This window comes from Chryseobacterium sp. C3, assembly GCF_014218905.1.
Taxonomy (GTDB): domain Bacteria; phylum Bacteroidota; class Bacteroidia; order Flavobacteriales; family Weeksellaceae; genus Chryseobacterium; species Chryseobacterium mucoviscidosis.
Genome location: NZ_JACLCU010000002.1, coordinates 92,857 through 150,527, shown reverse-complemented (window position 1 = coordinate 150,527; position 57,671 = coordinate 92,857). Strand labels below are relative to the sequence as shown.

At 33.1% G+C, this 57,671-nt stretch carries 60 protein-coding genes and 1 pseudogene (1 of these 61 running past the window's edge); 32 read left to right on the top strand and 29 right to left on the bottom strand.

Annotated elements, in window-relative coordinates; translation table 11 throughout:
• On the bottom strand, positions 1-265 hold the beginning of the coding sequence (locus H6W53_RS04500) for a MauE/DoxX family redox-associated membrane protein (RefSeq protein ID WP_002977330.1). Its footprint begins 1,247 nt before the window's first position; 265 of the gene's 1,512 nt are visible here — the first part of the coding sequence; the start codon lies at positions 263-265; the stop codon falls past the left edge of the window.
• Positions 266-419: 154 nt separating this feature from the next.
• The gene (locus H6W53_RS04495; RefSeq protein WP_002977329.1) at positions 420-620 is read right to left on the bottom strand and encodes a hypothetical protein; all 201 of its coding nucleotides are present in this window, start codon (positions 618-620) and stop codon (positions 420-422) included.
• Between the two features lie 343 nt (positions 621-963).
• Between H6W53_RS04495 and H6W53_RS04490 the strand changes: the two genes are divergently transcribed.
• The 23 genes and pseudogenes from H6W53_RS04490 to H6W53_RS04380 all read left to right on the top strand — a co-directional run bounded on the left by H6W53_RS04490 (position 964) and on the right by H6W53_RS04380 (position 23,892).
• A complete protein-coding gene (locus tag H6W53_RS04490) occupies positions 964-2,613 on the top strand; it encodes a helix-turn-helix domain-containing protein (protein ID WP_164720332.1) in 1,650 nt (549 codons plus the stop codon).
• A gap of 142 nt (positions 2,614-2,755) precedes the next feature.
• Positions 2,756-3,130 (top strand): hypothetical protein, encoded by a 375-nt coding sequence (locus H6W53_RS04485; RefSeq protein WP_002977327.1) that lies wholly within the window; start codon positions 2,756-2,758, stop codon positions 3,128-3,130.
• The gene (locus tag H6W53_RS04480) at positions 3,127-4,566 is read left to right on the top strand and encodes a relaxase/mobilization nuclease domain-containing protein (protein WP_002977326.1); all 1,440 of its coding nucleotides are present in this window, start codon (positions 3,127-3,129) and stop codon (positions 4,564-4,566) included. Before H6W53_RS04485 ends, H6W53_RS04480 begins: the two co-directional genes overlap by 4 nt.
• The gene (locus H6W53_RS04475; protein ID WP_002977325.1) at positions 4,563-5,198 is read left to right on the top strand and encodes a ParA family protein; all 636 of its coding nucleotides are present in this window, start codon (positions 4,563-4,565) and stop codon (positions 5,196-5,198) included. Before H6W53_RS04480 ends, H6W53_RS04475 begins: the two co-directional genes overlap by 4 nt.
• Positions 5,186-5,572: a hypothetical protein gene (locus H6W53_RS04470; protein ID WP_002977324.1), complete on the top strand. Its 387-nt coding sequence runs from the start codon at positions 5,186-5,188 to the stop codon at positions 5,570-5,572. The genes H6W53_RS04475 and H6W53_RS04470 overlap by 13 nt, the downstream gene beginning before the upstream one ends.
• 6 nt (positions 5,573-5,578) lie before the next feature.
• Positions 5,579-6,115: a hypothetical protein gene (locus tag H6W53_RS04465; protein ID WP_002977323.1), complete on the top strand. Its 537-nt coding sequence runs from the start codon at positions 5,579-5,581 to the stop codon at positions 6,113-6,115.
• Between the two features lie 139 nt (positions 6,116-6,254).
• A complete protein-coding gene (locus H6W53_RS04460) occupies positions 6,255-6,590 on the top strand; it encodes a DUF4134 domain-containing protein (protein WP_002977322.1) in 336 nt (111 codons plus the stop codon).
• A 3-nt stretch (positions 6,591-6,593) separates the two neighbouring features.
• Positions 6,594-6,899: a DUF4133 domain-containing protein gene (locus tag H6W53_RS04455; protein ID WP_002977321.1), complete on the top strand. Its 306-nt coding sequence runs from the start codon at positions 6,594-6,596 to the stop codon at positions 6,897-6,899.
• 12 nt (positions 6,900-6,911) lie between these two features.
• Positions 6,912-9,972, top strand: a pseudogene (locus H6W53_RS04450) (TraG family conjugative transposon ATPase).
• Positions 9,959-10,618, top strand: a complete 660-nt coding sequence (locus H6W53_RS04445; RefSeq protein WP_027383743.1) for a hypothetical protein — start codon at positions 9,959-9,961, stop codon at positions 10,616-10,618. The pseudogene H6W53_RS04450 and the gene H6W53_RS04445 overlap by 14 nt, the downstream one beginning before the upstream one ends.
• Positions 10,615-11,289 (top strand): hypothetical protein, encoded by a 675-nt coding sequence (locus H6W53_RS04440; protein WP_002977317.1) that lies wholly within the window; start codon positions 10,615-10,617, stop codon positions 11,287-11,289. The genes H6W53_RS04445 and H6W53_RS04440 overlap by 4 nt, the downstream gene beginning before the upstream one ends.
• A gap of 1 nt (position 11,290) precedes the next feature.
• Positions 11,291-11,968: a hypothetical protein gene (locus tag H6W53_RS04435; protein WP_050791097.1), complete on the top strand. Its 678-nt coding sequence runs from the start codon at positions 11,291-11,293 to the stop codon at positions 11,966-11,968.
• An 11-nt stretch (positions 11,969-11,979) separates the two neighbouring features.
• Positions 11,980-12,789: a hypothetical protein gene (locus H6W53_RS04430; protein ID WP_002977315.1), complete on the top strand. Its 810-nt coding sequence runs from the start codon at positions 11,980-11,982 to the stop codon at positions 12,787-12,789.
• An 11-nt stretch (positions 12,790-12,800) separates the two neighbouring features.
• Positions 12,801-13,973, top strand: a complete 1,173-nt coding sequence (locus H6W53_RS04425) for a hypothetical protein (protein WP_002977314.1) — start codon at positions 12,801-12,803, stop codon at positions 13,971-13,973.
• Positions 13,974-13,975: 2 nt separating this feature from the next.
• Complete coding sequence (gene traK, locus H6W53_RS04420; protein WP_002977313.1) at positions 13,976-14,590, top strand: conjugative transposon protein TraK; 615 nt, start codon at positions 13,976-13,978, stop codon at positions 14,588-14,590.
• Positions 14,590-14,970 carry a hypothetical protein gene (locus H6W53_RS04415; protein ID WP_002977312.1) on the top strand — a complete coding sequence of 127 codons (381 nt, stop codon included), beginning with the start codon at positions 14,590-14,592 and terminating at the stop codon, positions 14,968-14,970. The genes traK and H6W53_RS04415 overlap by 1 nt, the downstream gene beginning before the upstream one ends.
• Positions 14,967-16,226, top strand: a complete 1,260-nt coding sequence (gene traM, locus H6W53_RS04410) for a conjugative transposon protein TraM (RefSeq protein WP_002977311.1) — start codon at positions 14,967-14,969, stop codon at positions 16,224-16,226. The genes H6W53_RS04415 and traM overlap by 4 nt, the downstream gene beginning before the upstream one ends.
• 3 nt (positions 16,227-16,229) lie before the next feature.
• Positions 16,230-17,120 carry a conjugative transposon protein TraN gene (traN, locus tag H6W53_RS04405; protein WP_002977310.1) on the top strand — a complete coding sequence of 297 codons (891 nt, stop codon included), beginning with the start codon at positions 16,230-16,232 and terminating at the stop codon, positions 17,118-17,120.
• A gap of 80 nt (positions 17,121-17,200) precedes the next feature.
• Positions 17,201-19,183 carry a type IV secretion system DNA-binding domain-containing protein gene (locus H6W53_RS04400; protein ID WP_002977309.1) on the top strand — a complete coding sequence of 661 codons (1,983 nt, stop codon included), beginning with the start codon at positions 17,201-17,203 and terminating at the stop codon, positions 19,181-19,183.
• 26 nt (positions 19,184-19,209) lie between these two features.
• Entirely contained in the window at positions 19,210-20,025 is an 816-nt protein-coding gene (locus H6W53_RS04395) for a M23 family metallopeptidase (protein ID WP_002977308.1), read from the top strand.
• Positions 20,012-21,193 (top strand): hypothetical protein, encoded by a 1,182-nt coding sequence (locus tag H6W53_RS04390; RefSeq protein WP_002977307.1) that lies wholly within the window; start codon positions 20,012-20,014, stop codon positions 21,191-21,193. The genes H6W53_RS04395 and H6W53_RS04390 overlap by 14 nt, the downstream gene beginning before the upstream one ends.
• Positions 21,194-22,180: 987 nt before the next feature.
• Positions 22,181-23,206, top strand: coding sequence for a hypothetical protein (locus H6W53_RS04385; RefSeq protein WP_185205013.1), 1,026 nt, complete (start codon positions 22,181-22,183; stop codon positions 23,204-23,206).
• Positions 23,207-23,211: 5 nt separating this feature from the next.
• Positions 23,212-23,892, top strand: coding sequence for a hypothetical protein (locus H6W53_RS04380; RefSeq protein ID WP_002977304.1), 681 nt, complete (start codon positions 23,212-23,214; stop codon positions 23,890-23,892).
• Between the two features lie 654 nt (positions 23,893-24,546).
• On the opposite strand, the gene H6W53_RS04375 is transcribed toward H6W53_RS04380, so the two are convergent.
• From H6W53_RS04375 to H6W53_RS04350, 6 genes are all read right to left on the bottom strand, one after another.
• On the bottom strand, positions 24,547-25,950 hold the full coding sequence (locus tag H6W53_RS04375; RefSeq protein WP_002977303.1) for a hypothetical protein: 1,404 nt from the start codon (positions 25,948-25,950) through the stop codon (positions 24,547-24,549).
• A gap of 433 nt (positions 25,951-26,383) precedes the next feature.
• A complete protein-coding gene (locus tag H6W53_RS04370; RefSeq protein ID WP_002977302.1) occupies positions 26,384-26,830 on the bottom strand; it encodes a hypothetical protein in 447 nt (148 codons plus the stop codon).
• A 109-nt stretch (positions 26,831-26,939) separates the two neighbouring features.
• Positions 26,940-27,416 carry a hypothetical protein gene (locus H6W53_RS04365; protein ID WP_002977301.1) on the bottom strand — a complete coding sequence of 159 codons (477 nt, stop codon included), beginning with the start codon at positions 27,414-27,416 and terminating at the stop codon, positions 26,940-26,942.
• Between the two features lie 362 nt (positions 27,417-27,778).
• Positions 27,779-28,735, bottom strand: coding sequence for a zincin-like metallopeptidase domain-containing protein (locus H6W53_RS04360; protein ID WP_002977297.1), 957 nt, complete (start codon positions 28,733-28,735; stop codon positions 27,779-27,781).
• A 259-nt stretch (positions 28,736-28,994) separates the two neighbouring features.
• The gene (locus H6W53_RS04355; protein WP_002977295.1) at positions 28,995-29,420 is read right to left on the bottom strand and encodes a hypothetical protein; all 426 of its coding nucleotides are present in this window, start codon (positions 29,418-29,420) and stop codon (positions 28,995-28,997) included.
• 73 nt (positions 29,421-29,493) lie between these two features.
• Positions 29,494-29,853 (bottom strand): DUF6876 family protein, encoded by a 360-nt coding sequence (locus H6W53_RS04350; RefSeq protein ID WP_002977293.1) that lies wholly within the window; start codon positions 29,851-29,853, stop codon positions 29,494-29,496.
• Between the two features lie 30 nt (positions 29,854-29,883).
• On the opposite strand from H6W53_RS04350, the gene H6W53_RS04345 reads away from it, so the two are divergent.
• The 4 genes from H6W53_RS04345 (at position 29,884) to H6W53_RS04330 (ending at position 32,922) form a co-directional block, all read left to right on the top strand.
• Positions 29,884-30,114, top strand: coding sequence for a hypothetical protein (locus H6W53_RS04345; protein ID WP_027383746.1), 231 nt, complete (start codon positions 29,884-29,886; stop codon positions 30,112-30,114).
• 129 nt (positions 30,115-30,243) lie between these two features.
• Entirely contained in the window at positions 30,244-30,927 is a 684-nt protein-coding gene (locus H6W53_RS04340; protein WP_185205012.1) for a hypothetical protein, read from the top strand.
• Between the two features lie 130 nt (positions 30,928-31,057).
• On the top strand, positions 31,058-31,603 hold the full coding sequence (locus tag H6W53_RS04335; RefSeq protein ID WP_002977286.1) for a hypothetical protein: 546 nt from the start codon (positions 31,058-31,060) through the stop codon (positions 31,601-31,603).
• Positions 31,600-32,922, top strand: a complete 1,323-nt coding sequence (locus H6W53_RS04330; protein WP_002977285.1) for a hypothetical protein — start codon at positions 31,600-31,602, stop codon at positions 32,920-32,922. Before H6W53_RS04335 ends, H6W53_RS04330 begins: the two co-directional genes overlap by 4 nt.
• A gap of 46 nt (positions 32,923-32,968) precedes the next feature.
• Here the strand turns inward: H6W53_RS04330 and H6W53_RS04325 are convergent, their stop codons facing one another.
• The 10 genes from H6W53_RS04325 to H6W53_RS04280 form a co-directional block, all read right to left on the bottom strand.
• Entirely contained in the window at positions 32,969-33,655 is a 687-nt protein-coding gene (locus tag H6W53_RS04325) for a hypothetical protein (RefSeq protein ID WP_002977283.1), read from the bottom strand.
• Positions 33,656-33,706: 51 nt separating this feature from the next.
• Entirely contained in the window at positions 33,707-35,395 is a 1,689-nt protein-coding gene (locus H6W53_RS04320) for a phospholipase D-like domain-containing protein (protein WP_164720334.1), read from the bottom strand.
• Between the two features lie 233 nt (positions 35,396-35,628).
• Positions 35,629-36,456 carry a PRTRC system ThiF family protein gene (locus H6W53_RS04315; RefSeq protein ID WP_002977279.1) on the bottom strand — a complete coding sequence of 276 codons (828 nt, stop codon included), beginning with the start codon at positions 36,454-36,456 and terminating at the stop codon, positions 35,629-35,631.
• On the bottom strand, positions 36,456-37,196 hold the full coding sequence (locus tag H6W53_RS04310) for a PRTRC system protein B (RefSeq protein ID WP_002977276.1): 741 nt from the start codon (positions 37,194-37,196) through the stop codon (positions 36,456-36,458). The genes H6W53_RS04315 and H6W53_RS04310 overlap by 1 nt, the downstream gene beginning before the upstream one ends.
• Positions 37,197-37,215: 19 nt before the next feature.
• Complete coding sequence (locus tag H6W53_RS04305) at positions 37,216-38,124, bottom strand: hypothetical protein (protein ID WP_313089809.1); 909 nt, start codon at positions 38,122-38,124, stop codon at positions 37,216-37,218.
• A gap of 104 nt (positions 38,125-38,228) precedes the next feature.
• Positions 38,229-38,405 carry a hypothetical protein gene (locus H6W53_RS04300; RefSeq protein ID WP_002977271.1) on the bottom strand — a complete coding sequence of 59 codons (177 nt, stop codon included), beginning with the start codon at positions 38,403-38,405 and terminating at the stop codon, positions 38,229-38,231.
• Between the two features lie 31 nt (positions 38,406-38,436).
• A complete protein-coding gene (locus H6W53_RS04295; protein ID WP_002977268.1) occupies positions 38,437-38,655 on the bottom strand; it encodes a PRTRC system protein C in 219 nt (72 codons plus the stop codon).
• Positions 38,656-38,664: 9 nt separating this feature from the next.
• A complete protein-coding gene (locus H6W53_RS04290) occupies positions 38,665-39,213 on the bottom strand; it encodes a PRTRC system protein E (protein WP_027383749.1) in 549 nt (182 codons plus the stop codon).
• 9 nt (positions 39,214-39,222) lie between these two features.
• Positions 39,223-39,660, bottom strand: a complete 438-nt coding sequence (locus tag H6W53_RS04285; protein WP_002977264.1) for a hypothetical protein — start codon at positions 39,658-39,660, stop codon at positions 39,223-39,225.
• Positions 39,661-39,675: 15 nt separating this feature from the next.
• Positions 39,676-40,077 carry a single-stranded DNA-binding protein gene (locus H6W53_RS04280; protein WP_002977263.1) on the bottom strand — a complete coding sequence of 134 codons (402 nt, stop codon included), beginning with the start codon at positions 40,075-40,077 and terminating at the stop codon, positions 39,676-39,678.
• Between the two features lie 1,182 nt (positions 40,078-41,259).
• Here H6W53_RS04280 and H6W53_RS04275 point away from each other — a divergent pair.
• Complete coding sequence (locus tag H6W53_RS04275; protein ID WP_002977259.1) at positions 41,260-42,051, top strand: hypothetical protein; 792 nt, start codon at positions 41,260-41,262, stop codon at positions 42,049-42,051.
• A gap of 54 nt (positions 42,052-42,105) precedes the next feature.
• Positions 42,106-43,200, top strand: a complete 1,095-nt coding sequence (locus H6W53_RS04270; protein ID WP_002977257.1) for a hypothetical protein — start codon at positions 42,106-42,108, stop codon at positions 43,198-43,200.
• 62 nt (positions 43,201-43,262) lie between these two features.
• On the opposite strand, the gene H6W53_RS04265 is transcribed toward H6W53_RS04270, so the two are convergent.
• The 6 genes from H6W53_RS04265 to H6W53_RS04240 all read right to left on the bottom strand — a co-directional run bounded on the left by H6W53_RS04265 (position 43,263) and on the right by H6W53_RS04240 (position 47,676).
• Positions 43,263-44,054 (bottom strand): toprim domain-containing protein, encoded by a 792-nt coding sequence (locus H6W53_RS04265; RefSeq protein WP_228457750.1) that lies wholly within the window; start codon positions 44,052-44,054, stop codon positions 43,263-43,265.
• A gap of 67 nt (positions 44,055-44,121) precedes the next feature.
• The gene (locus H6W53_RS04260; RefSeq protein ID WP_027383751.1) at positions 44,122-45,213 is read right to left on the bottom strand and encodes a hypothetical protein; all 1,092 of its coding nucleotides are present in this window, start codon (positions 45,211-45,213) and stop codon (positions 44,122-44,124) included.
• On the bottom strand, positions 45,197-45,553 hold the full coding sequence (locus H6W53_RS04255) for a DUF3853 family protein (RefSeq protein WP_002977252.1): 357 nt from the start codon (positions 45,551-45,553) through the stop codon (positions 45,197-45,199). The genes H6W53_RS04260 and H6W53_RS04255 overlap by 17 nt, the downstream gene beginning before the upstream one ends.
• A gap of 14 nt (positions 45,554-45,567) precedes the next feature.
• Positions 45,568-45,918 carry a helix-turn-helix domain-containing protein gene (locus H6W53_RS04250; protein ID WP_002977250.1) on the bottom strand — a complete coding sequence of 117 codons (351 nt, stop codon included), beginning with the start codon at positions 45,916-45,918 and terminating at the stop codon, positions 45,568-45,570.
• Positions 45,919-46,122: 204 nt separating this feature from the next.
• On the bottom strand, positions 46,123-47,379 hold the full coding sequence (locus H6W53_RS04245; protein WP_002977248.1) for a type II toxin-antitoxin system HipA family toxin: 1,257 nt from the start codon (positions 47,377-47,379) through the stop codon (positions 46,123-46,125).
• Positions 47,380-47,388: 9 nt separating this feature from the next.
• Positions 47,389-47,676, bottom strand: coding sequence for a helix-turn-helix domain-containing protein (locus H6W53_RS04240; protein ID WP_002977244.1), 288 nt, complete (start codon positions 47,674-47,676; stop codon positions 47,389-47,391).
• Positions 47,677-47,824: 148 nt separating this feature from the next.
• Between H6W53_RS04240 and H6W53_RS04235 the strand changes: the two genes are divergently transcribed.
• Positions 47,825-48,643, top strand: a complete 819-nt coding sequence (locus H6W53_RS04235; RefSeq protein ID WP_185205010.1) for a hypothetical protein — start codon at positions 47,825-47,827, stop codon at positions 48,641-48,643.
• A gap of 5 nt (positions 48,644-48,648) precedes the next feature.
• Here H6W53_RS04235 and H6W53_RS04230 read toward each other — a convergent pair whose 3' ends face one another.
• From H6W53_RS04230 to dnaK, 5 genes are all read right to left on the bottom strand, one after another.
• Complete coding sequence (locus H6W53_RS04230) at positions 48,649-49,179, bottom strand: hypothetical protein (protein WP_002977239.1); 531 nt, start codon at positions 49,177-49,179, stop codon at positions 48,649-48,651.
• A 176-nt stretch (positions 49,180-49,355) separates the two neighbouring features.
• Positions 49,356-50,027 (bottom strand): hypothetical protein, encoded by a 672-nt coding sequence (locus tag H6W53_RS04225; RefSeq protein WP_002977238.1) that lies wholly within the window; start codon positions 50,025-50,027, stop codon positions 49,356-49,358.
• Positions 50,028-50,032: 5 nt separating this feature from the next.
• Positions 50,033-51,322, bottom strand: coding sequence for a site-specific integrase (locus H6W53_RS04220; RefSeq protein WP_002977236.1), 1,290 nt, complete (start codon positions 51,320-51,322; stop codon positions 50,033-50,035).
• Positions 51,323-51,326: 4 nt separating this feature from the next.
• Positions 51,327-51,881 (bottom strand): helix-turn-helix domain-containing protein, encoded by a 555-nt coding sequence (locus tag H6W53_RS04215; protein WP_002977234.1) that lies wholly within the window; start codon positions 51,879-51,881, stop codon positions 51,327-51,329.
• Between the two features lie 203 nt (positions 51,882-52,084).
• Positions 52,085-53,977, bottom strand: a complete 1,893-nt coding sequence (dnaK, locus tag H6W53_RS04210; RefSeq protein WP_087709164.1) for a molecular chaperone DnaK — start codon at positions 53,975-53,977, stop codon at positions 52,085-52,087.
• Positions 53,978-54,537: 560 nt separating this feature from the next.
• Between dnaK and ppk1 the strand changes: the two genes are divergently transcribed.
• Both ppk1 and H6W53_RS04200 read left to right on the top strand, forming a co-directional pair.
• On the top strand, positions 54,538-56,610 hold the full coding sequence (gene ppk1, locus H6W53_RS04205) for a polyphosphate kinase 1 (protein ID WP_185205009.1): 2,073 nt from the start codon (positions 54,538-54,540) through the stop codon (positions 56,608-56,610).
• Positions 56,607-57,491 (top strand): exopolyphosphatase, encoded by an 885-nt coding sequence (locus H6W53_RS04200; protein WP_087709168.1) that lies wholly within the window; start codon positions 56,607-56,609, stop codon positions 57,489-57,491. Before ppk1 ends, H6W53_RS04200 begins: the two co-directional genes overlap by 4 nt.
• Positions 57,492-57,671: the final 180 nt, after the last annotated feature.

Genomic DNA, 57,671 nt, shown 5'->3' with positions numbered 1-57,671 from the left:
TTGTAAAGGCTATCATAATTCCCATAGAGCTATAAAGCCCAATTAATCGAAATTTGGGAACTATAAGAGTAACTACAATAAGAAGCTCAACAATTATTGTTGCATAAGAAATAAATCCAGCATAAGCACTTAAAAGTGGTGATTGTGCGATCTGAACCTGGAAATTTCCAAAATCCATTATTTTGCTTGCGCTAGCGTAGCAGAATAAAAGAATAAAAAAACAGGCCGTTATTAGCGGCACTTGAAGGAAGACTGATTTTTTCATGGCTAAAAAATTTATTAAAAAACTTTAAAATCAAAATCTGCCCTTTCATTATTATCTTCTTCGTCAATTTTTGAAAGATTTCCCTATACCCGATCTAACGTCGTTGGCTGGATATTATATTTTTGAGGTATAGGGAATCTTTATATCATTTCATTTAGTGTTTCCAATCTTGACCATCCTTTACAGGGGGATCTTTTTCTAATTCAATTTTCATTCTAGTTGAATCAGATGTTTTATTACTTTCCTTTGCAACTCTAGATAGTGCAAAATCATTATCTACTTGCTCATCAACTTGTCTGCAACTTTGCGCACATAAACCCACAATAAGAATTAAAAATGGGATAACTTTTTTCATAATAGTAAAATTTATTAAGGATTATCCCGGCCGGTTTTTCTCAGAATTCTTGGAGTCAAAGGTATTGTCGAAAAGACCGTCCAAACAAGCATATGTGGGTGTGCTTTACAAAGCACGACGTCGTGTTTTATAAAGCACGACAACAAAAAACAATGAAACCGCTTCATTATCAATTGTTTTTAATAATAATTAAATATCTTAATAGAATATTGGGAAAAGCCCTGTTTTATGGAGATTTTACATAAATTTGGCGGTTCTTAATTGAAGCCTACTAACCATGCTTAAAGGATTTTCATTCATTTTGATATTATTCCCCTTTTTTCTGCTGTTAAATGCGCAGAAGATGAGCGAATATGAGATTATCCGAAAAAATTATGAGAATCTTCCTAAAAATGATAAAAGAGCAATTCCTTATGTAAAGACTTATATTCAAAAATCGAAAAATGAAAATGATTTTGAACATTTAACCCAAGGATATCGGGATGCCGTTTTCTTTACTAAAAATGAAAAGCAAAAATTAGTATATTCCGATAGTATGATCTATGCCGCTTTAAAATCACGAGATAAAGATTTGATAGGTTTAGCTTATTTGGGAAAAGGGATTATCTATTACTTTAACTATAAAAAATTTGATCCGGCTTTAGATGAATATTTAAAAGCTTATAACTATTTAAAAAATACTAAAGACGAGTATTTGAAATATAAGGTCGTCTATCATATGGGAGTCGTCAAAAGCTACCTAGGCTATTATTCAGAATCTAAAGAAAATTTCGAAGAATGCATTAAATTTTTTAATAATGAATCAGTTAAACAACTTCATCCAAATGAAGTTTTCAATAATAAAAGGGGATATTTTAACTCTCTTCACCAGTTAATAATCTGTCAGAGAAATCTAAAAAATTTTGCTGCTGCTGATAGTTTAATAAATGTTGGGCTAAAAGAAATTGAGGGGATTGATGAATTTTCTTTGGAAAAGAGTTATTTTTTAAAGTGCAAAGGCATTTCAGCATATAACCGTCAAAATTATAAGCATGCAATCGATATCTTAAATAAATCTTTACCAAAAATATTGAAGGTAGATGATTTTGCGACTGCATCATTAATTTACTCTTACTTAGGAAAGAGCTACTATCATTCTGATAAGGAAAAAGCACTCCATTATTTTGAGATGGTAGATTCAATTTTCGTTCATAAAAATTTTGTTTTACCGGAGACACGTGATAGCTACGAAATTTTAATAAACCATTTTAATAACCTGAACAACACAAAGAAAGAGCTGTACTACACTAAACAGCTCTTATCAGTTGACAGCTTATTAGGAAAAGAGTTTTACTATTTGACCTCAAGAATTCACAAAGAATACGACACGAAGCGATTGTTAGATAACAAAGAAGCTTTAGAGAAGAGAAATCTTCTCACTTCCTTAATGGTAATATTTTTTATATGTCTTTCGCTGCTTTTTATCACACTATACATTTTTAAATATAGGAAGAATAAGAAGATCATGCTGAATTACAGGATACTGCAGATAAAGCTTGACAATCGTCAGCTTGAAAAAATGCTACATCAACATAGTCCCGATACCATTTACGAGGATGAGAAGACATCGATAATTAGTAAGGAGATTTACCAAGATTTACTATTAAAAATAAAATCATTTGAGGATAGACAAGAATATACTCAAATAGGATTAACATTAAATCAGTTGGCGGCTCAATTCAATACTAATACAACATATTTATCAACTTTTATCAACGAATCAAAAGGCGTTAATTTTAAAAATTACCTAAACAATCTTAGAATTGATTACATTACCAATCTAATGAATACTGATAAAAATTACTTGAAATACACAATTGAAGCATTAGCTGAAAAATGCGGTATAGCATCCCGTCAGAATTTTTCAGATCTTTTTTATGAAATTAATGGGATGCGTCCAACAGATTTTATCAAAAAAAAGAAAGAAGAGCAAAAAAATAATAACGGTAAATAGAAATCGAAAATACTAATCTATAATTTTCAAGTGAATTTTACATAATTTTGATGATCTAATCAGGAGAAGAATCTTCTCGTTTGCAAATTGAAATGTGCGAATCCTAATTAGGATTGCCTTAACTATTTTAAAAAATTGCCAAATGAAAGATTTAAAAACCTCAGGCAGATCAAAGACTGCACGAATTACTTTAAGGCTACATGACGAAGTAAAAGAAAAATGGCTGAATCACTGTAATAAATACAACCTTCATCTTTCCGATTATATCATTAGCGGCGTCGAAGGAAAGCTACTTGATAATGACAGGAAAGAAATCATGAATTTCATCGAAAATCAGGTTAATTTATTCTCTAAAATTGAGAATAATATCAATCAGATTGCAAAACATATCAACACCAACAAGCACTTACCCACTACCCTTTTATCTGATTATAATTCAAAGCTTGAAATTCTCAACAGTCTGAAAATTGAGCAAAACAGAATAATCAAAAAAATCTATATTGAACTTGCAAAATGATTGTTAAAATATTAAACAAATCATCCAGTGAGTTCAATGGTGTGATTTATAATGACAAGAAAATTGAAAAAGGAAAGGGAGAACTTTTATCAATTAAAAATTTCCCGGCTCATCTTAATCACTCTTCGGGAGCTCCAGACATAAAAAACTATCTGAAAGCAGTTTCCAAAAATAATTCAAGAATAAAAAATCCGCAGTTTCACGCTACAATATCCGCAAAAGGACGCGAATATTCTAAGGAACAATTGGCGCTTACAGCAGATAAATTCATGGATAAAATGGGCTATGGTGAACAACCGTACATTGTTGTTTTTCATAATGATACTGCCAACAACCACATTCATATTGTAAGTACAAGGGTTAATAAAGACAGCTCAAAGCGTATTGAGAGAGATTTCGAAAAATATAAAAGTCAAACTGCTTTACAGGAAACAATTAAAGAGTTGTACGGTACTGACGTACATCAAAATTTAGAAAAATTGATTGATTATAATTATAGTACGTTACATCAGTTTAAGACACTGCTGGAACTTAATGGATACGGCTATTATGAAAAAAATGATAAGTTAAATATTACAAAAAACGGCGCTTTTATCAAAGTTTTAAATGTCAATGATTTAAATTTTTCAAAAAAAAGTTTTGACGAGAAAAGAAAAAAACAGATATTTGCTCTATTCAAAAAATACAAAGAGGTATTTTCCAACTCGGTTTTCAGAGTATCGGATAAAAACCATGCCTCCTACCAATCAGAGCTTCAATACCATCTGAAGAAAAAATTTGGGATTGATGTTGTTCTTTCATTCAAAGATGATAAACAGCCTTTCGGCTATTCCATCATCGACCACAAAACCAATACGATTTACAAAGGCAGTGATATAATGAAAATGAGTGACCTATTCATTATCAGCTCCCAAGTATTAGACAAAAAGATCTTTGACATTCTGGCCAATTCAAATTTGACAATCGAAACGAAGAACGTTTTTAAAAAGCATTTGGAACAAGAGTACAAATGCGAAATCCAGGATTATATGCTTTTTTTGAAACAATCGAAAAAGACAAATTATAATATCTGGAAAGACACACGAAATTCAACAATAGATCACATCCTAAACTTAAGGAAAGTAAGTAATAATTCGCAGGATAAAATAAAGATCGTCAGTTTCTCAAATGAGGCATTCGTCATTAATAAGATTGACAATGTTGTCTTTACCGTAAAAGAATTGGTCGGAGATTACTATTACAACCTTTATTTATCTCAATTACTAAATCCTCAAAATCCAGGACACCAGTCTATTGTCAATGGCGTGCAAGCTGCAGAAGCATCAAGTTTAGAAGAAATGTTAAAACGCACTTCCCTATTTGATATTTCAGCAGCTTCTCCGCCATCAAGCGAAGAACTAGAAAATAGAAGAAGAAAAAAGAAAAAAAAGAGATGATTATTACGTTTGCAAATCAGAAGGGCGGAGTTGGCAAGACCACTTTAGCCATTGCATTTGCCAACTATCTTTCTATGTTTACCGATAAAAAGGTAAATGTCATCGACTTTGATTTTCAGCGTTCATTTTACAGGCAATGGTCAGAAGACAAAGAATTAAAAGCAGATTATCTTTATGAAGTAGAGAAAATTTCGGAAGAAAATATTCATCTCACGCAGAATGAAAAAGTTTTAATGCAGTTAAAGGAAAGTCAGGAGGTTATTCTTTTTGATACCGCCGGAAATATTCAGAATAATTACACGCAGGTATTACAATACAGTGATGCCATAATAATTCCTTATGGATACTCCAGTGTTACAATGATGTCTACAGTACTGTTTCTCAATCTTCTTAAGCTTATCAAAGTCAAGGCAAAAATATATTTCATCAGAAATAATATGCGCAAAGACGACAGCTACGAATTGAAACCTGTAATGGATGCTGAATTCAATACGATAGGGAAAGTAATTGGCGGATCAGTTCTAACCAGAAAATGTATGCTTAGCATCAACACAAAAGGACTGACATATGAACAAAAGTTAGCTGTCAAAGAAACATTCGATGAATTAATTTATCATCTATGGGAATTTTAGACCGCTATACGACCGATGAAGATAAAGAGGAATTAGCAAAGAATCTCAATATTCTGAGTGACGAGGCAGTCTTATCGAAAAAGGGCATTAAACACAAAACAGCAGATGCAGCAAAAAACACTCGGACAAAGAAAAAACCAACCAATCTAACCGAACTTGATGATAAAACCTTATGCATAATTAATGAATTTGTTGACTCTTACAAGAGTAATGACAAAACCAGCAGAATGATAAGGATACAGGATCATCATTACAGAAAGTTGGTGGGCCTTCGTGCTGACGGGATATCTGTAAGCGAATTTGTAAGTTTTGCGGTGCATCTCGCTCTAAAATCTGACGATTATGAAAATTTCTTAAACATTTTAAAAAAGTGAAAATTTATGGGAAAAGTCCTAATGATTACTGGTTTACTATACATTCTATATTATACCGGCATTGCAGTTTATGACTTATTTATAAAAAAACAGATCGTAAATAGAAATGAAAATGATGGCGAATTGATCAGCCTTGAGAACTTTATTGAAGAAACTCCAGGAGAAATAATAAATATTTATGAAGATGACGTAGAGAATTTAAACTTACCAAGTTCCTATGATTATGAAGAGACAGAATTATCCTCCGAAGAAAACGGCGAACCTTTTAACCATCGACGTTTTGAGGAAGAGCGGGAAATTGAAAACTTCTATGGCGACAATCAACAGGGCAAAGATGAAAAAGAAGTGCGTCAATCATTTCTTTCAAATTTAAGTTCAGTGATCGGAAGCAAAAATTCGGAGGCAATACCTCATCAGAAGGAAATAATTCCGTCAGTTATTTCGGATGAGATGTTTCGAAATTTCTTTGAAAAAGCATCAAGACATATCGTTGTCGGCTCTGAAAGCGGTCAGAGTTTTTACAAATCAAGTTTAGTTTTTTAATTACATTCAGTCAATGATACGGAAAACGCCGTATCTGTTTCGATTCCAAAGCACTTTATGGAGCTTTGGAATCTTTTTTTACCAGACGGTTTCAAATGAAACAATTCAATTATTGTTCAATTAAAATTTTAAAAATCAAATGAAAAATAATATTACAAGCATTAATAAACACCATAAAATTAAAAAAGCGCTGTTCTCCGCAATCTTGGTATTATGCACAAATTTACTTTTTGCTCAGACAGGAGGCGCCGGAGCTATATCTTCGGCAACATCGGATATCGAAGAGTACGTTGAGCCAGTCTCAAACTTAGTTCAAATGATAGGTGCGATCGTAGGCATTGTCGGAGGTGTCCGAATTTACAACAAATGGAACAATGGTGACCAAGACGTCAATAAAGAACTGATTGGCTGGGGAGGTGCCTGTATCTTCCTGCTTCTCGTTCCCACAGTAATTCAGGCATTTTTTGGAATATAAGAAATGGAAGAAAAGAGTTTCTTTCTATACAAGGGGCTAAAGAAGCCCCTTGTGTTTAAAGGTCTGAAAGGAAAGTATATCTATTATGCCGGTGGTTCATTTGCCGGCACAATGGTTTTAGGCATCATTCTAAGCAAAGTTATAGGATTCTTTATAGGGATAGTTCTTGCTTTAGGTATTGGTGCAGGATTGATTTGGAATGTCTTCAGATTACAGAAAACCAAAGGTCTTTTTAACAAAACGCTTAACAAAAATGAGATTTTTATGATTCCTGTAAAAATAAAACTGAAGCAGAAGTACAAACGTTAGGAAATACACACAATGAAAAAGAAAAGCTTTAGTCTGCCATTTATTGGCTACGACTACGGTTCAGAATTTAATGTTAATTATGATGTTCTTATCGGTGAATTTGGAAACCCGATCATTGCCATCCAAATTAAAAATATTGTCACACAGTATTCGGCAGACCGTGCCTTGTATCTGAAGTATCATTCAATACTACTTAATATTATCAGTATTATTGGAGAAGGATATATCGTTCAGAAGCTGGACATTTTCGATAAAAAGATCTACCAGGCGGAAGCACATGAAGAATATTTACAGCAAAAATATTCAGAACATTTTGCGGGAAGAATTTACAAAACAATCGATAGCATTCTGGTATTTACCCACAGGATCGATCAAAGCAAAAAGAAAAACCAGTACAAATATTCAGATAAAAAGTATAAGGAATTGCGAGACAAAGCAGAAAAAATCTTTATGCTTCTGAAGGAAAATGATTTTGAGCCCCATTTTTTCTTTGAAAAGAATTTTGAGTATTACATCTCCTCTATTCTTTCCATGAACTTTGGCAGATCAACAAAAGCTTTTGACAATATAAGGTCACTTGACAGTAATCTCCAGATTGGTAATTCCTATGTGAAGACCATTTCTTTAGTAGATGTTGAAAATATTGAACTGCCCAATGAAATTTACCCTTACACAACGTTGGGTGGAAACGGAGCTATCAAAGATACCGCAGTTGACAATTTTTCTTTTATTAATGACCTGGAACTGTACAATACCATTATTTACAACCAAATTATTGTCATTCCTGATCAGACGGAAAGAGTTAAATTTTTAGCCAATAAAAAAAATCGTCACGAAGGATTTCAGAATGAACCTTTGAATAGGATCTGCGCCGAAGAAATAGGTATTTTGCTGGATAATATTGCTAAGGACGGTCAGCTTATTGTTGACGCACATTACAGTCTTGTCACCAGCTGCCCAACTATTGAGGATTTGGAAAAAATCCAGTCGATGATTGAGAACCAGCTCTTTCAAAAAGGAGTAATTTCCAGTAAAAATTCTTTCAATCAATTGGAGTTGTTTCGAGCATCACTACCGGGGAATGCCAATGAACTAAAAGAATACGATTTGTTTACCACAACGAGTGAAGCCTCGCTGTGCTTTTTTTTTTAAAGAGAGCTACCCCGTAGATGAACCATCCAGTTTTTACCTGAGATTTACGGACAGACAGGGAGTTCCGTTAAAGGTCGACACCGCTGATCTGCCAATGCAGATCGGCAGAATCAATAATCGAAACAAATTTGTTCTTGGACCGTCAGGAAGCGGAAAATCTTTTTTGATGAATAATATCATTGAACAATATTTAGCCTACAATTATGATGTTGTAATTGTGGACACCGGAGACAGTTACAGCGGGACGGCAAAATATAAGAATGGGAAGTATATTCAGTACACCGAAGAGAAGCCAATCACAATGAACCCCTTTGTAGTCAGCCAATCGGAATTTAATATTGAGAAAATTGAGTTTCTAGGAAATCTTATTTTTCTGATATGGCAGGGTGCAGATTCATCGATGACCACCACACAAAAATCCATTATTGATAATCTGCTCTTAGCGTATTACCATCAGTTTTTCAAAGGTGGTACCAATTGGTATCAGCAAAAGACCTCGCGTGAGCTGATTCTATACCTAAGTAAATACAACATCTACGAAGATGATCTTTATAATGAATTTGAGAGCCAATACAGTGAAAATGAAAATTACTATCAAATTTTAGGAATACCAATGGATGCTGAAAGCTCGGACATTAAAAAGGCGTTTCGAAAATTGGCGGTACAGTATCATCCTGATAAAAATCTTGATAAAGCTGATTTTGATGATTCCATATTCGACAAAATACACGAGGCTTACGAAACATTGGTCAATACCGAAAAAAGAAAGACTTACGATGAAAGCCAACTGATCCTTTCAAATACTAAAATAATTGAAAGACCCAAAATCAACAGTGCGGAGTGGGAAAATGCCTTCAGAAAATCACTCATCAAAAAACTGGTAGAGCTTGAAGAAATGCTAGACGTGGAAGAACTTTCTTTCAACACTTTTTATGAGTATTCTGAAAAATTTCTTCCTATTTATCTTTCCAATAAAAAGTTCAAAATTTCTGAAGCTGAATTCAACCTGAGAACATTCCTTTATGTATTGGCTGATTTTTACAAAGGAGGTAGGTATGGAACGACTTTAAATGAAGATGCAGACAACTCATTATTTTATGAGCCCTTTATCGTCTTTGAGATTGATAATGTTAAAGATAATCCTAAGCTGTTTCCTATTGTAACCCTCATTATTATGGATACGTTTATCCAGAAAATGCGTCTGAGAAAAGATAGGCGAAAAGCACTCATTATTGAAGAAGCCTGGAAGGCAATTGCGAGTAAACTAATGGGAAGTTATATTTTATACCTGTATAAAACAGTCAGAAAATTCTGGGGTGAAGCCGTTGTTGTTACACAGGAGCTGGATGATATTATCGGGAATGCTGTCGTAAAAGACAGTATTATTAATAATTCGGATACCTTCATACTTCTCGATCAGACAAAATTCATCGATAATTTTGATAAGATTGCAAAATTGCTCTCACTTAATGAGGTTGAGCAGAGTAAGATTTTCACCATTAATAATCTAAATAATAAAAGCGGTAGAAGCCGGTTCAAAGAATTTTATCTTAAACGGGGCAGCAAAGGTGAAGTATATGGTAATGAAGTTTCACTACAGCAATATTTGACTTATACTACTGAAAAACCTGAAAAATCTGCACTCGAATACTATGTTAATGAATATCGAAACTATCAGGATGCATTGGAGCAGTTTGTTCTAGATATTGATCATCTGAAAGACGGTCTACCAAACTTGGTATCATTGGTAAATATTTACCAAAAACCTATTGACAACGGGTTAATCGAATACTATCATTCATTCAAAAAGCAAAACCCTAGTAAAGATTTCTTCAAAAGTATCAAACGGCTACTTATAGATCAAGATATAACGCTAAAGGAATTTATTAAAAGCAAAAATCAGACTTATGAAAAAATATAGCATCATACTCATGGTCTTTATCATGAGTTTTTATAAAACACAAACTCCCTATATAGATGTACTGACAGCTCCTGCTATGATTTTATATGCCAATCAAATTAAAAGCGAGCAGGAGAAAACAGTCGACGAGATGAATAAACTGCAGCAGGCGCAGGCGGTTGTCTCAACTCAGATGGTTCTGGCCAACGATCTGCAGAATAAATTGTACAAAGGATTAAAAGAGGTAAATGGTACTTTGAAAAACGGCATTCAAGTTCAGAATATTTACAACAACCTTAGCAAAATAATCACGAATGTTGATGGGATATATAACGAAGTGCAGGATGCACCGGAGTACAGCATATTTGCGACAAAATCAATACAGCTGGTAACTAACAAAGCGACCGACATTTATACTGATGTTGCTGATCTGCTGACAAGTGGTGAGCTGAATCTTGCAACTTCAGGAGATCGGAAAAGGCTTCTGTACAATATTGAAAATAACACCCGTCTGCTGAATGTCTATTTGATCAACGTAAAGATGACGATAAGGAGAGCCAAAAGAAAAGGATTCTGGAAATCTATCAATCCATTTCAGACGTATGTCAATACTGACAGGCATATTTTTCAGCAAATATTGAACAACGCAGGAACATTGGGACTATGAAAACTTTATCAAAAACTAAAGTCTGTTTCCTGATTCTGATTTTTTCAAATATACTTAAAGGTCAGCTTACTGGAGGGAATTATATCTGCTACTACCTTATTAACTCTGAAATTCAAAAAACAATGGATGAAAATGAGAAGCAGAAAGAAATGAGAAATAAGCAGCTGACCAATTTAAGTCTGGAATCAGCCAATAAGGAACAATGGAGCAAATACAGGGATGTGACTGAAAAAATTCGTGGAAGGCTTAACAACCTTTCGTTTGCAGTTCAGGCTATTCCGACATCGGTGAACATCGTCAGAGAAATTGATAAGATTTATGAGATACAGTCGAAAATTTATACTGAATTATCTGATGCCCCAATCTGGATTCCTGTCGCACTCAATGGTCAGTATGAGTTTATAAATAGTCTGCAGTTGTATATCAGGCTGATGGCAGGTATAGTTTTATCGTATGGGACGATAAACGAAATGGAAAAGGCCGAACGTAAAATTCTTCTGGATTTTGCTCAAAGTGAAATCAAGACTCTTCGGCAGCAGTCCTACTCTACCCTTCAGAAAATCATCAATGTCAAGAGAAAAATAAAACTGCGTAATAACCTGCTTCAAAATTGGGTGAACAGGGACAAGAAAATCATTCAGGATATCATTAACAATGCAAATCTTTATTAAAATGAAAACATTTCTAATTGTATTTTTTCTGCTTTTACTGAATAATGCAAAGTCACAAACCTATTATCAGCTCTATTATAATTTAGAACTGCAGGCTCAGGTAACGGCCAACCAGGCTGCAAGAGTAGCTTCTGAAAAGCTTTACCAAAATTCTTACGAGAAACAAAGAAAAGCTTACGATGATATCAAGGAAAAGGCTGTGCAGGTTGTGGTCATAAAAAATCACATATATAATCAGCTTCGTAATGTCAATTCAGCACTGAAGCAGGGAAAACAGCTTGAAGCCATATACTATGATTTTACCAAACTTATTGGAAACATGGAGAAAATGCTGGAGCTTTCAGCTCAAAAACCTCAGTATGCCGTATTGATTATGAATTATTATTCTAAGCTTTATCTGCATGCGATGAACTCATATGAAAATATAAGCGAATCGGTTCTCAATGAAGAAAATGATTTTCTTATGGACAGCTACGATCGGCAGAAAATTCTTTCAAAAATACAGCATGAGATAAAAATTATGAATGGCTGGACAGTTCACATTATCAATTACCTGAGGAATGCTGAAAAAAAACCATACTTCCGTCATATTGGTGTTTTCAACAGCTGGTATATACGGGACAAAGGTTTAATCCAAAATATTATTAATAATTATAACCAGAATTTAAACGGTTGGTAAAATTATAATCTATGAAAAACATACTATTAATACTATCATTTCTTCCCCTTTTATCTTTCGTAAAGGGACAGACCATAAAAAGAGTTAAGGACAAACACATTGTAGGTCAGGAGAAAAGGCAGGTCTTTTATCAATGGGGAGACTGGCAGCCTGAACCAAAATACTTTTTGGGCATACAGACTAATTATGCCTATGCCATGGTATGGGGCTGGCTGGCTCCAAGTCGAAACCGTGATTACAAAGGCGGAAATGACATCAGACCTTTAGGACTGGCGGGATTGCAAAACCAAAGATATGCAACAACCTTGGTACAGCAGGACAAAACAAGCGATATTCAGGAAGAAGCAAAGACAACATATGAAGAAAACCTGAAAGAATTCTATCATTATTCCAGTGCGACCTCAGGGGCTGATCCTCTTTATCTGCTTTATTATAAAGATGTACTGAACAGTCTGGATAATTTTGACACCGGATCTTCGGCATTATCTCAGTGGGGATTTACTTCTTCGAAAGCCTGGGAACGATTCAATAATTACGGCATCATCGGAGAATGCAGGCGAAAGATCAACGTCATTCAGGACAAATACAAATTTGCTAAAAGTGCAGATATGCCGAGAGGCAAAAGGATTCTTGCCTACCATGACTGCCTTATCGAATGGCGAAAAATGAAAAAATACCTAGCGTACTTAAACCAGCAGGGAGAGAACAGGTTTAGAGCCGAAGTTAAACTTGAAAGTTACAAAACAAAAAATCCCGGAAAGATTACAAAAGAACGGAGAGATGCAGAGATATTCATGGATGTAATGACGGGGCATTTATAGTTAAAAAAATTATGAAACGAAAAAAGATTTTAAAAAGCATTATGAAAATAATGCTTTTATTCATTCCGTGCTTTGCATTCTCACAGGATACACACAGTGATGAATATTACCAGAAAGCAATGGATTTTCTGCAGGGTGAGGGCGTATTGGAAGGCTGGTTTACTGAAAAGTTCCTACCGCTTTACGACAGCTTTATGACCGCAGAATATGGACAATTTATATTATTTGGACAGGCTGTAGCGGGTTTAGGCGCACTACTCTATCTGGGGAATATAGGATGGCAGATGATAGGCGGAGATCGTGAATGGGAAATAGTACCGATGCTAAAACCCTTCGCCATTGGACTGGTTATTGTGAATTGGGTATCATTTGTCGGTATTCTCCGTACTCCTCTAATCAAGCTTCAGGACGTCTCAGAGAGCAGCTTTGTTGAGAGTCAGCAGGAATTGAATTCTTTAAGATGGGTACGTTTTAAAAAACAGCAGCAGGTTGTAGACAGAATTGTTGAAGAGCAAGCTAAAGCACAAGCTGAAATCCAACAACAGGAAGCCGGAGACCAATCTTTAATAGAAGAAGGACTGGATATGGTTGGAGATGGATTAACAAGTCTTATGAGTCCTGTCTATGAACTTTATCTCAGATTACAGGTTGGTTTACAATTAGCCATATCGAGCGCGCTGGAATTGATTGGGTTATGGATACTTCGAATATGTGTCTATGGGATATTTTTTATCCAGCTGATATTTTCGACCATCTTAATTATTATCGGTCCTATACCGGTTGGGTTATCAGTTTTTCCTGCGTTTTCAAGTTTTCTTTCTCAATGGGTTTCCAGATTCATCAATGTCAATCTTTACGGATTTGTGGCATTTATTATTTTAAAAATCGGAACCCTCCTTCAGCTATTTGCCTTTGAGGCAGAAATTGAGAGATATGATCAGATTATCAATACAGACGGCAGTATAAAGAACATGGATTTGCTGCTTACCTATTCTAGCAGTGGGATCATGTCATTTGGATTGGTCATCGTCTGTTTTTTAATTACAGCCGTAGGAATATTATGTGTTCCTACCCTGGCCAATTATATCATTCCGTCGGGCGGTGGTAATACAGGAGCCATGAGTAAGATGAAAAAAGCAGGAATGGCAATAGCCACTAAAGGAGTTTCATTATTAAAAGGATAATTATGGCAGTTGTAAAAAACATTGAAAAAAAAATCAAGATCAATAAAGTAACTTCCATTGGCTGCATAATTTTATCAGTCATCGTCGTTATTGCAGGATTTGTTTTCTCATATAAACAGATAAAAGATGCAAGAAAATCCATCTATATTTTAGATAACGGGGTTCCTGTTTTAGTCAAGCAGACCGATTTGCTCCTAAACAGACCTGTTGAATATAAAGCTCAAGTCGATATGTTTCATTCTTTATTTTTCACACTTTCAGCAGATGACGATTATATAAAATCTCAGACACGAAAAGCATTGTATCTGATCGATGACAGTGGTATGAAGGAGTATATGAATCTGAAGGAAAAGGGATTTTACAACCAGATCATTTCTTCCAATAGTGTGATGACTATAAAAGCAGACAGCATTAAACTCGATGAGCAGAACTTAAAATTTATTTACTATGGCAAACAGACCATTAACCGAAAGACGCAGCTTATCGTCAGAAAATTGATCACTGAAGGTTTTTTGCAAGATCTTCCCCGATCTCCCAATAATCCTCATGGTGTTCTGATCGAAAAATGGAAAACATTAGATAACTCGGACATTTCCGTAAAAGAAAAATTTAGATAATGGAACAGCAAAATAAAATCATCAGTAAAAATCCATCAACCATATGGAAAAGTGTGGAACAATTTGCAGAACGTCAGCCGAAGAGAACATTTTATCTCATGTTTGGATTGATTTTTTTGTCCACCCTATTCTCAATTGGAAGCTTGATTTACATACAAAAAGTTTCCATTCCTGAATACGAAACGATGAAAAAGCAAAATGTCCTAAAGGATGCTGCTACCTCATTCAACTCGCCGTTTACAGAGACAGAAAAAATTCTGGGTATAAGAGAAGCGCTGAAAGAACTTGATTACTATCGGAAAAAAAAGATATTGAGTTCTTCCGATAGTTCGAGAATTAAATATCTCCTCGATAAATACAATATAAATAATTCAAGATGAAAAAACTCAATTTAAAACAACCTAAATATGTTCTTCCCCTCATCGCCCTGCCATTCGTTTTAATGATAGGGTATTTTTATGTTCAATTCACGGAAAACTCAGGAAAAGACAAAAATAAACTGGCTGAGAGTAAAGACATTTCCACCGATTTCGGAAAAGTTGGAGAACGCTCTGAAATTAAAGGAAAGGCCGACGCTTATGCTGATTTCTTTGATAAAAGAACCGATGGAAGAACCATGATTGACGGTTTCGGTGATGAGCATGAAAGTCTTGAAAAATTTGATGATGATCTTTCAGAGCGACAGAAAAGGCATATTGACAGTATGAATTATGTCAGAGAAAAAGAACGTCTGAATAATCTTTCCCGACAGGCCAATCGACAGTCCTACTATAACGCGATGGATGCTAAACAGTCGAAAGAACGTGAGGATGATCAGTACGACAGAAGTATGAAAATGTTAAAAATGCTCAATGGTGACAATAACGGGGTAAACAATTCAGGAAAAGCTGATACTCGGAGTGCTGAAAATTCCGACTGGAAAAAGGATCAGATGACCTTGATGAGAGAGCAGATGATGTTAATGGATAGTATCGAAAAAGCAAACAACCCTGAACTTAAAAATCAAGCCAAAGCCATTGAGAAAATGAAGAAAAATGAGAAAGAGATGGATTTTTTTCTCAATTCTACATTGGATGTAACAAAAGCCTCGAAAAGCACAGAATTCAATTCGATCTTCAGACAACGTGAAAATAACTTTATCAAAGCTGTGATCGACGAAAACATTAAGGGCTTTGCAGGAAGCAGAATAAGGATTCGCCTACTCGAAGATGTATACGTCGGAAATGCAAAAATATCGAAAGGTACTCCCCTTTACGCATTGATCAGTGGATTTTCACTGCAAAGGGTGAACCTTAACATCGTATCGGTAATGCATCAGAACGAGATTCTTCCTATCAGTCTCAATATCTATGATGTTGATGGCATGGAAGGATTGTATGTCCCAAGTTCGGCATTCCGTGAAATGACAAGATCTATGGGAGAAAACATTGTGCAAGGTCAAAATCTTTCCAGTGGTAGCGCTGATTTTTTTACCACGACGCTTAGCTCAGTATATCAATCCACCTCAAAAACAATATCGGACGTAATACGGAAAAACAAGGCAAAAATTAAATACAATTCTTTCGTTTACCTCATTGACAACAAAGAACTTGAAAAAAAGAAAAAGAACATTTATAAGAAAAACACCAATCCATAATCTATGAAAAATTTCATTATTATCCTTATGCTGATGCTTGTTTCTACGGAGACATCCGCTCAGAATACAGTACTATCGAGAGTATATAAAAATAATCTTCCCGAAATCTATATTACAGGTAATGTCAATCTTCATTTCAGGAGCCCCCAGCCTATTCAGTTTGTTGATTTAAGTACGAAACACCTTATAGGCGATCTTCCTACAGAAAATGTTGTAAGAATTAAAATACAACAGTTTGAAGAGGAAAGCCATTCCGCTACCGACAGTATTAGAATAAAAGAGGAAACTCCGATTTATTATTATGATAATCAGGAATTAGGAATTGTTACCATTGTCGGACAATCCTTTATGGCTCAGTACAAGCTGATCTATAAAGTTGACAGCAGTGCGACTATAATGACCAACATTGAAATTTTACCTGAAGACATGCAGGCTCTTGAATATCCGGATTACCAGATGTCCAGTGCCGAACTCAGAAAATATTCGGTGGAGATTATCAGAAAAAAAGAAGCAAATAAAATACGTAGAAACAGAGATTTGGGAATCGAATCGCAGCTTAATAATGTATACGCTTTTGGTGATTATGTATTTCTAGATATTAGTTTTAAAAACAATACAAATCTCATCTATGATATTGACAAACTTAAGTTTTCTATCGATGATAAAAAGGTTTACAAAGCCACGAATGTTCAGTCTATTGAGATAGAGCCTGTATTCCGTCTGTATGACTTAAAGACATTTAAAAAGTCTTACAGAAATATTTTCGTTTTTAAGAAATTCACTTATCCGAATAACAAGGTTCTAAACATCAGGCTGATCGAAAATCAAATCAGCGGCAGAACAATTAATCTGGAGATTAAATACTCAGATATTTTACAGGCTGACACTTTTTAATATTCATTTACATCTAAAGTATAGCAGACAGCTGGGAACTCCTGGCTGTCTGCTTTTTATATAATTCAATTTGAGAAACAATGCAGGAAAGTAAAGAACAACAAAAAATCTACGGATTCTTTCAGAAAGCAGTCTATATGCTGGTTTTGATTGAATGCAGCATTATCTTTTTTGGAGGTACTCAGATTCCGATACTTCCAAAGCTATTGAAATCATTTGCGAAAATGCCATTTCTATTTCCTCCGTACCATGCCAAACTTGCTGAACTTCTGTTAATCATACTAATTGCAATTGGTACAAAGCCAAAAAAAAATCAAGATATTAATATTACAAAATCAATCCTTTTACCAATAGTCGTTGGATTACTGATGATGTTTGGTTCATTGGCATTTATAGATGATACATTTAGAAAAGACATCCCGCAGTTTACTCCCTATTTTAATATCTATCAGGCTGTTTACGCATTACTTTCATTCGTAGGTGTTTTAATAACCCTTTTAGGTGCTGACAACATCAGCAAGATTATGAAAATCAAGCTTGGTAAAGACCGCTGGAACATTGAAGAAGAATCATTCGATCAAAACAAGGAATTAATTACGAATGACTTTTCAATCAACATCCCTTACTTATTTTATTATAACAAACGGATGAATCACGGATGGATTAATATCAATCCATTCAGAGGTACACTTGTAATAGGAACGCCCGGTAGTGGTAAATCTTTTGGAATTATTAATCCGGCGATCAGGCAATTGATTGGCAAAGGATTTTGTCTCTGTATTTATGATTATAAATTTCCAGATTTGGGAAAGATAGCGTACTATCATTATCAATTGAAAAGGCAACATGACGAGAGCTATAAGCACGAGTTTGCGGTAATTAATCTTAATGAAGTTGAAAGATCAAAAAGAGTCAATCCTTTAAGAAAAGAATATCTCGCTACATTAGCAGAAGCTCAGGAAATGGCGGAAGCAATGGTGTCTTCACTTCAAAAAGGTGGTGGGTCAGGAGGTGGAAGTGATCAGTTTTTCACCCAGTCAGCCATCAATTTTCTAGCATCATGCATCGCTTTTCTTGCAAAATATGAAGAGGGCAGATTTTCGACCTTACCGCATCTGCTTTCATTTATGAACCGTGGTTACGAGGAAATTTTCAATACTCTTTTCACCAATATAGAGCTGCATTCTCTATTATCAACTTTTAAATCGGCTTTTGATAACAGGGCTTTCGACCAGCTGGAAGGACAGATCGGAACACTTAAGATATTTCTATCCAGATTGGCAACGAAGGAAAGTTTCTGGGTATTTTCAGGTGATGATGTCAAACTTAAAATTTCTGACAGAAAAAACCCTACAATCATTGTCTTAGCGTCTGATCCCAATACACAGGATATTAATTCTGCATTATATTCTACCATATTAAATAGACTATTAAAACAGATTAATTCCAAAGGCAATTTACCAAGCGGAATTATTGCCGACGAGCTGCCGACTATTTATATACATAAGATAGATAATTTAATTGCTACTGCAAGAAGCAATAAAGTAGCTGTACTCCTTGGACTGCAGGAAATTCCCCAGTTCCGCCAATTTTATAAAAAAGAAGTTGCAGACACGATTACAGCAATCATCGGAAATATTCTCAGTGGCAGTGCTCGAGATAAAAGTACACTGGATTGGCTTGAAAAAGTATTTGGCAAAGTAAAACAAAAAAGCCAGTCTATGTCAATCAATAATAATCAAACGACCATTTCAATTCAGGAAAAGATGGATAACCTCATTCCTGCCGGTAAAATAGCAGGATTAAAAACGGGAGAAATGGTGGGTATTATCGCAGGTGATGAAAATAATCAAACTGAAGAATATAAAACTTCGGCCATACACGGCAGAATCAATCTTGATATGAAAAGTATCGAGGATGAGGAAGCTAACTATATTGAAATGCCCGTGTATTATAACTTTAAAGACAAGTCAGGAAAAAATGATAAAGAGAAAATCCTGATGTCGAACTTTCTACGAATCAACAGAGAAGTAGAGTTGATCATTAAGGACTTCAATCCGTAACTCTAACAACATAAAATTTAAAAAAAATGAAAAAAACAGTAATACTGATGCATTTGTTAATTTTTTCAAATTTCCTACCTCAATTTAATACGGCTTCCTATAAAGGAAAACTCAATACTATTCGATTGAACTCCTCTTTACAAAATCAATTCACCACCAGCTTTTTGTCTTACCATATTGCAGGGAAGTTGAATAAAAAATATTTTGAGAAGAGTAAAGATTCATTGAATAATGCAGCAAATGAAACTGAGCAAACAACTACTCCACAAGCCAATTCAATTAAAAAAGATGATGATATTCAAGCGACGTCGGAAGACGATTCATTGTCAGAGAATCATCCATCCGAAAAAAAATACAGAAATAAAAAACTTTCATTATTAGAATACGAAAAATACCCAACTGAAGAACTACAGATTATTTATATGCCTTTAGAAAAAATGAAGATCACCTCGAATTTCGGGCATCGCTTTCATCCCATCGATAAAATTGAAAAATTTCATGCCGGTGTTGACCTGCGGGCTAACAGCGATTATGTATTTGCAGTATTGGATGGAATCATTAGTGATACAGGTTACAGTAATGGTGCAGGAAATTACATCAAAGTACAGCACGGCGATTTTGAGACCATATATCTGCATCTGCAAAAAACTTTTTTTTCATTGGGCGACTTCGTCTATGCCGGTGATATTATCGCTATAAGTGGTAATAGCGGGAAAAGCACTGCACCGCATCTGCATTTTTCAGTGAAAGAAAGAGGAAAATATATAGATCCGGTTCATTTCTTAAATGACTTAATAAAAACAAACAACGCAATTTCAGATTACAATTATGGAAAATACTAGCACCTTACTTACAGATGAACTTAGAAAGTTCGGAATCATGAATCAGCAGGATCATTTTTCCGAGAAACTCTCAAAAAAAGAAATTGATGATTTTCTTAAAGGAGGAATTCTCATTGCCGAAAATGATAAAAACAGGCTCACTTTTAAAATAAATGACGATAAGCTTGATGTCAATGTTTATAATAAAGATATAGTCAATCACAAAGACCTTTCAACTGCCGAACTTTTTGAAATTTCTTCAAGCAATAGAAATCTTTACAAAGTGATGGCTGACTATGGAAACATCACTCATATTGGAACAGGGTACTTTAATAAGAACCCGGAAAACGAAATGACCACATTTGTTGAAATAGAAAACGAAAGGGGAAAAACAATCTTTTTCGGAAACAAGCTTGAAGATAGTCTTAAAGATTTTAAAGTTGGAGATAAAATTCAGATTATTCAGACCGGTGTTGAAAAAACGGTTCTTAAAATAGATGATGCTGATGAAAAGGAACTCGCAAAATTTGATAATGTTTTTATAATAAACCCGTTCAAAGAAAAAAATAAGCAGTTCCAGTCCAGGATTTTTGAATTGGATAAAAAAGACAATACGATAAAAGATGTGGATACAACAAAATACGAGCTCAAAAATGTTAACGGTCACAATATCTCAGAAAAACAGCTTCAGCAATTACGAAAAGGTAAAGAGCTTAAGTTAGATGATGAAACCACCATACAGATAAGTCCGGCATCAAAAAATGAGGCTAAATTGAGCGCAAGTTCAAAATCACTCCTGATACTATCCCTTGCGACGGATGGCGGTCTTAGTTTCTTGATCATAAAAGGCATTCAGAAGCTTGCTAGAATGCAGGAAGAAAATCAACTACAAAAAGAAAGTATAAGATATCAGGTCGAGCTTCAAAAACTAAAAGCACACCTGAAATCGAAATCAGAGCAATATCCTGATAATAAAAATATCATAACTGACCTTAATATTGTCAGCAAAGAAATCTCTGCTTCTCAATCCTCTTTAAATGAAAATACTAATAAGGAAAAAGAAAAGAGCAATATTAATCTTCAGGTTAACGATCCAGATATGTATCAAGATGCTAATCAAAAGAAAGAGGAAGAGAAACGAGATGCAGAAGAAGCATCAAGGTCAACATCTCATTCCAGAGGACGGTAATAATGATAATTATCATGCTCCTAAGCTTAGAAACGCTAAAGATATTTCAGGGAAAAATCAGTGAAAATGGAAATCTCTACTTTTTAGGATTCAGAAAGAATAGCTGGACTATTATTTACAGAGATGGCTCATCACTAGAGACAAAGTCTTTTTACCAGATTATAAATCATTTTGGTGATTTGATCATCCATAATATATACTGTTTCAGATACATTTTGGAAGCAATGCTTTTTTTACAAAATAAACATTGTGATTATCTAAGGAATTCGCTAATTATCATTACCGCGTCAAAAAATAAAAAAGAAATAAAATCCTTTTTATTTAGACGATACATTCAGAAAAATCTTGTCGTACCAAAGATTCATTTATTTCATTCACTGCGAAATTTTGAATTAACTGTACTCTATCTTGAACTTTTAGATAAAGGAGTTGTCTCTGAAACCATTCAGCTAAAAGGTCAAAATTATCTAAAGATAAAGTATAAATCAATTCAGATTATACTTGATACAGAACAGCAGACGAAAAGTAAAATTTTGTTTCTGTTAGGTATAAATGATAAGATCTTTAAAATTCGCAATTATGATCTATCACATTTAATGAGTGATAGAAATCTCTATTGGTAACCTCACATCCAAATATATAGCAATAATGAAAAGCGATGACGCATTAAAATCAGAAGTTGAGATTATATCTGAATACTTTAGAAATACAAACAACAGTATTTGGTTAAAAGAAGGGCTCCGTGGTTCAATCTCAAGTGAAATTGACAGCTATAACTCTCTTATAGAAAATCTTCAAAACAAGAGAAAAATGTTTTCCGGAATTGATCTAACTATTTCACCTTTTAATTCCTCAGGAGCAGACTTCAAAATAATTATAAAAAATGACAGCGAAAGACTGCAGCTACTCTCGGGATTGCTAAATTTTCGATCCAAGCAAATAAATGATTTAGATAACAAATTACATAACAATCATAATATTAACAACATGGAAAATAATGTATTTCAATCCAAAAAAGCCGATTTAGAAGTAAAAATCGAACTGCCCAATCAAGAGAAACCGTTTTTTGAAAAAATGTCCACTCCTAATAATTTGGTTAATATGCTGCAAAAAGCGGGGCAGAAATTAAATCCAAATGAGACACTACGCGTTAATTTGAACGGTACTTCATTAGTGCTCACCAAAGAACAAACCGAGAAGCCAGAAATTCTTCAAAACCTGGAAACAGAATACAATAAAGTTAACAGGCTAAAAAACGGGCATCCTGAAGAAAATAGAAATCTACAAGATTTAAAAGATCAGATCAAGTATTTAGGTTTTGGCGAAGAACAAAAAGTTCATACGGAACTGGCTGATAATTTAGCTTCAGATAAAAAAGAATTTATCATCAATATTTCTTCAGATAAAGCATCTTTCAAAAACAATGAAATCAATTTTGAGCTGAAATTTCAAAAATCTGAAAAAAATGAAAACTTCTACTTAAACTCTTTCCTTGCAAATCTTAAGAACAATGAGAAGGATGTCAACTTAAACCATACATTTTCCGCTAATGGAAACTTTACGGCTAAAGAAGCGATCAATCTTTTAGAAGGCAGATCTGTTAAAACGGAGATTTATAATAAACATTTGGATGCAAAAGAGGATGCTTTTGTAAAGCTACAATTGAATGAAGAAAAGAATGAAAAAGGAAATTTCAAGCTTCAGGTTTTTAATAAAAACTACGGAATTGACATTGAAAAGATCATTGATAAAGCAAAACTTCATTTTGATAACGATAAGCACAGAGAAATTACCACCAAATCACTTGAAAAAGGCAATATTGTTTCGGTAAAATTTTCAGATCTGAAAAATAATATAGTCGAAGGAAAAGCAATTCTCAACCCCCAATACAAGATGCTGAATCTGTATGATAATAAGATGAAAAGATTCAACTCTAATGAGCAGGCCTTTCAAAAGGATAATTCGGAAACTAATGAGGTAAAGAATCAGCAGAGCCATTCCCGAAAAATTTAATATCTATGAGAGTTTTTGCTTTATTATTCTTTTGTTTATTTCTAGTTTCTTGTAATAAGGGAAAAAAAATTCAAAGTAAAAGAGGTGGAATTGATATAGTCACGAATATTTATTACAGTGCTTCAAAAGGTCTTGAAGAGCACCAACAGATCATTTTGTCCAAAATGAACTACCAGGATAAGGACTTAATAGAATTAGTCCCCAATATTCAAATTCCAGAAATAATTGACAGTGTATATTATATCCGTGATTCATTATATTTCAGCATTGGAAATACTTTACAGTCAAAATCTTTGATTTTTAAAGATCAAAAATTTGAAAATGGTAGAAATGTCAAAAATAAAAGGTACGGAGCAATGTGGATTGACTTACCTATATCCAACTATCAGCAACGGAAAAATCTAAATGACACTGTACTTTATGGAAAAAAACACTTTAAAAGATTCCAAATTATAAGTAGAGAGACCTACAGTATTTTCTATCTAAATAAAACCGATACTATTCTACCCTATTCTCTTAATCCGCTTGCTGACAAGGACTATGGAGGACGGCTTGAAAGAATTGACAGCTATGATAAAAAAAGAGATTTATTCACAACAATCGTATTGCTGCCTAGGAAACGATGGGATAAAGAAGCTGCGGATATTTTTGAATATAATCATCAAACAAATATTGATTCCAAATAAAAAATCCCAAGCCAAATTGGCTTGGGATTTTTTATTTGATTGAAGTACGTTTTTTTGAAAGTTTAATCAACACTTGATCTGAATCTTTAATTTCAATTAATTGCTCTTCTATAAATAAAAACACATTTTTATCCAAAATAAAAATATCAAAAACAGTGTATCGCTGTTTTGAAAAAAATTTCCCCGTCAAAATAATGCAATTATTATACTTGACTGGAGGAGAAAGCTTAAGAGTAACTTTTGATTTGTTTGTCTTAGCGTAGAAGACAATAAATTTTCTTTTTTCGCTGTACTCAAGAACAAAATAATGTTTGTTATTTAGAACTTTTAGTGAAGTTAAGTAAAATAGGTTTTGAGCATCAATTTCGATCTCTTTTTTTTGATCATGACTATAAATTACGTTATTAAATATTTAAAAAATCAAATAATTTAGTGATAAATATTGCTTCGACAATACAAAGAAAAAGTTTTAAACAAAAAAATCCCCAAGAAGATGGGGATAAAAACTAATAACCATGAAAACTCAAATTAAACTTGAGAATCGCGGCAAAGGTATAAAATATCAGATGATACTTTGTCTCAGGACAATACAATGGCTCTATCCAATCAATTCTAATTATCAATGGAAGCTCCCACTAAATATTTAAAAGCTCACTAATTATATTGATTACCTTCTAAATTTTCTATATCATCTTCCCAGTGAGGTCTATTAAAGCCACTTACTGAATCAGCCAAAAGCAAATCATTTTTTAGAACAGGATAATGGCTTTGTTTATAAAAACAGGTAGTTTCAGCCCAATCAAAATTATTACTGGAAGCAAGCAGCTGAATACTATTACAATGTATCGCTCGGATATCTTTTTCTTTATAATCAAATCCCTGTATTATTTCCTCCGACTTCAAAAATCTTTTTCTTTCTACATATGGTCCGTCCAAATTTTCATAGCCGATATGAATAATTCCTGGACCATCAAGTGGTATTTGATCTACTGCTTTTACAAGAAGTCGTTTTACGTCCTTTGCTTTCATATTTATAGAATGTTCGGAGACACTTGTCCATTTAAGAATACTTATACTTCCTACTTTGTCAATGTAAAGATTTAGAATATCAAAATTTTTATCCTTACCCAATTTATATAGTTCATCGTGGTTAAATACGGTCACATAATTACCCCCACTTTCATATTTTCCAATGCAAACCTCAATTAATTCCGGTGAATTGTTTCTAATATCTCTTTCTTTTAATTCTCTATTTATAGAAGCCAAGTTCAACGGTCTAAATGAAATTTCAATTTCAGAAGTTTGAATTTGTGCTCTTTTATCTCCACTATGAATTTTAAGATATTCATTAAAACAATCAACTAAAATATTTTCGCCTGTCTCTGAAACTGGAACCTTAAAAATAATATCAATGGAATACGACAATTTATATTCTTGCAAAATGGCAGTCAATCGTAAAGATCTGTTTTGCCATTCTGACCTTTCGCTTTCAGAATAATCCGGAACTTTCTGCATTCTTTTACATTCAACCCAATATTGTTGTCCATCTTTTCTAATCTGCAAGTCCGGAGATTTATAATAAGTGCTTTCAGGTATAAAGGATACTTTCCATCCATTTTTACAATATAAATTTGCAACTGCCAGTTCAAAAAAAATGGTATCAGGGTGATTCTTTTTTTCGTTCAATAATTCCTCAATCTTTTTCTCTATCCCATCAATCTCAAGAAGTGTTGAAAGATTCTTCCCTATCATCGAAAAAAACGGAAATATACGAGCGGATTGTAGAGCGTCACCAGATAAAGGTCTTTCAAAGATACTTTCTACCAGATACATATACCATGCAATCCAGTCATCATAAAAAGCAATTGGCATGACGAGTTTGCCATCTTTACTTTCCGCTTTTTTAAATCCATACTGAATAGCTTCAACCTCACGAAAATATGATACAACTTTGTCTCGTCTTTTCAACCATCTTTCATCTCCCATTCTCGACACAAAAAAATTCAATGCTTTTTTTGCATCTATCGCCCAAGGTTCTTTTATGTAAATATTCACCATTTTAAGTAATTACTATTTTATATCTAATATACTTTAAATTTGAAAATGATTGAGATCATTCTGAATGAGCATTTAAAATATGATTAATTGAGTATTTTAAGTTAAAATTTCAACGAGTTCCGAGTTAGTAATAATCCTTTTGAAAAAAGGCAAGATACTCTTTTGTAGGCTCATTTTATATAAATGGACGTCCAAAAGGACATCTTGCACCACAAAAAAAACAAATTATTTTTACAATATCATCTTCAAAAGCCATTTTTTAAAAGTTGAAATCAACATTTGCAATAATGTGTAAACCTACAATTGAACAATTATATAAATATATATTGACAGTATTATTGAATTATATAAACATATAATTCAACAATTCAATAAATACATACTACCGTATTTATACAATTATATATTTAAATTGATGTAGAAATATAGAATGTTATAATTCAACAGAAAAAAATTCCAAAGGAGTTTTGCTGACAAAAGAAACAAGAAATTCAAAAAAAGCGGAAATAGAATAGCTTGAAGAATCAGATTTTTCATTGATGTAATAAGTGTGCATCAATTCATAATAAAGATCAGAATATTTTAGTGGAAGTAGAAAATTGATACTTTCCAATATTCTTTCTTCTTTTGTATTTTCAATCTTAGTTCCTCTCTTTTTATAAAAAACAAGATACTGCTCATTAGGAGCGGTAACCTTATGATATTTTTGCTGAAAACTCTTTTGAACATTCAGTAATGTGACACATAAATAATGTCTATAGGAAAATAGGGATAACAGGTCGTTATCCTTGTAATAAGTAAAACTGCAAATCTTAAAATTGTCCACTAAAGACTTATCGGTTTTTACCAATAAGTTTTTGGTTGCTTTTTTTGCGCACATAGAATGCTTATTTATTAGCCAACTTGCCGATTCAACGACAACAAATTATTACAAATGTAAAACTAAAACCGAAAAATATAAATCATATTTTTACGGCTTTACAAATTATTTAAAGCACAATAGACAATTTTATTTTGTCTTTTTTAAGTTTCTGAACCATTTCAACAGCTTTCTGTCGTTGGAAAACATAATATGCCAACTCTTTTGAAGGGCTGAAAAGGGGTAATTTTCCATTATAAATTCTTATAAACTTGGAATAATACAATCCTTCGTCAGAGGTAAAAATATATATTTTCCTGTGAGAAGCATAATTAATCCAGTCCGCTAATTTATCTTTCAAAATAGCCGGGTCATTTTTAAGTTTAATGGTAAATGATTCATTTCCTTCAAAAGAATCATCTTTAAAAATAAGATTAAAATTACTGACATAGCAGCTTAAAACAATATTGTTTTCAGTTACCATTAAGGGATTATTGATATCTCCCAGTAAATCAATGGTAACATCATTTGCTTTAAAGAACTGTTTTATTAGAAAATTCCTTCTTGCAATGTCCGTAAATAAATTGTGATTTGTACTCTCTTCCATTTCATTGTTATCAGAATTAAACAAATATACTATTTTTTACCTATTAAACCAATTTAAAATATTTTACCTATTATTTCAAAAATATTTTTATATTTACATATTCTTATTAATCAGAATTAATAATGAAAAGAATAATAAAATTTGTGGTGTACGGAGCAATAGCGTTTTACATATTTCTGTTTGCGTTTATAGGTAATACCACTGACAATAATAATGCAAGAAAAATATCTCTAACTTTAGTTATTATCGTCGTTGGCTGGAATGTCTTGAAGAATCCTTTAAAAAGATTCTTTAGGAAAATATTTAATAATAATTCTTGACGATAATAGAAAAGGCTGCCCTATGGCAGCCTTATTATTTTATCAAAGTTGTTCAAGAAATTTCTTTGCTTTTTTAGATGATGCAAATGCTTTCTTGATATTTTCCTCACGCTTAGATGTATTTTTGACAGACCAGCTTTTAAGATATCTTACGGAATTGATAAACTCCTTAGTAATTCCAAATTGGAGGCAGATTAGCATACTACCCATTTCTGCAATAAGTTCTTCAAAAGAGTAACTTGTTAAATCTGAATGACCTTTTAATTCTCTTTTTAATCTGCTTTCGTGACCAGTCCAGTGAATGATCTCGTGAAATAATGTAGAATAATATTTATCTTCAGATATAAAATATTTCTTTTCTGGAATTGAAATTATATCTGTTAAAGGCGTATAATAAGCTGTACTAGAAAGAGTTTGCCTAACTGTTAGATTACCGTTAGTAATAATTGAATTGATAAATTCTTCACTATTACATTGTTCCTGAAAATCCAGTACTAGATTTTCCTCTTCAATGACAGTATCAATATTTAGATCGGCTATATTTTCAATCAGTTCAGCATTAAAAACGGTATAATTCTTTAAACAGCTGATCTTATTAATATTTTCTCTTTCATTCACCGACATTTCTAATACTTGTTCTCTGCTATAGATTTTACCCGTCTCTCTATGTTTGTAGATGAAGCTAAAAAATTCAATGATTGTACCTTTTGCTCCTTTTTTTAGTCTGCCACCGGCTTTCGAAATAGAGTTGAATGTCGCATAATCGGCGGTTTGGAAATTATTGATTAAAGCATCAATATAAAGAGCTACTGTGTTAAAGCCTTGATATTGCTTTTTTGTAAAAAGATTTTTCGGCATTTGAAATTGCACATCAGCATAATGTTCCCAGTCCTGCGGATTAACTTTATCAAGGTTTTCGAGTATTTTTAAAATGAATCTATCTTCATTTTTTTCTTGTGAAGAATCTTTTGAATTACTTTTTTTTGTGAATGTTTTCATAATACTTTATTTAATATTCTGACTTTTCTATTGTTTTATGTGCATTCCAAAAGAAATCTGTCATTCAATAAAACCGGAATGAAAGAATGTAATGAAGGCTTTGAAATCTTTTTGTTCGAAGAATTCAGGAGTGTCTGAAATTATAGCTATGCTGTAATTATAGAGACCCAAAAAGATTTTTTGATTGGAGGATGGATTTCTAATTTCGCATAAGAAAACCGAGAAAGTCAGAATATAAAGGATTAGAAAACAATTAAAATTATTCAATCCTTATTGATAATAATCTTTGAAGATGCTGTGATTTTTTCAAATCGACATATTTGATAAATTCAGGTGTCTTTTTGAACTTCTGAAGTGCTCTGATAAACTTGAAATCTGATTCAATTACACTTGAGACTTTTATACAGGCAGTTCCAATATCTCCAAAGCAGTTGCCTATTCCAAATAAGAGAGAATAGTAAGTTTCTGTAGTAAGCGGTCGGTCATAATGGGCTAGTATCTTTTTACCTTCTTCATCTTCATTTAAAAATCTAAGTTCTTCATTGAACATTGCCTGTGTAAAGAAAACACCATAGTCAACGCCATTGAAATTTTCATAGTTCAAATCAAAGTTTTCTTTCAGAAAGTTATTTACTTCCTCAGCTAATTGAGCTTCTTTTAAATATATAATTGAATAAGTTCCCATAAAATTTATAAGTATTCTTAAGTTTGGAATTTGATAAAACGATTACCTATACATCGTGAGGTTTTCATATTATTTAGTGTTCGCTTGGAAGTAATAGTACATTACCCTCTTTCCAGATGGTAAATTCTTCAAAAAAGAAGTCAGAGAATGGAATAATGGCTGACATTAACTGATTTTCATTTCCGTCAGATGCAGAAAGACTAAACTGCTCATCCTTGATTCTTTTAATCGTCCATACTTGAAAATCTTCACTTTGAAATTTTTGAGAAGTCTGATAAGATGCTATACAGTCCAGAAACCAGTAGCACTCTTCTTCATATGCCACATTTTTGACTCCGTCAGTCAATAATATTCCAAAGATGTAGGAATAGTACTGCTCAGTTCCTGTAAACTGATTGTAAAAATCATTAGCTGAGATTTTGGGATTTTTCATAATTGCCAATTTTTTGGGTTAATATTTAAATTGTTGAGAGCAGTTGATATTTTAACAGCATTGTTTTATAATCTACTTTCTCCCTGTTTTTCATTGCTTCTGACGAAAGAAATTCAGATTCAATACAAAACCGCAATGAAGTATGTAATGGAGGCTATGAAATATTTTTGTCCTTCGGATTTAGGAGTATCTGAAAAAAATGGCGCAGCATTTTATTTAGAAACCCAAAAAGATTTTTTTGTACAGAAACTGTATTTATAGTTTTGCAAACCGAAAACACGGAACATTTAGATTATAGCAGGTTTAAGAGAACTATTATCTATACAACAACAGCTGGATATTTACTATATTTGGTAGCATATGTGGATAAAAGAAAAACCTCAGCAATTATTGGATTCAGGAAGTACAACAGCCAATTTTTTATACAAAAAAGGAAAGGTTTATGTGATGGATAATCATCTATGTGCAGCGTGGTGCTGGTTACAGGAAACAGATATCACTAAATCATACGACTTCTATCATATTGACAGACATAATGACCTATTATACCCTATTCCATCTATCAAGGAAGATTTATTAAATGATAATGTTGATCTTGAAAAAATTACATTTGAAGAATATGTTGAACTTAATGAAAATCATCCGGAGGAACTCAATATAAAAGCTCCGTTGTTCCGCTGGGATAATTATATATTAAATCTAAATGAAGTATATCCGAATTTCTTTGGAACTACACATTTTATAACCAAAGAGCCATATCCGGAAAATGAATTTATAGATTGGGAGTATAAGATAGAAGACTTTCTTAACAGCTTACATCATTGGCTGAAAGATTCCAAAAATGGCGGTATAGTAAATTTGGATATAGATTTCTTTTATTCTAACAGTAAAGGCTATTATCAGATTTATTCTGATGAATTGATCAGAAAAGTCGGGAATGTATTAGTTGAAAATATGGATAAGATAGATGTCATTACAATTGCATTAAGCCCTGAATGCTGTGGAGGTTGGGAAAATGCCTTTAAAACAATGAAAATTCTTGACGAAGTACTCGATTTAGGTATGGAAATGTAATAACTCTTAGTTGCAACAACTCTATATTTTTTTGATAACAAAATCAAGATTAAAAGTAGTTTAGAATGACAATTGACAACTAAAACGATTAATTTGTATATTTGGTGAAAACAATAACTTTAATAACTTAATGACAGAACTTCATCTTGATCTTACTTTAGATAAGCTACAAGGCCCACCAAAAGAGCATATAAAAGTTCACAATTATTGGGCTGCTGTTGGACTTGATCGCTATCATAAAGACTCTAAGGCTGAATTTGAATTTACCATTGACGGAAAATCCAGCAAAAACATTGTTACTTGGGATTCCAATTTTTCAAAAGTAACAATGAAGGAGGATAAAGATATTGCTAATCACGGTGGTGTTGCATTGGCTTGGTTTGTAATGTCAGTAATAATGGATTACAAATATGTAGAACAAACTGAAATTGGCGATGGCGTTGACTATAGATTTTCTAAAACTGAACCTGATGATGATGATTTGAATTTTCTTGACGAAGAATATCATTATGTAGAAATATCCGGTATTTTGGAGGAAAACAAATCAAATACCTTAATAAATCGCATAAAAAAGAAACACGAGCAAATTAATAGAGGTTCAAAAAGAGACCAATCATCATCTGTCGTTGTCACACTTTTTGCCAAACCTACAACCATAAAAGAAATTCATAAATGAAACCAAAGTTACAACATAGAGAAGCTATGGATTACTCATTTAAGGCTAAGCAGGCTTTAGATGAAGGTGACTTTGATGCTTCATTAGAACTATACAAAACGGCAGCTAAATTAGAAAGTGAGGTTGCAGATTTCTATTTCGACAAACCAGACCTTGAACCCACAAGGAGTATACTGGTAAGAAGTGCTGCGTTTTTAAATTTAAAAGCTGGACAGATAGAGGAGGCACAAAAGTTTATTTTTTTTGGGTTAACTAACAGTAAAGATGAAGAGGTTAAGGAACAATTGTATGACGCCTTAGAGATTTTAGTTTCTTTAAAAAATATTAATCCTTTTGGGCAGACAAAAGAATATACCTATTTAAGTATTCTTAGACAAAATAGCACACATTATACTATTGAGCCTACCAAGCTTGAATTTGGTCATTCTGTTACTTTAGAAATGATTAAAGACTTTACAGATAATTATTTGAAATCATTAAAGGCATATGCACTTACTAAAGTTAGGCGTTTGGTCAAATTTAGAGATGACAGTATAAGTGAACTTCAAAAAGAAATTGATAGAATTATTAATCCGGTCATCACAAACTCAAGTTATGGAAGTTTTCGATTTTCAATTGCTAATGATTGGATGAAAAGAAATGACGAAGAAAAGGAAATTGTTAATTTAAAATCAAATATTGTTAAAAATTTCCATAATGAAATTTTCATTAATCCTCTTGGTGAACAAGAAATTACCGAAATCAAAGAAGAATTTTCAGAGGAGGAAATAAATGAAATATTCAGGCCATTAGCCAAAATCAAATCAAATAATTCCGGTTACAGCATTGGAGTTTATGACACAGATTCATTTTCAAAAAAGTATATTCCAAAAATTGTTAACAAGCAAAAAAAGGAATTACTTACTACAAAAACATTGTCACAAGAGGATATAGGTGAGCTTGTTACTACAATTGCTCATAAACGTGTTTCTGAAAAAGGTAAAGTTTCAAAGAAAACAATTAGATCGGAAGAATTCAAAAAATATGAAACGACTTTCAAACTAAAGGAGATTGTACCAAAAGACAAACCGTCAGTTTTATTATCTGAGGAAATTCTGATAGATATGTTATTTGATTCAAATATCGGTTTTACATTTTCATTTGACGATTTCAAAATATCATACACTGATATCGAATATCAGAAAGCACTTGACGGATTTAATAATAGTTTTTATTCCAAAATAATTTCATTGATTAAAAAGACTGATTTGAACACTGAAGAAAATGATGACCTAAAAATCATAAGTAGATATATCGGAAATCTTGATGCCTTGAATTAAATAATATCTTAAACTACTTTTTTAAAAAAATCAGTAGTTTAAGTTATTATTTGTTATTGTTTCTCCATAAGAATTCAAATTTCAAAGAATTACTTCTTAATGTGTCAACCGTCTGTTTAAGCTCTTCGCAGTAATCACTTAGTCCAAGATTCATTTCAATTTCAGTTTGAATTTTCCAAAGTGATCGACCTAAGTAATTAATTTCGTTCCTTAATTCAACCATTCTATCTTCGGACATTTTAGAGTTCAAAACAAAATTTGACTCAGAACATACGTAGTCATCACCTGCAAGCACATATTCATTATCATCAGTTTGAATAAATCCTAGTTCGAGTGCCACTTTTTTCGACGCATCAGCAAAAGATTTTCCAATTTGATTTTCTGTGATAGTAATTGTTTGCTCATCTCTATTAATAAATAAGTGAAACAAAACTACATCCTTCATTGAGTTGGTCAAATGTCCATTTTTTCTATGTTCTGGTACAACATACCAATGTAAATCACTATACATATCCAAGACTACAGCTACATAAGTTTTAGTTTCATTTTTAATGAAGTAAAATTTTTTGAATCCGTCTGAAGATGTAATATTATCAGTTATTTTCGGTTTATTTATCCAGACCTTAGCGAAATCTACATTCGGGCTTAAAGGTCTAAGATAAATAACACTTTTTGTTCTCTTACCTTTATTATTTAAATCATCTATTAATTTTTGTAAAGCCTTGTTTGTCATAAGTATTTGGTAACATCGCTATGTAATTAAAAAGTCCCTGCAGCTAGTAAATCAGGAACAGATTAAATCTACAAACATTTTTTTTCTCTTATATTTTAATGCATTTTTATTGTAGAATGATTTTACCCAAGCAAGGTAGTCCGTCTTCAAATGCAATGGATTATCGTTCCCTGAAACTTTTCCCGACATTTCTAAAGCTTTAGATCGCGCATAATAATGATTAAAAATTCTTACAAATTCAGTAAAATAAAGATCACTTAAATCCTTATCACCTCTAATTACCAAAGTATTCTCATCATTATTCAAAATTGAATTATCACTATAATTTGCAGAACCGGAAATGACAATAGGATCTTCACCTAGAGGATCAATAAGTATAATTTTATTATGAATGAAATTTGTCCCTACTCCACTTGGCTTTGCATTCAATAGTAAACCTGAATGTTTTTCTGCGAGCCAATCATATAGACCATCTTTTAAATAAGTTCCATAAATTATTACATTATCATAATCGTTTGAAACTAATGTAGTATGTATAGATCTATTATTATCTAAGATGATGTATTTGAGATTTTCTGTATCTTTAGTTATTATTTCTTTCATATGCTTACTAAAAGAAAATGGAAACATTCCACAAATAAGACTTTTTGAATTATCCATATATTCAGCATACGTTTTAAGAATAGTTTTTTGTTCGCGGGGACTGAAAAATACGGTTATACCCTTGTTAAGATTATCATACAATATATCTTCTTGAATTTCCAAAGTTTGCTTACCTAACACTTCGTTAATTGGATCTTGTGCTAAATATTCCCAATATTGATGAAATTTTTGAGCGACCTCTTCATCTCTGATAATGTGAGCAGCGTTACATTGACCAAAAATTCCTTTTGCTGTTATATTGGTAGACCCCGATAATATCTCAATAGGTTTACCATCTTTCAGCAGTATCATAAATTTATTATGAGCAATATAGCTTTTATTTGCTTCTTCTTTTCTTGGAATTAAAATTTGTCTTGGAATGCCTGCTTCATTTATGGCAAGATTATTTGCTTTCTCCTCTCCTCTGGAATCATAAATTATCTTAACATCAACGCTTCTATCTTCATATGCATCTTTCAATGCTTCTAAAATGGGCAAATATTCAAACTCGTAAAAAGCAGCTCTAATACTATATGTTTCATCTTCAGCTTTTTTGATAAAGTTCAACAAAGCATCATCCAAGCCCTTACCAAGCCACTTTAATGCTCTCAAAGAATTCTCTTCAGATACTCCCTCTGACCAAGGTCTGATATTCCCAAACTCTCTAGCATATGCTAGGCTCCCCGCTACCCCACGGTTAAAATACACTGAGTGTTTTGAAGTACTTTCGTCGGGAATATTAACCTTGATTTTACAGCCAGGTCTATGCTCTAAAAATTTAGGCTTTCCATATACAGGAATTATATTGTAGATATAATCGTAGGTTGATTTTACAGTAAAATCCTCCCACATAAATGATTGGATAGGATGCTCAAAGCTGCTGAATAATTCATTTTTTACTGCGCTCCCAACAGTTTCTTCAAAATATTTAAATCCTTTTAAAAAGTACTTTTCATTTTCTATCAAATCTTCTCTTTCGATAGAAAATCCCAGTAGTCCCTCAGTTTGTTGTTGGGGCATATCAATCGAAAGTATCACTGCTGAAGTTCCTGCAACGCAGGTCACTTCAAGTCCGTTCTCTTTAGCACGTGTTCTCATTGCATTATTGTTTTCAAGGTTAATTACCATAAAGATAATAACAAACTATATTACAATGAGTTAAAAATAAATTAATTTTACAATCATATGATAAAATTTAAAAAGTCCGCAACCTTTTTTTAAAATATTAGGAATGGAATTAGATAGGTATATTTTAAAATGTGGTTGCTCCATATAGGCAAAAATGCGTTTTCGACCATAGGAGAAATTGCATTTTTGCCACCCGATTTCCATCAGGCAACTTTTATAGGCTGTGAGTTAAAATTTTGAAGATTCAGAAAAAATCCCCTGTTTTCGGTCATCCCATTTCGAAATAAATTCCAGAGGAGTGAGCCTCCTAATTGGGCTAAAGAAGAATTAATAAATAAATCCTGTTTCTCAAGTGCTTCTGCCAAACTGCAACTTGGAGTATCATCTACTGTTTCTGACTGTCTCAATAAATCACCGTATTCATCGGTTATAAAAGCAAGATTGGAAACCGTTTCATATTTTTGAGAATCAGGCTGTCTAATATCTCCGATTGTCGAGAGTAATACCTGTCCTGTACATTTACTGTTTCCAAAATCCATCCAATATTTTGCTGTATTACGATGTATATAAGTATCATCCAAAGTTTTTAAAACCTCAGCGATTTCAAATCTTGTTTTCACATTATCGACACAGGAAATAAAAATATTGGCGGTCATATTACTCGTAATCCTGTCCGAAGCGTCTCTTTGAAATTTTCTAGTCTCCGCTTTCCAAGCCGTTCCGAAAAATCGGTTTGTCCTGTTGATTAATGCTGTCGCTTTATTAAGTCCAAGTTCGCTTTCAGCAAAAAGCTGTCTGCCGAGATTTGCTTCTTCTACCCTATCATCATCCCATAACATTACAGAAAGTCCGGGATGATCCATTTCGTTAAGCGCATAATTTATTCTGCCCAAAGCAGTAAGCATCTGCGAACCCGTTCCTCCTGCCCCTATCAGATTTATAGATATTGGGTTTGTCGGCTGAATAAAATTACTATAGGTAAAATGAACTCTTGGCTTATTATTTACAATTGAATTATTTTGAATATTCATTACAGTAGGTTTTTTAATTTAAGATTAGATTTTATAAGCACATCATTTGGAAAATCCTTTCTGTTCTGAACAAGGTCTTTCCAAAGCGAGACACAATTTCCCTTTATAGGATTATGATTGTACATTAAGTGACTGAAATAGGAATTGAAAAAAAAATGCTCCCAAGTAGCCGTAAATTCTTCCAAGGAAGCTGACTTTTTAATTTTAGTATCAACGTTCCCCATACAAACACTCCCGTTATCATAGATGTTAAAAAATGGTGCGTGATATAGCGAAGTCTCTTCTGTTGGTCGCTGATTGTAATCAACAGCAAATATCTTCAAATGCAGTTTATCAGCACACCAAATTAAGGATGGTACTTTCGCTGTACCATTTGGTATTTCCAAATCCTTAGAAAAATATAATTCTCGTTCTGAAAATTCTGTGTACCAAATCACTTTTGCATTTTCTGAATTGTCGATGAGTAAAATATTAGAAGAAATAATTCCCTGTGGTTTAAGAAATTCTTTTTCTCTGCAATTTTGAATTTTAAGTCTTTTTGCTAAATATTTAGCTTCGTTGGTTGTAAGTGGATGTGCATTAATGGGACTGCCATCTTCATCCATATCAAAATATTCAACGTACATATCAGAAAGCTTATCATCACTTTCGTAGAAAACTAATGCTGATTTTGGATGATAAAGATTTTCAAAATCTTCTGTTACATCTTTTGCTTCAATATTATTATTTTTTCGTTTCATAACTAATTCGAGTTAAGATTTATAGACTTGAAAAGTCGCCAAGTATTCCTGCAAGCTGATTAAGAATTTCAAAAACTTCACTTTCAAAATCCAGACTGTTATCTGAAACTTCTTTCCCATCAAAAACTTTGAAAACAATAGGTTCTTGAATTTCAGCATATTCATTGAATTCATTATTTACACTATCGATAATACTTTGATATGCCCATCCTCTATCATCAGCAAAAAATGAAATGTATTTATCCATTGAAATAACGGCTTCATCATTTTCATCGTAATCGAATTCATCATCATTAGAGAAGTCCTTATTATTATTAAAATGTATGTTTCTATAGATGCGTTCTTCGGGAAATTTGCTGTATAAGGAGAAAGCTTTATTAGCAAGATTCAAACATTCAACATCAAAACTATCTTTTGCTTTAAATGAAGTTACACGCTGTTGAAAAAATGACAAATTATTGATAGATGCAATCTTCTGCTCCATAATATCACCAATTAATTCAGCCTGTTGTAATTGCTTTTTATATTCACAATTTTCATCCAATTCTTCATCTTGGTCAATCCAGTCGCTTAGCATTTCATATAACCAAAATAAGTATGAAGCTTCCTGTCTGTAATAAGGAATATCAATAATCCGATACAGATAAGTGCATACAGAAAGTAGCATTTGAGCTGTTTTTCTGTATTTCTTATGATGAAGCATATTATGAAGAGGAACGACAGGAATATAGTAAAGAGTCATTCCTGTACTGATTCTTTCTTCGCTCACAAAATATAGGCAGTTACCTTTGTGCTCCAATTTAATATCCTGCCAATTTTTGATACTCGTTTTCATTTGCTTTCGGCAATGATTCAGAGATAGTGAGATGTTATATGGAAATTCAAAATCTTTATGATCAGATTGAGAAAGATTATAATGCTCTGACATTTGGGAAAGGGATTTATAAAAATCCCTCTCCAATTTTATTGTTTTTGATTTTGACAAATTTGATGTTGTGCTACATTCTTTAAGCTTTGGCAGAAAAGCCGTTTTCAGAAAACCATTGGTATTTGTGCCAATGGGACAGACTTTCTCTGGTCTTTCTGTACTTCCGAACTGTCTTTTTCCTGCTTCATCCATTTCATAAAATCGCCTACCTGCTGATGAACCTGTTTTTGTTTTTTTTCTTCCGGAATTACTATTTTTCCTTTTATAATATTTTGTTGCATTCATCTTAATTTTGATTTAATTCATAAACTGTTATCCTTTAGTTCCCATTACACTTTCAAATTGATATTGAATAGTGTCATCTTTAATCAGAGGAGCGGAAACCTTTGCAGTGGTAAGAATTGGATAATTATTAGCATAAAAATTCATCACTGCTTCTACACTCCATTTTGGTTCGGGGTCTGTCAGGCGAATATCCTGTCCATTATCTTTCAGAATGAAAACCCGTTCTAATTGTGTTGCGAGTAACATAATCTATATTTAAATGTTGGAAATTTCTTGTGGTTCTTGTGGCTCGGAAAAAAGACTTGGAGCAAGATGGACTTCATATTGTTCCTGCTTTTTCCTGATGTTATCTGCCTTATCGGGATAATCTGAAATTTTAGGTAGAGCAGACCACGCATCTTTATATTTGCCCTCCTTTTCAAATTGCACTGCCTTTTGTAAGGATTCAGTAAATTTTTTATCCTTTGTTTCCTTTTCTTTTTTCTCCTTATCACTTTTCTCCTTTTCCATTGCAGATTTCTTCTTGGCTTCTTCCATCTGTTTCATAAAGCTTTCCATATTTACCATTAAACCCGAAGCAGTCTGTAATGGTGTGCCTACCGTTTCAAAGAATCCGTTATCAAGCTCTTCTGCTGTTCCCTTTAAATTAACAGGTGGAATCAATTTTCTTGCTTCGTCTCCACACTGCTCATTATTGAGCAATATGGATAGAACAAAGCCATTTTCTTCTGTTGGTCGAAGTATCAACTGCAAGTCACCTTTTAAATTAAGTTTGGCGAGTTGTCTAAAAAAATTGGTCTGCATAGCTTTCAATTAAGTTGTCTGTGTTAATTCGTTCAGAGAAAATTGGAGAGTCCAATATTCAGTACCCAAATGCTTTTCAAAAGCATTATAAATGGCAGTACCATCAGTAAAAACCTGCATCTGATAACAGTTTAATACAAAATCCAATGGTTTCAATTGACTGATTTCTTCTTCATTAGTTTCCACGAAAAACATATCATTGTTTTGAAACCAATCTTTAATTTCAGAGAAGCTTTCATCCGTAAACCTAAAAAAATCAACTGCTTCATCTTTATAATTAAGCCATTTGAAAAAAGTATCATTTTCAAAAGGTTTTACAGAGTCCAATCTTTCAGTACATAATTCTCTCCATTGTTCAGTAGTATGAATGATTGCAAAATCACTAAATTCATTTGAATCGATGGATTTGATAAAAAGATAATCTGTAGGAATTTTTGATATTTTCATTGTTTAAATTTTAAATTAAAATGGTAAATCATCATCCTTATCTCCGACTAAAGCACTTGCTGTTTGTGGTTTGGCTTCGATGGTTGAATTAGTATTAACATCCGCCTTACCTCCTCCTCCGTGAACTTTAATAAATGATGTGAGAAAATTTAGACCCGAACGAATCTCTCCATCTTTTCCTATCCAAGCACTTGCACTTGGTTTTCCTGTCAGCTCTACCAAAGTACCTTTGGTAAGAATTTTAGCTACATTAGAACTAATCCAGTATGAACAGTTATAAAATGTGGTCTGTTCTACTCTATCTCCTTGTTTATTTTTAAAGCTATCATTTATAGCTACTGAAAAATTAACAACTTGTCTGTCATTTGCTAATGCGTTAACTTCCGCATTCTTTGTAATTCTGCCTACGATGTTCATAATAATTGAATTTAAATTGTTTAAAATTATTTTCGTTTTCTAAAAATTTCTTGAGTGAATTGATTTGGTATCGAGGACACTCGGTTTTCTCTATTGTTTTTCCTAATTGGAAATGATTATTTATATATTTTTTTGATATTTCCGAAGATGTCAAAGAGCATAAGTTGAATTGATTTGTATAACTGAGGTTCCGGTTTTTCTTTGCTTATGACCATAGAAAAAGAGCAGGCGCATAAAACCCAAGGAAAAAGAGTCACTAATTATATTTATTTTCAGGGCTTGAAATATTTTTGTCCGAAGGATTTAGGAGTTTCTGACAAATTATCGGAACTGGTGTAGAAAATTTTTTAGATACCCAAAAAGATTTTTTTGTGAGAAAGCCTCTTTTCTACATTTGCAATTGTAAAAACAAAAACACAGTTATTAAATCAACTTATCAATTTACACTGGTGAATAATATCAAACTAATTGCAATACATATTGTTTACAATCGGTTTATTTGTAAAGATGTAAAGACATAATTTTTGTACTAAAAGATTATATTTTTTCTTTAAAAGCAAAAGCTTAAATTCCTTTTAGAGAAAAAAGAACTTTTATATATTTTTAGAAATACTTTTACTGTACTCCACTATTATCCTGCAGCAGCTGTTTGAGAGGATTTTAAGAATGAGTGTGTTTCCGAAAGATAGATGATCGCTTTTCCGAAAAAGAGATCAGTGCTTTTCCGAACATCAATCAAAATACGAATGAGTGCGTTTCCGAATTTTTCAATCCAACATTCAGTATTTATCCACAATTATCAAAATTTCGACAATGTAAAGAGTTCGTTTCCGAATCTAATAGTATAAAAGAGATAATTTTCGTCCGACTAGTTGGGTTTAGGAGCGCTTTTCCGAAATATCCAGAGTGCTTTTCCGAAATAAAATGAGCGCCTTTCCGAATTGAAGAATTTGCTTAAACCGATTATACTTTTAAATGACATAGTCATAGGCGACAAAATAAACTCAATGGTCACATATGTTCAATTCTTAATCATAGATCGCCTTGAATAAAACTTTTGAATATTCAATTATGACTTTTTACAATCATAAAAGTTCACTCCGCCATTTATAACAATTAGTTTAATAGCAGTAATACGGTTAAATATGAATTTTGTAAAATAATTTAACAAAAGAATTACTGATGAAAAACAACTTTTTTATGCTGCTTTGTTTCTGTGTTAATTCATTTCTGTTTTCTCAGGTAGGAATCAACACCTCATCTCCTGAGACTACTTTTGAAGTTGTAGGAAAAGCAGAAGACATCAATCATTATGATGGAATTCTCCCCCCACGCATTACGGGAGATCAGTTGCAGAAAAAAACATACAATTATTCAAAGAAAGGTGCTGTTATATTTGTCACCACTGCACCATCAAACTTATCAGGTCAGGTAGCTGATATTACAGAGCCAGGGCTATATTACTTTAGCGGATATTCGTGGAAATCTATATCCAATCAAAAGGAACCAATAGAATATAGAATTATTCTGTCATTTGATAACAGCAATGATGATGTTCTGACAGAATCATCAAAGTGGTCTGAGCCTCTTAATCTTTCGTCTGACAAAAATGTTTACTTAACATCCTCAAAACATTATTCGATAGGAACAAAAAAATATGGAGGCTTTAAAGGCTCGGTAACTTTAAGGAAATTAGAAGGGATAGTGAATATAAAATTTGAAATTAGCAGAGCATCTGATGCACCTAATGTTTTAGATGATGTTTTATTTGATATTTCGGGAATATGCAACGAAATCGGATACTTTCCTAAAGATATAGTTTTTATGCAAAATGAAAATTCAACTTATGTAATTCCGGTACTGCTTCAAAATAATACCATATATATTATTGCAGGAAACTTAAATATGATAAACTCAAACGCCACTGGTGAAGTGCAAGGCTACTCAAATTGGATCAAACCTCACTCCAAATAGCTATACCACAAAAGTAGATTCTAAAAACATAGTGAACTATAATCAAATAACAAAATGAAAAACAACTTTCTAAAACTATTTTTTTTATTGATAAGTGCCAACTTTTTCTCACAAGTCGGTATCAATACTCAAACGCCTAAAGCTACCTTAGAAGTAGTAGGCAAACCAGATGATGCCAATCATTTCGATGGGATCATTCTACCAAGAATTAGTGGAGATCAATTGGCAACAAAAACTTACACTACAGCACAGAAGGGAGCAATAGTTTTCGTTCTATCACCTGCCACCAATTTATCAGGGCAATCTGTTCATCTTGAAAAGTCAGGTCTATATTATTTCGACGGTCAAAAATGGGTTCCATTACTTCAAAGTGATCCATTGGAAGTTGTCTCTCAAACAGGTAATACTTCCACGCTGGAACTTATTGTAAAAAATAATCTGAAGCTTGATTTTGATCAAAAAGAAAATTATATCATCGGTAAATCTAGAAGCACTATCGCCGGTGAATACAACTCAATTTTTGCAACGGACTCAAACATAACTTCCGGAAAAGGGAATTCGGCCAGTGCCTATGCAATGTCTCAAGGAGAAATTACTGGAAAACTAAATTATGGAGCGGGGGTATCAGCACTAAATGGTATTATTAATGGAACAATTTCCGGAAACAGGAATATTGGAATCGGTGCAGGAGCAATGTCATATATCACATCAGGCAATGATAATATTTCTATAGGATATCTGTCGGGTACAGGCAATAGAACTGGATCTAATAATGTTTTTATTGGTGTCGGTGCAGGAAGCCCCGCATCTGGAAATAGAAGTATTAGTAATAAGCTGGCAATTCATTCAACACCAGTAACCACCAGTTCAACAAATTTTTGGGATAGCATTACAAACAATTATACAGACTATAAGTTTGCGCTAATCTCTGGAGATTTTTCTGAAAGATGGCTCAATATCAATGGAAAACTGAGTGTTACACCTTCACAAATGCCCGATGCAGACGGAGATCCAGCTTACACCAAAAAAGTTGTAGCCAAAGCGGATGGCAGCTTTGGTTTTGCAACTGAAGTAATTCCTATTCCCCCATCAAATGGAACCTTTATATTAAAAAGTGTGAACGGAGTGCCAGGATGGGTTACTCAATAAGATTAATTTCAAAATGAAACCGCTACTATTAAGTAGCGGTTTTGTCTTTACTGAAAACATCATCACCTTATCAGCCACTGATTCAAATCTTTATAATGTTGGTACATCCAGGAAAAATCTTCAACATTTTTATAGCTGTTGCGGATCTGCTCTACGACAGTTTTTCCCGTTTTATCATTATCAAGAAATAGAGATATTTTTTTGTATTTCTTTAGTATTTTATCTCCCGCTAAGAGCATCGATGTTGAATTAAAGACTAAATAATCTGCATCTGAAGAAAATTTATCATCTTCTATCGTTTTATATGACAAATAATCAAAAAAGCCCTCAAATACAACAATTTCATTATTTTGCTGATTTCCCTTCTTTATTAACGTCACATCTTTTGGTCCGAGGCAGATTTTAGAATATTTATTACGGACTTCAATACCTCCTGAATTATTAAAAAAAGCAATCGCAAAATAATATTTATCTTCTATTTTGTAATGGATCTCTTTGATAAGACTTTTACAATTCAAAACTCCCCTTGACTTAAGATACTCTAGCAACGCAGGATGCTCGACATCGATTGTTTTTAAAACATTATAAGTAAAGCCATCATTTGTTTCAACCACATTATCTATTGTAGGCGAAAAATCAAGCTTATTTAAATATTCAAGCGCTGTTGAAACATTACATTTATTAATAGCTTGAACTATTGATATAACATCATATATTTTACCTGTTCCAAAATCAAAAGCTGTATTCTTAATGAAATCTACAGACAGGCTGGCTGTTTTCTCTTGTCTATCTAATGCAAAATAAAATGCTGTTCTTTTGTTTTCTTTTACAGGGAATAGACCATAGGATTCCATAACCGTCCTGATACTGACGTTTTGTTTTATTTGCTCACAATTCATTGTAAATAAAATATTAGATTAATTAAAAAATGACGGGATATCCATCCGGAAGAAATTTTCCCATTCTTGTGTCCCGGTAAAGTTCTATCATAAGTTGTTGTATCTCCTTTAAAAATACCTTACCACTAAAATCAGAGGATCGTAGTTTTAATTTTCTATTTTTTTTGATAAAGTAATTGTAAGATTTCTCTATCAGCTCTCTTGTCTGTAATATATTTCGATAATGATATGCGAACTGCAGCATTTCCTGCTCCTGCAATCTGTACCTTTTTTTAAAATAATTAATTCGATAGGTGATGAACAAGTGTTCGCTATCTATATTCAAATCTGCTTCCTGAATTTTTTCAGTGGAATATGGATGAATTGCAATGTTTTCTCCTTTGCATTTGAAATTAAATGACACTGTACTGTATTTATCGAGACTGCCCTTAACCTGTTTTAAAAATTTAAAACAAAAATCATTTGCTGTTCGATAATTTAAGTCAAACTTCGAATTAAATGTTGACAGTTTCAATACAGTGCCAGTTGATGGAAGTTTAGCCAGCCAAATTGCAAATATGATATGTTTATTATTTTTAATATTATACACCAACTGATAAAGCATATAATTATATTCCGGTATTACAATTAATTTCTTCAGCCAATAACTGCTGATAAGAAAAGATGTGTAGCCTCTTTCATCGTAGGTTGGTGTTGATATAAGTCCTGCAAAAGTTTTGATTTCCTTACCTTTTCTATTCTGGGACTTATACCATCCCATCTTAAATTTTGCTAAAAACTCATAGGCATTAATTACCTGCTTTGTTGAGCCACTGGGAGAAATTTTGCTATTCTTAATTTTAAGCAGGGCGAAAGTATTATTTTCAGTCTCAAAATCATCATCGAACAAAGAGAGTTGCTTCGGACGATCTTCAGGTCTGAATTGTTCATTACTTATAATAGAGATTATATTAAATATAACCCTTAGCGCATTGATGGGAATGTTGGCGGCTTGACTATTTTCATCAAAGATAAAATCATCAACAAAATGGTTGCCTATTCTTATACTCTCAGGAATTCTTTCATTTTTAAATTCCTTGCGAATGATTTTCTGACTGCTATCTTGTAACGACATCATCTTTTTCTTTATTGCAGTTTATTAGTTCATATTCATTGTTAATTAGAACTAAAGCTCTCTCAACGTCCAGGACAATTTTTCGCCCCTCCTGAGTGATCGCATCTTTAATTTTACCGCTCTTTTTTAATCTCATAGCAGATGAAATACTGCAATTAAATAACTTGGCTATACCTTTAAGACCATACACATACTTTTCATCAATTATTTTATTTTGCTGCAAGGATCTCTTTGTACGATTTGTTATATAAATATTTTCATATTTAAATAAACTTACTAATTCCTCCCCGGTCATTTGCCAAATAAGCTTTTGCTTTAGTTTATTAATTTCGTTAGACATCGATCGCATTTTTATTAGTTATGTTGTCTTCTGCGATTTTTCTTAAAATCCGCTTCACATTCCTCGGTAATTTCCTGCAAGGTCTTTTTCTTGCCTTTAGAAATCCAGTTCAGTATTTCTTCTTCAAAAAAATATAGTTTCTTACCGTTTTTGTAGCATGGGATTTTTCTTTCTCTAACAAGAGTGTAAATGGTTGGTTTCGCTTTACCGATTAAGGATGCTACTTCATCTATTCCGATTGGAATTTTTTTGAGAGGTATAACAACATCTTCTTTTGATACCAGATGCTTTATCTCAGCAAGTTCACGAATTAAGAAGGCGACTGCTTGTGGTAAATTTTCAAATGAAATATTTTGCAAATCCATAATACTTGATTTTAATTATTATGGTGCAAATGAAAAAAGTGTTTTCGCTGTGTTTGAAAAACACGACGAAAACACTTAAAACACTGTGTTTTTGTAATCGATATTAAGCAATAAGTTTTTACCTACTGTTGAAACTTAATTTTTATAGCTCATTCTAAACGTATTAATCAATTAAAATTTATTTACTAAGATTATTTTAAAAGATTAATTTTCAAATGGTAAAAATGCAGATCTCATACGCTCTTGTTCAGATCTGGGTATTCCAATCTCGCTAGCAATACTTTCCCATCCTCTTACAACCGAAATGACTTTTTCAATGATTTCATCCATTTCATTTTCGTTCAGTCTAAATTGAGCGCCCACTTCCTTAGCAAGTTCAAGATCCAAAGCATTATTATCTGTATCAATATTTAGAGCAAGTCCTTCTTTATCCACAGACGGATTAATGTCATAGGCTGGTGAAAGTATCCATCCTTTTGGGGTTAAAATAAATCCGTGATTTCTAAGGTGATCATCTGTGTTTGATATACAAATACTAAACACGATTCTTCTCCATAATTCCTTCAAATTATTGTTAACATCAATACCGTAGTTCGTAATAAAATCAACGATATCAAGGTAACTTGCAGTTGAATCTCTTAATTTTTCTTCATTGTTTCCTGTCATAGTCATAGCTGACGAAAAATGAATTCTTCCGGAGTTTGTTCTATCAAATCTTTTGGTGAAAAATGTATGATAGCTGTTACTTAATTTTTGAATCTTTGTTTCTGACATATTAATTCCGGCATCAGTAGCTAATCGGTATGCCAGATATTCCCACGCTGCCTTATCAATTGTATCATTTTTTGAAGGAAATTTAGCAATCCATAAATTTTTTTCCTGATCCATAACATTAGCTTTCGGTCTTGCACCCCCTAATGAAGATCCTGGAACTACAAGCAGTGCTAATAACCTTTTCATTTTAGGCTCATCTTCATTTTCAAAACTTTTCACGGCTGCCTCCAACTCTCTTAATGATGACCAGGGTGGTGTAGGGTTATTCTCATCATCATCTAAAAAATTTCCATCTATTGAAGTCTTAAATCGCAGAGCACCCATCCTTGTTTGGTCATACACTCCTAATAAATAATCCAGATCATAAAGTTTCTTTTCTTTCTCTCCAGTTTCTTTGGCTACCTGAATAGATTTTCTTTTCATTAGTGTTCTTCCCCAAGTATCAGGCATACTATCCATAAAAACACCAAAATTTTCTTTATTGGTTGGATATTGTGGACCTCCAAACAACTGAAGATCAGGATCTATTAAATTTTGACCCGCACTTTTAATCCACTCTTTATCATATTCAAAACTAAAGGACTTTTTTCCTTTACCCTGATGAGCTGACAAAATCCCCATTAAATGAGGACCTTGAAGGTCAATCCAATCTGCATATACAAATATGTCAACTTTAGTAGATTTCATTTAATTATATTATTTCAGTAATTCTAAATCTTGCAATTTTCTTCCAAATTCATCATCAGATCCAAGCTTTAAAATATCATCGCTAAGACCCAATACTCTCAAAACATTAAAATATGATCCCATTGCCACACTTGGATCACCTTTTTCAATAAGATGTAGTGTTGAACGTACAATTCCGGCTCTCTCTGAAACCTGCTCTGTAGTTAATTTTCTTCTTTTTCGAGCAAGTTTAATATTCTCTCCCATTTGTTCCAGCAGAGCCAAATACTTGGGTAAAATTATTTGTTTCTTTTTCATAATGTCCGTTATTTCATACAAAATTACACATTTTGTATGAAATAACGGACATTTTAAATAAAAATCTCCTCCATTTGACTTTTCAAATAAAAAAGACTAACTTTGTATTATTTCTTATGTATACATAAGTAAATAATACTACGTACTAATGAATTTTGAAAAGATTGTTGATGCTTATATTGCTGGTAGTCCTCACAGAAAGGCTTTAAATAAAAAGGAATTTGATTATTTGGTACAGGAAATTTCGAGTTTTCGCAAATTCAAAAAATTAAGTAAAGAAATTAGCGAATACATACTTCAAAAACATTACACCTTAGAACAAGATTTATATATTTTCAATGACTCCAATCCTGAAGTTGTTGACTTGGTTTATGCGTATAACAAATATACACGCTTTAGCCACCATTCAGCACTAATAATGCATCAAATAAGTACTATTGAAAACAACGCCATCTATTTATCAGAAGAGATCGATAGCATTTCCAGTCCTAAAAACACCTTAACTCAAGGAAATATAGATTTAGCTTTTAGTAAACCTCAGAGAGTCACAAAAAATATAAAGCAATTCAGAGACAAAACATTTTACTTTCTTAAAAATCAAAGCAGTACTACAATGGAAACCTTCATTAATGGAGTAAAAGTTTCAAATCTTGAAAAGACACTTATAGACTGTACTGTAAGACCACTATATTCCGGTGGAACAAAAAATATCCTTAATGCATTTGCTATGGTAAAGCAATTAATTGACGCAGATAAATTACATCATCATTATAAAAAATTATCATTTGTATATCCTTATCACCAAGCTATTGGATTCTACTTGGATAATGCAGGTTATAAAGAAGAGTTTTACAGTAAATTTCTGGCAATGAATAGTGATTATGATTTTTACTTAGACTATCAGTTAACTTCACCTCAGTACAATCCGAAGTGGCGAATCCATTACAATGAAGACATTATCCAATAAAAAAATTACTTATAATTTATCTTTATCTTTTCAAGGAAATTTCTGCACACTTCAAAGAGTTGAAAGATATTGTTTGCTTGGATAATACTATGTCTTTGCTGAAAAAGAGTTTCTCTAAATGATTCTGCATCAAAGACTGCATCAGATGGATCTTTTGTCAGGGCTAAATTAACGCTGATACCAGTTGTCAAATCGTTGTTCAAAATACTTCTGATATCAACAAGGGGCTTTAGATAAAAATTTAATTCTCCAATACGCCCCTGACTTTTTGAAAAAGGGAGATCGTGATTTTTGCCGAGTACATCCATATACTCTGTTAGACGAATCCTCATTAATTCTTTCTGCCTCTGAATATCAGTATAAGATATAAGTTCTTTCTTTATCGGGTCAATTTCACTTTCGATCCGTAAGATTTCGTTTTTGGTCACTTCTATATCAAAAAGAGGATTATCTAATTTATCCTGTTCTATAGATAGCGAATTTAATTTACCTTCAATTTGTTGCAGTAAAAAAGGAATATTCTCTACATTCTTCATTTTATGTAAAATCTATTTATGATAAAATTTCTTCTAAAAAAATTTAACTATTAATAATGTATTATAATTTTTTGAAATATTCCCGACATTTAAGTTCGTAAATGGATAGCTTCAGAAATATTAGTAAATGCTCAATAATCGCTACGACTATGCAAGGAGTTAAGATATTTATTATACTAAAATTTTAAATCTCTTTTTATTTTAATGATACCTTTTTCATCATCATCTTTTAAATGACTTTTAATTGAGTCCGTTTCAACATCTTTTAGTGAATGTTGAAAAACTTCTTTTAAAAACAATGCTACTTCATATTGATTTCGCCTATCAAAGTGCTTCCAAATGTTCCAGCCAAAATGATACAAATCCATATTAGATAATTTGTGAACCCTTACAGGGCTAAAATTTTCTATTTTTTCTTTCTTAGCATACTTTGTAATGTAGCTGCATAGGTTTTCTAAATCATTAACAGATGTGTATAGCGCAAATTGCTCCTTTGTATATCTTAATGCAATCTCAAGCTTATTATCGAACTTTACAACTTCTTTAAATTTTAAATCTTCTTTAATATCAGCAATAGTAACAGGTCCAGAAAAGAATTCATTAACCAAAACTAGATTTTTTCTTTTAGTAATAATTCTGCTTATAATTTCATAGATAGTATGCAAAAACAATGTTAGACCTGAATAAATAACAACACCTACGAAAATCACGACTATAAAAAAGATATTTGCCGTAAATTCATCGGACCCTTTATCGATAAAATATGTTCTGACTTGAGTTCCTAAAAGGATACATACCACTATAATGGGTAAATACATACATATTAATTCAAAATTTTTGACTTTCATATTTATTAGTTTGCTTGTATAATTTCTTGGTTTTCTTCTAAAATATTTTCATCCAGCTTAATAGCTCCAGCTGCTCTATTTTTCAGTTCATCAACTACTTTAGCATAAACTTGAGTTGTTGTAACTTTACTGTGTCCAAGCATTTTACTAACTGTATAAATGTCTGTTCCTAAAGAAAGCTGCAATGTTGCAAAAGTATGTCTGAAGCAATGAAAAGTTATATGCTTTGTTATTCCAGCTGATTTGACCCATTTTTCGAGAGGTCTCGAAATCCAAGAGCTATCTTGTAAATTTTCAAATACTAGCTGTTCGGGAAGTCTCGGAGTTCCGCATAAATGAATTGCTTGTTCAGAAATCGGTGTATACTCGACTCCTTTTGTTTTCTTTTGTCTAAATTGAATTTTGATTCTATTTGACTGAACATCAATTTCTTTCCACTTAAGCCTTTTAATATCACAATGTCTTAACCCTGTCAGTGCAGAAAATAAAGATGCTCTTTTCAATTCATCATTTTCACAAGGAGTATTTACTAAAAGATTAAGTTCCTCCAAAGAGAGATGTTCACGGAAAGATTCTTGCTCTCCAATACCTTTAATCTTTGCTGATAAGTCAATTATAAAATAACCATCAATAAAAGCTTGGGAAACTATTGCCTTAAAAATAGAAAAGTACGTTGCAGCACTATTATTTGAAAGAATTCCTTTCTTTTTTCCGCGATAGGGCGCCGATAAAAGATAAAGCTTAAAATCATCAGCAAAACTCAAATCAATTTTTGAAAATCTTAAATCATCTCCGGAAAACTCTATAATAAATTCAATTAAACACCTCCAGTTAGTTCTAATTGAATCAGAACTATTATTTGAGCCGTGTCTTTTCTTTAGCAACCTATTACAGTAATCTATAAATTTTTCTTTTTGTTTTTCTTGCAATTCGGCCTTAATAGCATCGCTATCACTATACAAGTCGACATTATCATATTCTTTTTGGCGTAGTTTACGAATTCCATCAGCATATAACATTGTCTCCCTGTCACGCTCACTCTTACAAACTATAATTCCATTATCATCACGCTTTGGTTTAAAGGCTTTTGTCCCGTCCTTTAGGTTAGTTCTGCTTGTTCTTTTTTTATCCCATTCAACCGTATAAACAATTCTATTGAGATACTCCCTAGAACGTTGCGGTTTATTTTTTCCAGCAATAAATACAGGATAACTCTCCAAATAGACATACCATTCATTTCTATCCTCAGCTTTACGCAATCTAACTGTAACTTGAGTTTTTGAAAGTTGTTTCATAAGCTTAATCTATAGTACCATTATATAATTTGTCAATCTCGCTTTTTGGAGCATAAACATAATTACCAATTTGACGGGTGGGAATTGAGTACTTTCTGATATGCTTGTATACACTCGTATCGTGTAACTGAAATTTTTTGGAAATCTCACCAATAGTATAGCAATTCTCTTCAGAAAGATCATACAAGTTAGGATTAGAATTTTTCTTTTCAATCTTTTCTTTAGATGCCGGAGGAAACATTTCTTGCAAAACTTCACGATTTACTTTTATTAAACGAGTTCCTTCATTAATAGAAGGTATTACATTTTGTTTGATAAGTCTATAAAGTGTTCTTTTTGCAATGTCAAAGAGTAAAACAGCTTCAGGGACTGTCAAGAGAATTTTATCTAAAGGAATCTGATCAATCAGTTCTTGTCTTTTTAATTCTAATTTTTCTTGACGCTTTCTTTTCTGGTAAGCATTTTTTATACACTGCTCACGACAATAAAATGAAGTTACTGTCTTAGGTATAAATTCCTGCGAACAATGCAGACATTCTCTTTTAATCCTTTTAATCATACATATAGAAAAACTAAAGGTAAGAAAAAAAATCTTAAGTGCCACATCTTCTCTGCTTAAGTGCCGGTACAAATATGGTACAAATGTGTAATAAAAAACACTTAAAAAAGCACAAAATCAAAAATCTTTGAAAAAACAAAAATCCCCACAAACATACGCCTGTGGGGATTTTCTATATTTTGTTAATTAATATTAATCAATAACTACTTAACTTCTTCGAAGTCTGCATCCTGTACATCTTCTGCACCTCCTGCATTTCCTGCGTTCTGCGCTCCTGCATCAGCTCCCGGCTGTTGTCCTGCTGCGTACAATTCTTCTGAAGCTGCCATCCAAGCTGCATCTAAAGCTTCTGTTTTAGCTTTTACGTCATCTGCATTTTTAGCTTCGAAAGCTGTTTTCAATTCTCCGTGAGCAGTTTCAATAGCTGCTTTTTTATCAGCAGATAATTTCTCACCAAACTCTTTCAATTGCTTTTCAGTCTGGAAGATCAATCCGTCTGCTTTGTTGAAGATTTCAACTTCTTCTTTTTTCTTAGCATCGGCAGAAGCATTTTCCTGAGCCTCTTTCTTCATTCTTTCGATTTCTTCGTCAGAAAGACCTGAAGACGCCTGAATTTTAATAGACTGTTCTTTACCCGTTCCTTTATCTTTAGCAGAAACACTTAAGATACCGTTTGCATCAATATCGAATGTTACTTCAATTTGAGGAACTCCTCTTGGTGCAGGTGGAATATCTGTAAGGTCGAATCTACCGATTTCTTTGTTGTCGTTGAACATTGGTCTTTCTCCCTGTCCTACTCTGATGCTTACAGCTGGCTGGTTGTCAGAAGCTGTAGAGAATACCTCAGATTTTTTAGTTGGGATCGTAGTGTTTGCTTCAATTAATTTAGTGAAAACAGAACCCATTGTTTCGATACCTAAAGAAAGTGGCGTAACATCTAATAAAAGAACGTCTTTTACGTCTCCGGTTAGTACACCTCCCTGAATTGCCGCACCAATTGCTACAACCTCATCCGGGTTAACTCCTTTAGAAGGTTTTTTACCAAAGAATTTCTCAACTTCTTCTTGGATGATCGGGATTCTTGTAGAACCTCCTACCAAGATTACCTCGTCGATATCTGAAGTAGATAAACCTGCATCTTTTAACGCTTTCGCAACCGGCTCCATAGATCTTCTTACCAAATCCGCAGATAACTGCTCGAATTTAGCTTTCGTTAAAGTCTTTACTAAGTGTTTAGGACCTGTAGCCGTAGCTGTAATATATGGAAGGTTAATTTCTGTCTGCGGAGAAGAAGACAACTCGATTTTAGCTTTTTCAGCAGCTTCTTTCAATCTTTGTAATGCGATTGCATCAGACTTTAAGTCAACCCCTTCTTCAGCTTTGAATTCATCTGCCATCCAGTTGATGATTACATCATCAAAATCATCACCTCCTAAGTGTGTATCTCCGTTTGTAGACAATACTTCGAATACACCGTCTCCTAAATCTAGGATAGAGATATCGAAAGTACCACCTCCTAAATCGTATACCGCGATTTTCTGGTCTTTATGGTTTTTATCTAAACCGTAAGCCAATGCAGCAGCAGTAGGCTCGTTGATGATTCTTTCTACTTTAAGACCTGCGATTTCACCCGCTTCTTTAGTAGCCTGTCTCTGTGCGTCGTTGAAGTATGCAGGAACCGTAATTACCGCTCTTGTTACTTCCTGTCCAAGATAATCTTCAGCAGTTTTCTTCATTTTCTGAAGCGTCATTGCAGAAATTTCCTGTGGAGTATATTCTCTGTCGTCGATTTTTACTTTTACGGTATCATTTGGTCCGGAAACTACTTCATAAGGCACTCTTGAAATTTCTTTCGCATCTTCTTTAAAGTGAGTTCCGATGAATCTTTTAATTGAATATACTGTTTTCTTTGGATTCGTTACCGCCTGTCTTTTTGCAGGATCTCCTACTTTTCTTTCACCATCTTCTGTAAACGCAACGATAGACGGCGTTGTTCTTTTACCTTCTGCGTTAGGAATAACAACAGGGTCTTTACCCTCCATTACAGCAACACAAGAGTTGGTTGTTCCTAAGTCAATTCCAATTATTTTACTCATAATATTTTTATATTTTTTCTAATTTTTAATTTTAATTTACACTCAGTATTTCTCAATATTTATACCATTCAAAATTTTGTGACAAATTGACAGAAACAATCTGAAACAGGAAAAAATAATTTTATTTTTCAGCTTGAAAATTTTAGAAATACAGTTTAAAATAAACCTAAACTTTACTTTTTAAATGATTTGAATTTTTGTCACAGCATCTATTATTTTCAGCCACACCATATCAATTTTGTCACTTCTGGGCATTTCTAATTATAAGCTGTTAGAATTTTATACTCACATTATTAATAAGCCAACTTATCACTATGTCGAAGCTTCAGTTTGCGATTAAATTTTAAATTAGTTTAAACAGATAGTATGATTAATTCCTATTCTTTTAAAAATATCAAATCAGAGCTATAATTTTCCGGATAGTTTTAATAACTTTAATGGATTACAAAAATCATCCGGTTTCAGAATCTTTTTGGCTCTAAAATTTAATTAAAGCTTAACGCAAAAAGGTTTCAAAGGATACCACGAATTATTATTTTTGATAAATTATACATTAGAGAATGTCATTACATTTCAATCCGAGAGATATTACCTGGCTTGCCTTCAACGAGAGGGTTTTACAGGAAGCCATGGACGAAAAAGTCCCTTTACATTTAAGAATCCGTTTTTTAGGAATTTTCTCCAACAATTTAGACGAATTTTTCCGTGTGCGGGTTGCAGGTTTAAAGCGCGCCATGGATTTCAAAGAAAAAGTAATTGCAGAATCTTTTTATCAGCCGCCTTCCAAAATACTCCAGAAGATCAATGATATTGTGATGCGACAGCAGCAGAATTTCGATAAAACGTGGAAGAAAATTCTTGCTGAAATGGCGGAACATCATGTTTATATTAAAACAGCTAAAAATTTATCTGCTAATCAGAAAGAGTTTGTAAGAAAATATTTTGATGAAGTGGTAGAATCCAACGTCATTCCTATTCTGCTTCATGAGAATACACCGATGCCTTATATGCGGGACAAAAGTCTTTATCTGGGTGTCGCGATGAGGAAAAAAGACTGGCAATATTCCAGCAATTACGCCATTATTGAAATTCCGTCACGTTTTGTAGGAAGATTTGTTTTGCTTCCTTCCGAAGATGTGGAAGAGAAAAATGTAATGCTTTTGGAAGATGTCATCACCTTCAATTTACCCCATATTTTCTCTTATTTCGGATATGATGAATTTGCAGCCAATGCTTTTAAAGTAACGAAAGATGCCGAGCTGGAACTCGATAATGATATCCGGACTAATTTTGCCGAAAAAATTGAAAAAGGCTTAAAAAACAGACGAAAAGGAAAACCAACCCGTTTTGTTTTCGATAAAGATATGGACAAGGCTCTTCTTGAGATGCTGATCCGAAAATTAAACCTGACGAAAAAAGACAGCATTATTCCCGGAGGAAAAATTCATAATTTTAAGCATTTCATGGATTTCCCGGATGTTTTTGAGAGGTATGAAAAGCCTGTTGAAAGAACTTCTTTTACCCACCCTGCTTTTGAAAATACAGAAAGAGTAACGGATGTTATTCTGAAACACGATGTTCTTCTCACCTTCCCTTATCACAAATACAATCCTGTAATTGATCTTCTTCGTGAAGCGGCAATGGATCCTGATGTAAAATCCATCCAGATCACAGCCTATCGTTTAGCGAGCAGTTCGAAAATTATCAATGCTTTAATTTATGCGGCAAGAAACGGTAAAGAAGTGACGGTAATGCTTGAGCTTCAGGCAAGATTTGATGAAGAATCAAACCTTGAATGGAAGGAAATGCTGGAGCCGGAAGGCATCACTGTACTCATTGGAATTCCAAATAAAAAAGTTCACGCAAAGCTATGTGTCATTAAAAAAAGATCTCATAATAAAACAATTCAGTACGGTTTTGTAAGTACCGGAAATTTCAATGAGAAAACTGCGAGAATTTATGGAGATCATCTGTTAATGACGGCAGACCGCGGAATTATGGCAGATATTAATAAGGTATTCAATGTTCTGAAAAAACCGAAAGACGATTATCTTCCGATTTTAAAAACCTGCAAAAATCTTCTCGTATGTCCGCAGTTCATGCGTGAAAAGATTGTACATCATATTGATAAAGAAATTGAAGAAGCCAAAGCGGGAAGACGAGCAGAAATAATCGTTAAAGCCAATTCTGTAAGCGACCGTTCCCTGATTGAAAAGTTATACGAAGCGGCACAAGCCGGAGTTGTCATCAGAATGATTGTAAGGGGAATTTACTGCGCTGTCAATCAGAAAGATTTTAAAGAAAAAATAAAGGCAATAAGCATTGTAGATGAATATCTGGAACATGCCAGAGTGATGTATTTTTACAATAAAGGAGCCGAAGATATGTATATTTCTTCCGCAGACTGGATGACGAGGAATCTGGATTACAGAATTGAAGCTGCCGCAAAGATTACGGATAAAAATCTGAAGAAAGAACTGAAAGATATTCTCGACATACAGTTGAAAGATAATGTAAAAGCACGTATTTTAGACAAAAAACTGAGCAACGAATACATTCACAATCCGAAGGAAGAATGCCGTTCTCAGATTGAAACCTATCGATATTTAAAAGCCAAAACAAAGAAAAAATGAAGATCGCAGCCATAGATATAGGAAGTAATGCAGCCCGACTTTTGATTAATGAAGTAAAAATTAACAATAAACAACCCGAATTCATCAAACTTAATCTTTTGAGAATTCCTCTGAGACTGGGAATGGATGTCTTTACCTTAGGAAAAATAGGTGAAGAAAGGGAAAAAATGGTGATCGACTCGATGAAGATTTTCAGCGATCTGATGAAAATCTATAAGGTGGAACATTACAGAGCCTGTGCTACGAGCGCCATGCGTGACGCAGCCAACGGACAGGAAATTATTGAAGAGGTGAAAAGAACTTCAGGAATTAATATTGAAATAATTTCCGGTGATGAAGAGGCTACTCTGGTTTTTGAAAATCATGTGGCAGAAGGACTGGATAAGGAATTTGCCTATTTGTATATTGATGTCGGCGGCGGTTCTACGGAACTTACCTTTTACGAAAACGGAAAAATGAAATACGAAAAATCTTTCAATATCGGAACCATCCGTTTGCTGAACAATCTGGTGACACCCGACAACTGGAAAGATATGAAGGAAGAGATCAGAAAAAATATCAACAGCAAAAAGCCGATTGTTGCCATCGGTTCAGGAGGAAATATCAACAAAGTTTTCTCCATGAGCAAAACGAAAGACGGCAAACCGATGTCTCTTTCTCATCTTAAAAAGGTATATAAGGAGTTTGATGATCTTACGGTTGATGAAAGAATGACAAAATACAATCTCCGCGAAGACAGAGCCGATGTTTTGGTTCATGCTTTACATATCTTCAATAATGTGATGACATGGTCGGAAATCAACAGGATTTTTGTTCCGAAAATATCTGTTGCAGATGGTTTAATTCACAATATTTACACCAAATTACAGGATAAAAAATAAGATTTTCATTAATAAATTACAGAACCGGTCATTTACTGATCGGTTTTTTATTTTGGCAAAGGTTTACGAGTTTGTTTGATAGTTTCGGGGGGGGGGTGGCCCCCCCCCGCCACAACCAACCCCCCCCCATTATAATTAAAAATAAAACCAAATAAAAAAAAACAAAAAAAAAAAAAAAAT

Coding starts and splice junctions, on each gene's coding strand:
- H6W53_RS04475 (WP_002977325.1), top strand. CDS start 4,563: ATGATTATTACGTTTGCAAATCAGAAGGGCGGAGTTGGCAAGACCACT.
- H6W53_RS04380 (WP_002977304.1), top strand. CDS start 23,212: ATGAGAGTTTTTGCTTTATTATTCTTTTGTTTATTTCTAGTTTCTTGT.
- traM (WP_002977311.1), top strand. CDS start 14,967: ATGAAAAAACTCAATTTAAAACAACCTAAATATGTTCTTCCCCTCATC.
- H6W53_RS04360 (WP_002977297.1), bottom strand. CDS start 28,735: ATGAAAACATTCACAAAAAAAAGTAATTCAAAAGATTCTTCACAAGAA.
- H6W53_RS04235 (WP_185205010.1), top strand. CDS start 47,825: ATGAATTTTGAAAAGATTGTTGATGCTTATATTGCTGGTAGTCCTCAC.
- H6W53_RS04430 (WP_002977315.1), top strand. CDS start 11,980: ATGAAAAACATACTATTAATACTATCATTTCTTCCCCTTTTATCTTTC.
- H6W53_RS04485 (WP_002977327.1), top strand. CDS start 2,756: ATGAAAGATTTAAAAACCTCAGGCAGATCAAAGACTGCACGAATTACT.
- H6W53_RS04480 (WP_002977326.1), top strand. CDS start 3,127: ATGATTGTTAAAATATTAAACAAATCATCCAGTGAGTTCAATGGTGTG.
- H6W53_RS04310 (WP_002977276.1), bottom strand. CDS start 37,196: ATGAAACGAAAAAATAATAATATTGAAGCAAAAGATGTAACAGAAGAT.
- H6W53_RS04440 (WP_002977317.1), top strand. CDS start 10,615: ATGAAAACTTTATCAAAAACTAAAGTCTGTTTCCTGATTCTGATTTTT.
- H6W53_RS04445 (WP_027383743.1), top strand. CDS start 9,959: ATGAAAAAATATAGCATCATACTCATGGTCTTTATCATGAGTTTTTAT.
- H6W53_RS04295 (WP_002977268.1), bottom strand. CDS start 38,655: ATGTTACTCGCAACACAATTAGAACGGGTTTTCATTCTGAAAGATAAT.
- H6W53_RS04390 (WP_002977307.1), top strand. CDS start 20,012: ATGGAAAATACTAGCACCTTACTTACAGATGAACTTAGAAAGTTCGGA.
- H6W53_RS04320 (WP_164720334.1), bottom strand. CDS start 35,395: ATGAGAACACGTGCTAAAGAGAACGGACTTGAAGTGACCTGCGTTGCA.
- H6W53_RS04325 (WP_002977283.1), bottom strand. CDS start 33,655: ATGACAAACAAGGCTTTACAAAAATTAATAGATGATTTAAATAATAAA.
- H6W53_RS04395 (WP_002977308.1), top strand. CDS start 19,210: ATGAAAAAAACAGTAATACTGATGCATTTGTTAATTTTTTCAAATTTC.
- ppk1 (WP_185205009.1), top strand. CDS start 54,538: ATGTCATTACATTTCAATCCGAGAGATATTACCTGGCTTGCCTTCAAC.
- H6W53_RS04375 (WP_002977303.1), bottom strand. CDS start 25,950: ATGGTGAATATTTACATAAAAGAACCTTGGGCGATAGATGCAAAAAAA.
- H6W53_RS04265 (WP_228457750.1), bottom strand. CDS start 44,054: ATGGAATCCTATGGTCTATTCCCTGTAAAAGAAAACAAAAGAACAGCA.
- H6W53_RS04335 (WP_002977286.1), top strand. CDS start 31,058: ATGACAGAACTTCATCTTGATCTTACTTTAGATAAGCTACAAGGCCCA.
- H6W53_RS04355 (WP_002977295.1), bottom strand. CDS start 29,420: ATGGGAACTTATTCAATTATATATTTAAAAGAAGCTCAATTAGCTGAG.
- H6W53_RS04215 (WP_002977234.1), bottom strand. CDS start 51,881: ATGATTAAAAGGATTAAAAGAGAATGTCTGCATTGTTCGCAGGAATTT.
- H6W53_RS04285 (WP_002977264.1), bottom strand. CDS start 39,660: ATGAAAATATCAAAAATTCCTACAGATTATCTTTTTATCAAATCCATC.
- H6W53_RS04305 (WP_313089809.1), bottom strand. CDS start 38,124: ATGTCAGAGCATTATAATCTTTCTCAATCTGATCATAAAGATTTTGAA.
- H6W53_RS04460 (WP_002977322.1), top strand. CDS start 6,255: ATGAAAAATAATATTACAAGCATTAATAAACACCATAAAATTAAAAAA.
- H6W53_RS04270 (WP_002977257.1), top strand. CDS start 42,106: ATGAAAAACAACTTTCTAAAACTATTTTTTTTATTGATAAGTGCCAAC.
- H6W53_RS04365 (WP_002977301.1), bottom strand. CDS start 27,416: ATGGAAGAGAGTACAAATCACAATTTATTTACGGACATTGCAAGAAGG.
- H6W53_RS04280 (WP_002977263.1), bottom strand. CDS start 40,077: ATGAACATCGTAGGCAGAATTACAAAGAATGCGGAAGTTAACGCATTA.
- H6W53_RS04225 (WP_002977238.1), bottom strand. CDS start 50,027: ATGAAAGTCAAAAATTTTGAATTAATATGTATGTATTTACCCATTATA.
- H6W53_RS04220 (WP_002977236.1), bottom strand. CDS start 51,322: ATGAAACAACTTTCAAAAACTCAAGTTACAGTTAGATTGCGTAAAGCT.
- H6W53_RS04290 (WP_027383749.1), bottom strand. CDS start 39,213: ATGCAGACCAATTTTTTTAGACAACTCGCCAAACTTAATTTAAAAGGT.
- H6W53_RS04455 (WP_002977321.1), top strand. CDS start 6,594: ATGGAAGAAAAGAGTTTCTTTCTATACAAGGGGCTAAAGAAGCCCCTT.
- H6W53_RS04250 (WP_002977250.1), bottom strand. CDS start 45,918: ATGGATTTGCAAAATATTTCATTTGAAAATTTACCACAAGCAGTCGCC.
- H6W53_RS04400 (WP_002977309.1), top strand. CDS start 17,201: ATGCAGGAAAGTAAAGAACAACAAAAAATCTACGGATTCTTTCAGAAA.
- H6W53_RS04200 (WP_087709168.1), top strand. CDS start 56,607: ATGAAGATCGCAGCCATAGATATAGGAAGTAATGCAGCCCGACTTTTG.
- H6W53_RS04370 (WP_002977302.1), bottom strand. CDS start 26,830: ATGTGCGCAAAAAAAGCAACCAAAAACTTATTGGTAAAAACCGATAAG.
- H6W53_RS04415 (WP_002977312.1), top strand. CDS start 14,590: ATGGAACAGCAAAATAAAATCATCAGTAAAAATCCATCAACCATATGG.
- H6W53_RS04245 (WP_002977248.1), bottom strand. CDS start 47,379: ATGAAATCTACTAAAGTTGACATATTTGTATATGCAGATTGGATTGAC.
- H6W53_RS04495 (WP_002977329.1), bottom strand. CDS start 620: ATGAAAAAAGTTATCCCATTTTTAATTCTTATTGTGGGTTTATGTGCG.
- H6W53_RS04385 (WP_185205013.1), top strand. CDS start 22,181: ATGGAAAATAATGTATTTCAATCCAAAAAAGCCGATTTAGAAGTAAAA.
- H6W53_RS04255 (WP_002977252.1), bottom strand. CDS start 45,553: ATGTCTAACGAAATTAATAAACTAAAGCAAAAGCTTATTTGGCAAATG.
- dnaK (WP_087709164.1), bottom strand. CDS start 53,977: ATGAGTAAAATAATTGGAATTGACTTAGGAACAACCAACTCTTGTGTT.
- H6W53_RS04350 (WP_002977293.1), bottom strand. CDS start 29,853: ATGAAAAATCCCAAAATCTCAGCTAATGATTTTTACAATCAGTTTACA.
- H6W53_RS04230 (WP_002977239.1), bottom strand. CDS start 49,179: ATGAAGAATGTAGAGAATATTCCTTTTTTACTGCAACAAATTGAAGGT.
- H6W53_RS04425 (WP_002977314.1), top strand. CDS start 12,801: ATGAAACGAAAAAAGATTTTAAAAAGCATTATGAAAATAATGCTTTTA.
- H6W53_RS04275 (WP_002977259.1), top strand. CDS start 41,260: ATGAAAAACAACTTTTTTATGCTGCTTTGTTTCTGTGTTAATTCATTT.
- H6W53_RS04330 (WP_002977285.1), top strand. CDS start 31,600: ATGAAACCAAAGTTACAACATAGAGAAGCTATGGATTACTCATTTAAG.
- traK (WP_002977313.1), top strand. CDS start 13,976: ATGGCAGTTGTAAAAAACATTGAAAAAAAAATCAAGATCAATAAAGTA.
- H6W53_RS04490 (WP_164720332.1), top strand. CDS start 964: ATGAGCGAATATGAGATTATCCGAAAAAATTATGAGAATCTTCCTAAA.
- H6W53_RS04300 (WP_002977271.1), bottom strand. CDS start 38,405: ATGCAACAAAATATTATAAAAGGAAAAATAGTAATTCCGGAAGAAAAA.
- H6W53_RS04260 (WP_027383751.1), bottom strand. CDS start 45,213: ATGTCGTTACAAGATAGCAGTCAGAAAATCATTCGCAAGGAATTTAAA.
- H6W53_RS04465 (WP_002977323.1), top strand. CDS start 5,579: ATGGGAAAAGTCCTAATGATTACTGGTTTACTATACATTCTATATTAT.
- H6W53_RS04315 (WP_002977279.1), bottom strand. CDS start 36,456: ATGAATATTCAAAATAATTCAATTGTAAATAATAAGCCAAGAGTTCAT.
- traN (WP_002977310.1), top strand. CDS start 16,230: ATGAAAAATTTCATTATTATCCTTATGCTGATGCTTGTTTCTACGGAG.
- H6W53_RS04435 (WP_050791097.1), top strand. CDS start 11,291: ATGAAAACATTTCTAATTGTATTTTTTCTGCTTTTACTGAATAATGCA.
- H6W53_RS04470 (WP_002977324.1), top strand. CDS start 5,186: ATGGGAATTTTAGACCGCTATACGACCGATGAAGATAAAGAGGAATTA.
- H6W53_RS04240 (WP_002977244.1), bottom strand. CDS start 47,676: ATGAAAAAGAAACAAATAATTTTACCCAAGTATTTGGCTCTGCTGGAA.